This is a genomic window from Streptomyces sp. Edi2 (assembly GCF_040253635.1).
Classification (GTDB): Bacteria; Actinomycetota; Actinomycetes; order Streptomycetales; family Streptomycetaceae; genus Streptomyces.
On the sequence record NZ_JBEJGX010000001.1, the window covers coordinates 111,871 to 167,302 of the forward strand.

At 67.1% G+C, this 55,432-nt stretch carries 59 protein-coding genes and 1 tRNA gene (2 of these 60 running past the window's edge); 15 read left to right on the plus strand and 45 right to left on the minus strand.

Annotated features, from left to right (window positions below; translation table 11 throughout):
* Together ABR737_RS00630 and ABR737_RS00635 are read right to left on the minus strand one after the other, a co-directional pair.
* Window positions 1-151: the beginning of a hypothetical protein gene (locus ABR737_RS00630; RefSeq protein ID WP_350248163.1), read on the minus strand. It extends 386 nt beyond the left edge of the window; 151 of the gene's 537 nt are visible here — the first part of the coding sequence; the start codon lies at window positions 149-151; its stop codon lies off the left edge, out of view.
* Window positions 152-408: 257 nt separating this feature from the next.
* Window positions 409-792 carry a hypothetical protein gene (locus ABR737_RS00635; RefSeq protein WP_350248164.1) on the minus strand — a complete coding sequence of 128 codons (384 nt, stop codon included), beginning with the start codon at window positions 790-792 and terminating at the stop codon, window positions 409-411.
* Window positions 793-1,006: 214 nt separating this feature from the next.
* On the opposite strand from ABR737_RS00635, the gene ABR737_RS00640 reads away from it, so the two are divergent.
* Window positions 1,007-1,372, plus strand: coding sequence for a hypothetical protein (locus ABR737_RS00640; RefSeq protein WP_350248165.1), 366 nt, complete (start codon window positions 1,007-1,009; stop codon window positions 1,370-1,372).
* Window positions 1,373-1,540: 168 nt separating this feature from the next.
* Here the strand turns inward: ABR737_RS00640 and ABR737_RS00645 are convergent, their stop codons facing one another.
* Window positions 1,541-2,356 (minus strand): GP88 family protein, encoded by an 816-nt coding sequence (locus ABR737_RS00645; RefSeq protein WP_350248166.1) that lies wholly within the window; start codon window positions 2,354-2,356, stop codon window positions 1,541-1,543.
* Window positions 2,357-3,467: 1,111 nt separating this feature from the next.
* Window positions 3,468-4,382: a hypothetical protein gene (locus ABR737_RS00650; protein ID WP_350248167.1), complete on the minus strand. Its 915-nt coding sequence runs from the start codon at window positions 4,380-4,382 to the stop codon at window positions 3,468-3,470.
* A gap of 467 nt (window positions 4,383-4,849) precedes the next feature.
* Here ABR737_RS00650 and ABR737_RS00655 point away from each other — a divergent pair, with 467 nt between their 5' ends.
* On the plus strand, window positions 4,850-5,260 hold the full coding sequence (locus tag ABR737_RS00655; protein ID WP_350248168.1) for a hypothetical protein: 411 nt from the start codon (window positions 4,850-4,852) through the stop codon (window positions 5,258-5,260).
* A 41-nt stretch (window positions 5,261-5,301) separates the two neighbouring features.
* Here ABR737_RS00655 and ABR737_RS00660 read toward each other — a convergent pair.
* The 13 genes from ABR737_RS00660 to ABR737_RS00720 form a co-directional block, all read right to left on the minus strand.
* A tRNA-Met gene (locus ABR737_RS00660) sits at window positions 5,302-5,375 on the minus strand.
* Between the two features lie 71 nt (window positions 5,376-5,446).
* Window positions 5,447-5,908, minus strand: coding sequence for a DUF6233 domain-containing protein (locus ABR737_RS00665; RefSeq protein ID WP_350248169.1), 462 nt, complete (start codon window positions 5,906-5,908; stop codon window positions 5,447-5,449).
* Between the two features lie 73 nt (window positions 5,909-5,981).
* Entirely contained in the window at window positions 5,982-6,761 is a 780-nt protein-coding gene (ku, locus tag ABR737_RS00670) for a non-homologous end joining protein Ku (protein ID WP_350248170.1), read from the minus strand.
* Between the two features lie 420 nt (window positions 6,762-7,181).
* Window positions 7,182-7,844 carry a lysophospholipid acyltransferase family protein gene (locus ABR737_RS00675; RefSeq protein WP_350248171.1) on the minus strand — a complete coding sequence of 221 codons (663 nt, stop codon included), beginning with the start codon at window positions 7,842-7,844 and terminating at the stop codon, window positions 7,182-7,184.
* Between the two features lie 115 nt (window positions 7,845-7,959).
* A complete protein-coding gene (locus ABR737_RS00680; RefSeq protein ID WP_350248172.1) occupies window positions 7,960-8,331 on the minus strand; it encodes a fic family toxin-antitoxin system, toxin component in 372 nt (123 codons plus the stop codon).
* Window positions 8,332-8,348: 17 nt separating this feature from the next.
* Entirely contained in the window at window positions 8,349-8,573 is a 225-nt protein-coding gene (locus ABR737_RS00685) for a hypothetical protein (RefSeq protein ID WP_350248173.1), read from the minus strand.
* A gap of 161 nt (window positions 8,574-8,734) precedes the next feature.
* Window positions 8,735-9,013, minus strand: coding sequence for a hypothetical protein (locus ABR737_RS00690; protein WP_350248174.1), 279 nt, complete (start codon window positions 9,011-9,013; stop codon window positions 8,735-8,737).
* Window positions 8,964-9,347, minus strand: coding sequence for a hypothetical protein (locus tag ABR737_RS00695; RefSeq protein WP_350248175.1), 384 nt, complete (start codon window positions 9,345-9,347; stop codon window positions 8,964-8,966). Before ABR737_RS00695 ends, ABR737_RS00690 begins: the two co-directional genes overlap by 50 nt.
* A gap of 296 nt (window positions 9,348-9,643) precedes the next feature.
* Window positions 9,644-10,504 carry a DciA family protein gene (locus tag ABR737_RS00700; protein ID WP_350248176.1) on the minus strand — a complete coding sequence of 287 codons (861 nt, stop codon included), beginning with the start codon at window positions 10,502-10,504 and terminating at the stop codon, window positions 9,644-9,646.
* Complete coding sequence (locus ABR737_RS00705) at window positions 10,501-11,874, minus strand: transcriptional regulator (RefSeq protein WP_350248177.1); 1,374 nt, start codon at window positions 11,872-11,874, stop codon at window positions 10,501-10,503. Before ABR737_RS00705 ends, ABR737_RS00700 begins: the two co-directional genes overlap by 4 nt.
* Before the next feature lie 89 nt (window positions 11,875-11,963).
* Window positions 11,964-12,398, minus strand: coding sequence for a hypothetical protein (locus tag ABR737_RS00710; RefSeq protein WP_350248178.1), 435 nt, complete (start codon window positions 12,396-12,398; stop codon window positions 11,964-11,966).
* Window positions 12,398-13,219, minus strand: a complete 822-nt coding sequence (locus ABR737_RS00715) for a sortase (protein WP_350248179.1) — start codon at window positions 13,217-13,219, stop codon at window positions 12,398-12,400. Before ABR737_RS00715 ends, ABR737_RS00710 begins: the two co-directional genes overlap by 1 nt.
* Before the next feature lie 137 nt (window positions 13,220-13,356).
* Window positions 13,357-14,619: an MSCRAMM family protein gene (locus tag ABR737_RS00720; RefSeq protein WP_350248180.1), complete on the minus strand. Its 1,263-nt coding sequence runs from the start codon at window positions 14,617-14,619 to the stop codon at window positions 13,357-13,359.
* A 243-nt stretch (window positions 14,620-14,862) separates the two neighbouring features.
* Here ABR737_RS00720 and ABR737_RS00725 point away from each other — a divergent pair, with 243 nt between their 5' ends.
* Both ABR737_RS00725 and ABR737_RS00730 read left to right on the plus strand, forming a co-directional pair.
* Window positions 14,863-15,771, plus strand: coding sequence for a helix-turn-helix domain-containing protein (locus ABR737_RS00725; protein ID WP_350248181.1), 909 nt, complete (start codon window positions 14,863-14,865; stop codon window positions 15,769-15,771).
* 67 nt (window positions 15,772-15,838) lie between these two features.
* Window positions 15,839-16,087 (plus strand): cytochrome P450, encoded by a 249-nt coding sequence (locus tag ABR737_RS00730; RefSeq protein WP_350248382.1) that lies wholly within the window; start codon window positions 15,839-15,841, stop codon window positions 16,085-16,087.
* Window positions 16,088-16,367: 280 nt separating this feature from the next.
* Here the strand turns inward: ABR737_RS00730 and ABR737_RS00735 are convergent, their stop codons facing one another.
* Window positions 16,368-17,471, minus strand: a complete 1,104-nt coding sequence (locus ABR737_RS00735) for a beta-ketoacyl-[acyl-carrier-protein] synthase family protein (protein WP_350248182.1) — start codon at window positions 17,469-17,471, stop codon at window positions 16,368-16,370.
* Window positions 17,472-18,046: 575 nt separating this feature from the next.
* Entirely contained in the window at window positions 18,047-19,057 is a 1,011-nt protein-coding gene (locus ABR737_RS00740) for a hypothetical protein (protein WP_350248183.1), read from the minus strand.
* Between the two features lie 755 nt (window positions 19,058-19,812).
* Here ABR737_RS00740 and ABR737_RS00745 point away from each other — a divergent pair.
* The gene (locus ABR737_RS00745; RefSeq protein WP_350248184.1) at window positions 19,813-20,334 is read left to right on the plus strand and encodes a hypothetical protein; all 522 of its coding nucleotides are present in this window, start codon (window positions 19,813-19,815) and stop codon (window positions 20,332-20,334) included.
* Window position 20,335: 1 nt separating this feature from the next.
* A complete protein-coding gene (locus ABR737_RS00750; RefSeq protein WP_350248383.1) occupies window positions 20,336-21,592 on the plus strand; it encodes an MAB_1171c family putative transporter in 1,257 nt (418 codons plus the stop codon).
* A gap of 25 nt (window positions 21,593-21,617) precedes the next feature.
* Here ABR737_RS00750 and ABR737_RS00755 read toward each other — a convergent pair whose 3' ends face one another.
* Window positions 21,618-22,073, minus strand: coding sequence for a hypothetical protein (locus tag ABR737_RS00755; protein WP_350248185.1), 456 nt, complete (start codon window positions 22,071-22,073; stop codon window positions 21,618-21,620).
* Between the two features lie 441 nt (window positions 22,074-22,514).
* Between ABR737_RS00755 and ABR737_RS00760 the strand changes: the two genes are divergently transcribed.
* Both ABR737_RS00760 and ABR737_RS00765 read left to right on the plus strand, forming a co-directional pair.
* Window positions 22,515-23,195 carry a ScbR family autoregulator-binding transcription factor gene (locus ABR737_RS00760; RefSeq protein ID WP_350248186.1) on the plus strand — a complete coding sequence of 227 codons (681 nt, stop codon included), beginning with the start codon at window positions 22,515-22,517 and terminating at the stop codon, window positions 23,193-23,195.
* Window positions 23,196-23,481: 286 nt separating this feature from the next.
* Window positions 23,482-24,351 (plus strand): hypothetical protein, encoded by an 870-nt coding sequence (locus ABR737_RS00765; protein ID WP_350248187.1) that lies wholly within the window; start codon window positions 23,482-23,484, stop codon window positions 24,349-24,351.
* Window positions 24,352-24,515: 164 nt separating this feature from the next.
* Here the strand turns inward: ABR737_RS00765 and ABR737_RS00770 are convergent, their stop codons facing one another.
* The 7 genes from ABR737_RS00770 to ABR737_RS00800 all read right to left on the minus strand — a co-directional run bounded on the left by ABR737_RS00770 (window position 24,516) and on the right by ABR737_RS00800 (window position 31,578).
* Window positions 24,516-24,809 (minus strand): DUF397 domain-containing protein, encoded by a 294-nt coding sequence (locus tag ABR737_RS00770; RefSeq protein ID WP_350248188.1) that lies wholly within the window; start codon window positions 24,807-24,809, stop codon window positions 24,516-24,518.
* A gap of 6 nt (window positions 24,810-24,815) precedes the next feature.
* Complete coding sequence (locus ABR737_RS00775) at window positions 24,816-25,370, minus strand: hypothetical protein (protein WP_350248189.1); 555 nt, start codon at window positions 25,368-25,370, stop codon at window positions 24,816-24,818.
* A gap of 187 nt (window positions 25,371-25,557) precedes the next feature.
* The gene (locus tag ABR737_RS00780) at window positions 25,558-26,385 is read right to left on the minus strand and encodes an SDR family oxidoreductase (protein ID WP_350248190.1); all 828 of its coding nucleotides are present in this window, start codon (window positions 26,383-26,385) and stop codon (window positions 25,558-25,560) included.
* 93 nt (window positions 26,386-26,478) lie between these two features.
* Window positions 26,479-27,384, minus strand: a complete 906-nt coding sequence (locus tag ABR737_RS00785) for a GNAT family N-acetyltransferase (RefSeq protein WP_350248191.1) — start codon at window positions 27,382-27,384, stop codon at window positions 26,479-26,481.
* Between the two features lie 67 nt (window positions 27,385-27,451).
* Window positions 27,452-28,774 carry a UDP-glucose dehydrogenase family protein gene (locus tag ABR737_RS00790; protein ID WP_350248192.1) on the minus strand — a complete coding sequence of 441 codons (1,323 nt, stop codon included), beginning with the start codon at window positions 28,772-28,774 and terminating at the stop codon, window positions 27,452-27,454.
* 170 nt (window positions 28,775-28,944) lie between these two features.
* Entirely contained in the window at window positions 28,945-30,186 is a 1,242-nt protein-coding gene (locus ABR737_RS00795; protein WP_350248193.1) for a class-III pyridoxal-phosphate-dependent aminotransferase, read from the minus strand.
* A gap of 132 nt (window positions 30,187-30,318) precedes the next feature.
* Window positions 30,319-31,578: an SIR2 family protein gene (locus ABR737_RS00800; protein ID WP_350248194.1), complete on the minus strand. Its 1,260-nt coding sequence runs from the start codon at window positions 31,576-31,578 to the stop codon at window positions 30,319-30,321.
* Window positions 31,579-31,945: 367 nt separating this feature from the next.
* Between ABR737_RS00800 and ABR737_RS00805 the strand changes: the two genes are divergently transcribed.
* Complete coding sequence (locus tag ABR737_RS00805) at window positions 31,946-33,241, plus strand: helix-turn-helix domain-containing protein (RefSeq protein ID WP_350248195.1); 1,296 nt, start codon at window positions 31,946-31,948, stop codon at window positions 33,239-33,241.
* Between the two features lie 128 nt (window positions 33,242-33,369).
* On the opposite strand, the gene ABR737_RS00810 is transcribed toward ABR737_RS00805, so the two are convergent.
* The 17 genes from ABR737_RS00810 to ABR737_RS00890 all read right to left on the minus strand — a co-directional run bounded on the left by ABR737_RS00810 (window position 33,370) and on the right by ABR737_RS00890 (window position 48,153).
* On the minus strand, window positions 33,370-33,810 hold the full coding sequence (locus ABR737_RS00810) for a hypothetical protein (protein ID WP_350248196.1): 441 nt from the start codon (window positions 33,808-33,810) through the stop codon (window positions 33,370-33,372).
* A gap of 104 nt (window positions 33,811-33,914) precedes the next feature.
* Complete coding sequence (locus ABR737_RS00815) at window positions 33,915-34,691, minus strand: aldo/keto reductase (protein ID WP_350248197.1); 777 nt, start codon at window positions 34,689-34,691, stop codon at window positions 33,915-33,917.
* Window positions 34,688-35,287 (minus strand): AAA family ATPase, encoded by a 600-nt coding sequence (locus ABR737_RS00820; RefSeq protein WP_350248198.1) that lies wholly within the window; start codon window positions 35,285-35,287, stop codon window positions 34,688-34,690. The genes ABR737_RS00815 and ABR737_RS00820 overlap by 4 nt, the downstream gene beginning before the upstream one ends.
* On the minus strand, window positions 35,281-35,883 hold the full coding sequence (locus tag ABR737_RS00825) for a 3'-5' exonuclease (protein WP_350248199.1): 603 nt from the start codon (window positions 35,881-35,883) through the stop codon (window positions 35,281-35,283). The genes ABR737_RS00820 and ABR737_RS00825 overlap by 7 nt, the downstream gene beginning before the upstream one ends.
* Window positions 35,880-37,067 (minus strand): radical SAM protein, encoded by a 1,188-nt coding sequence (locus ABR737_RS00830; protein WP_350248200.1) that lies wholly within the window; start codon window positions 37,065-37,067, stop codon window positions 35,880-35,882. The genes ABR737_RS00825 and ABR737_RS00830 overlap by 4 nt, the downstream gene beginning before the upstream one ends.
* Window positions 37,068-37,095: 28 nt before the next feature.
* Complete coding sequence (locus ABR737_RS00835; protein ID WP_350248201.1) at window positions 37,096-38,136, minus strand: nucleoside-diphosphate kinase; 1,041 nt, start codon at window positions 38,134-38,136, stop codon at window positions 37,096-37,098.
* Complete coding sequence (locus tag ABR737_RS00840; RefSeq protein WP_350248202.1) at window positions 38,133-39,152, minus strand: thymidylate synthase; 1,020 nt, start codon at window positions 39,150-39,152, stop codon at window positions 38,133-38,135. Before ABR737_RS00840 ends, ABR737_RS00835 begins: the two co-directional genes overlap by 4 nt.
* Window positions 39,153-39,458: 306 nt before the next feature.
* Entirely contained in the window at window positions 39,459-40,361 is a 903-nt protein-coding gene (locus ABR737_RS00845) for a hypothetical protein (protein ID WP_350248203.1), read from the minus strand.
* 32 nt (window positions 40,362-40,393) lie between these two features.
* Window positions 40,394-40,891: an NUDIX domain-containing protein gene (locus tag ABR737_RS00850; protein WP_350248204.1), complete on the minus strand. Its 498-nt coding sequence runs from the start codon at window positions 40,889-40,891 to the stop codon at window positions 40,394-40,396.
* 137 nt (window positions 40,892-41,028) lie between these two features.
* Window positions 41,029-42,015: a hypothetical protein gene (locus ABR737_RS00855; protein WP_350248205.1), complete on the minus strand. Its 987-nt coding sequence runs from the start codon at window positions 42,013-42,015 to the stop codon at window positions 41,029-41,031.
* Between the two features lie 172 nt (window positions 42,016-42,187).
* Window positions 42,188-43,150: a helix-turn-helix domain-containing protein gene (locus ABR737_RS00860; protein WP_350248206.1), complete on the minus strand. Its 963-nt coding sequence runs from the start codon at window positions 43,148-43,150 to the stop codon at window positions 42,188-42,190.
* Window positions 43,151-43,841: 691 nt separating this feature from the next.
* Window positions 43,842-44,588 carry a hypothetical protein gene (locus ABR737_RS00865; protein ID WP_350248207.1) on the minus strand — a complete coding sequence of 249 codons (747 nt, stop codon included), beginning with the start codon at window positions 44,586-44,588 and terminating at the stop codon, window positions 43,842-43,844.
* A gap of 245 nt (window positions 44,589-44,833) precedes the next feature.
* On the minus strand, window positions 44,834-46,072 hold the full coding sequence (locus ABR737_RS00870; protein WP_350248208.1) for an acyl-CoA dehydrogenase family protein: 1,239 nt from the start codon (window positions 46,070-46,072) through the stop codon (window positions 44,834-44,836).
* Between the two features lie 420 nt (window positions 46,073-46,492).
* Entirely contained in the window at window positions 46,493-46,615 is a 123-nt protein-coding gene (locus ABR737_RS00875) for a hypothetical protein (protein ID WP_350248209.1), read from the minus strand.
* The gene (locus ABR737_RS00880) at window positions 46,612-46,902 is read right to left on the minus strand and encodes a hypothetical protein (protein WP_350248210.1); all 291 of its coding nucleotides are present in this window, start codon (window positions 46,900-46,902) and stop codon (window positions 46,612-46,614) included. Before ABR737_RS00880 ends, ABR737_RS00875 begins: the two co-directional genes overlap by 4 nt.
* A gap of 227 nt (window positions 46,903-47,129) precedes the next feature.
* Complete coding sequence (locus ABR737_RS00885) at window positions 47,130-47,609, minus strand: DUF6415 family natural product biosynthesis protein (RefSeq protein WP_350248211.1); 480 nt, start codon at window positions 47,607-47,609, stop codon at window positions 47,130-47,132.
* A 37-nt stretch (window positions 47,610-47,646) separates the two neighbouring features.
* Window positions 47,647-48,153, minus strand: coding sequence for a hypothetical protein (locus tag ABR737_RS00890; RefSeq protein ID WP_350248212.1), 507 nt, complete (start codon window positions 48,151-48,153; stop codon window positions 47,647-47,649).
* 141 nt (window positions 48,154-48,294) lie between these two features.
* Between ABR737_RS00890 and ABR737_RS00895 the strand changes: the two genes are divergently transcribed.
* Window positions 48,295-49,734, plus strand: a complete 1,440-nt coding sequence (locus tag ABR737_RS00895) for an NsdA family TPR-like regulatory protein (RefSeq protein ID WP_350248213.1) — start codon at window positions 48,295-48,297, stop codon at window positions 49,732-49,734.
* 72 nt (window positions 49,735-49,806) lie between these two features.
* On the plus strand, window positions 49,807-50,310 hold the full coding sequence (locus tag ABR737_RS00900; RefSeq protein ID WP_350248214.1) for an SAM-dependent methyltransferase: 504 nt from the start codon (window positions 49,807-49,809) through the stop codon (window positions 50,308-50,310).
* Window positions 50,311-50,509: 199 nt separating this feature from the next.
* Here the strand turns inward: ABR737_RS00900 and ABR737_RS00905 are convergent, their stop codons facing one another.
* Window positions 50,510-51,295 (minus strand): TauD/TfdA family dioxygenase, encoded by a 786-nt coding sequence (locus ABR737_RS00905; protein ID WP_350248215.1) that lies wholly within the window; start codon window positions 51,293-51,295, stop codon window positions 50,510-50,512.
* 171 nt (window positions 51,296-51,466) lie between these two features.
* Between ABR737_RS00905 and ABR737_RS00910 the strand changes: the two genes are divergently transcribed.
* The 4 genes from ABR737_RS00910 to ABR737_RS00925 form a co-directional block, all read left to right on the plus strand.
* On the plus strand, window positions 51,467-51,910 hold the full coding sequence (locus ABR737_RS00910; RefSeq protein WP_350248216.1) for an NUDIX hydrolase: 444 nt from the start codon (window positions 51,467-51,469) through the stop codon (window positions 51,908-51,910).
* A 6-nt stretch (window positions 51,911-51,916) separates the two neighbouring features.
* A complete protein-coding gene (locus ABR737_RS00915) occupies window positions 51,917-53,104 on the plus strand; it encodes a helix-turn-helix domain-containing protein (RefSeq protein ID WP_350248217.1) in 1,188 nt (395 codons plus the stop codon).
* Window positions 53,105-53,598: 494 nt separating this feature from the next.
* Complete coding sequence (locus ABR737_RS00920; RefSeq protein WP_502964269.1) at window positions 53,599-55,014, plus strand: helix-turn-helix domain-containing protein; 1,416 nt, start codon at window positions 53,599-53,601, stop codon at window positions 55,012-55,014.
* 32 nt (window positions 55,015-55,046) lie between these two features.
* On the plus strand, window positions 55,047-55,432 hold the start of the coding sequence (locus ABR737_RS00925; protein ID WP_350248219.1) for a phosphotransferase family protein. 520 nt of this gene lie beyond the right edge of the window; 386 of the gene's 906 nt are visible here — the first part of the coding sequence; it begins with the start codon at window positions 55,047-55,049; its stop codon lies off the right edge, out of view.

Genomic DNA, 55,432 nt, shown 5'->3' on the forward strand with positions numbered 1-55,432 from the left:
GGCCGCTGTTGCGCTGTCCGGTCTCGAGATGGGGCGCGGCGAGCAGGTAGCCGGCGCGCGGGGTGCCGACACCGCGGCTGTCCGCGCCGAGGGCGTGGACGTGGTCGCCGGCGTTCAGCGCGGCAACGGTGCTTTCCAGGTCGACATGCAAGGCGGAACTCCTTCGAGGAGAACGAACGATGTGATGGCGGTGGGGTACGCGGTAGCGGAGGCCGGGCGCGGGTGGGGCGCGCCGGGCGGCCGACGAGGTGCTCGGCGAAGCTGGGGTGAGTGCCGCGCGCCCGGCCCGGAGCGACTCTTGTCGCGGCGGGGGCGCCGGCCACGGCAGGGGGGACTGGCAGGCGACGGCCGCCAGATTGGGAAAGCGGCGCGGGGGCGCTGGTGAAGACCAGCGCCCCCGCGTCACCGCTATGCGACCTGGACCGGCACGAGGACGACCGGGGTCCCCAGGGAGAGGAGGGCCGTGAGCTGGTTGAGGTCGAGGGCACTCGGGAGGTGCGCGATGGTGGTGGGCTGGACGTCCTCAGGCTGCGGCGGCAATCCGCCGAGGATACGCAGTTCGGCACGGACCAGGCTCCGGGTCTCGGTCCCCCCGGGCTCGTTCACGCCGGCGCTCCTGGCCGTCTCGTCCATCCTCGCGTCGGTGATCTTCCGGACGTATGCCTCTGTGACCTGGCCTCTGCGCTGACGGAACAAGTCCATGGCGATGATGCGCGCCTTGCGGCGGCGGTTCCAGTCCTCGCAAACGCTTCCGGGGGTGCCCGGGGGGAAGACGTCGCGGGCGGTGGGCATCGTGTTCATTGAACTCCCGGCGAATTGGGACATTATGACGGTAAGGGATGTGGCGTCGGGTGTCGCTGCGGTCAGGTGGGCTTGGGGCGACCTGTGAGGCCCGAGCATCCCCTACTCCCCTAGTGTATGTTCTGGCAACATACACGTCAACAGTGGGAGGGCTTGGTCGCCGCGTGCGCAGAGCGCATATGTGACGTACACATACACTGACGGGATGGCCTTGTTCCGCACTTCGTACCGCATCGCTGCCGACGTTCTGCTTGACGCGCTCGCGGCCGCGGAAGCCGAAAGGTTGTCCCTCCCTAGCCTGGCGACGTTCCTGCTCCGGGGATTCGTCAACGGCACGATCACGGTGGAGCGGACGGACTACGAGGTTGGGGTGCCGCGTACAAACAAGGACCTCGCGCTCGACAGGGACTTGCTGCGGGAGGCCGATGAGAAGCGCTGCGCGGAAGAGGTGGCACAGAGCATGGCGCATCTGCTGGAGATCCTCTTCCGCGCATCCGTACGTCACGAGGTGACCCTTGAAGCGTCGGGACGGGCTGGAGGCAAGAGCGGGCACCTGAAGCCTCGATCGTGAAGGGATGTCCATAACGCCAGATCGGCGGGGCTGTATGCGCGATGAGCTCATACAGCCCCTCACTGCCGTGACGGTGCGGCCGCAGCAGACACCGAGGTTGCCCTGTCGCTCCGCTCCGGGAAGCAAATGCCACGACAGGTTGACTGACAGCGCTTCCGCGACGCGCGATCAGTCCGCACGCGGGCGGCGTGGGGTCGGGCCCCGCCTCTGGGCCTTTCGGGCGCTCCGCTGGGCGTTGGCCGCCCGCTGGAGCGCGCGGAAGGTCTGGCCGCCTTGGCGCCGCTTCTGCGCCGGCAGGTTGTTCGCCGGTATGCCCAGCGTCTCGGGCCCGTAGGCTCCGCGCAGGTCGGACGGCGCCTGAGAGGTATACCCAGCGTCAGCCAACGCCTCCTCGTCCGGGAACACATCGACATGGAGGTGCCCCGGGGCGATCAGCTCATCCTGCGTGCCGCCGTAGGAGTACCGGTAGTAGAAGTTAGCTGGCGAATCCGGTCGCACTCGCTCTTCGAAAAGCGCCACTTCCTTGGTGTATGAGTAGAAAACAACCTCCGGGGTACTGCGGATGATGCGCAGCCACGCCTCCAAGTACTCCGCCGAAAAATAATCACCACTATCATGGATTCGAACGTGAGTTCGAGAACCTTGAGGGTGGTACCGCCGGTGCTTGAGCTCGGCAGTCATCTGCTCTTCCCACTCCCGCGGGGCGTCGAGGACGTACTGCAGGTTGTTCTGGTGCGAACGAAGCACGTTGGAGAAGCGGTACGTTCCAGCTCGCGCATAACACAAATCTTGACAAATGCCTGCGGATGGGCAGGTATTGTAAGTGCGGCCGTCGGGCAGCCGACCTGCGAAGGCCGGCAGGGACCACTTCCATATGCGTTGTGTGGCGCAGCTTGACCGCATCTCGCGCAGAAGGAATCGAGGTCGAGTAGGTGCGGCGGCCTCGGGCTCGGTGCTCACCTCGGGTATCGACGTGTCGTTCATCGTTGTCCTCCCATCGTTGGCTGTTCAAGGTCCCTCGGGGCAGTAGCTCCAGTGGGTTGGATGGCGCAGGCGCGGCGCTACCGCGAGTCGGCACAAGCGGGCGGCGGACCAGGACACGGTGAGACTGCAGGTCTTACTCAGCCGACCAACAGGGGCGCAGGCAGGCAGGCCAGCGCGGCGCCCAGATGGCGACCGTGCTGCCAAGCGAACTCCCTCGCAGATTCCTCCAGTTCGTCGAATTTGCGGGAGGCAGTCATCTGGTGGGAGTGCTGGCGGTAGAGGTAGACGACGTGCGGCAGCAGCTCGCCCGGGGCCCCACGTCGGATTCGGGTCGATCACGACGATCGGGAAGATCGCCCCGAGGCCGTAGTAGGCAGCCTGCGGCGAGTTGGGAGTCGGGGTGCCTGCCGGGTGTCCGGTGGGCGCGATGGGCGTGGTCACAAGTCTCCAGAAGTCCAGACCCGTGGGGGCGCCGCCGGAAGGGGTGGCGGCGCCCCCGCAGTGCCGGCCGAATCGGTCACCGCCCGAGGGGGAGTGGGCGGAGTCGCGACTGCGGCCGCGGTCCGGCCGGAGGAAGGGGGTAGTTCCTCCGGCCGGTGGCTCAAGGAGTTGGCCGGACGGGATATGTTGCGGGGAGGACTCGCCGCAACGTCGGACGACTCACGGAGCTGCTGCTCGTCACGTCGGTCTCCCCGGGTGGTGGTCTGGTTGTGGCGTGTGCTTCTGCGGACAGAGACAGCGTCCTGCTCGGCGAAAGCACATGCCAGAAGACTATGAGCGCCGGCCTGTGGATAATTTCTGCTGCCGGGCGCTGGTGGGGACACCGGACCGGGGGGGGCGGCTGCTCGCGATACTTGGCGGGCGCACCGCAATGATCACGCGATATGCGATTTTCGCCTGACCAGGAGTCCGGTCCAGCCACGGATCCGCCAACTGCCGCGAGCAACACTCGCCAACTGCGGTGAGCGGAAACGCCGTGACCAGCCACGTTGCGCAGCTCCGCTCGCCGGCCAGCGTGAGGGGGCGCAGGAGGCCGGATCAGTGAGGCCCTCTTGGGTATTTCGGCACGCCGGTGGGCGGGCGCATTGTGCGCCCGCCCACCGGCGTGCTGTTAGCGGAGCCGGGTGTCGTCGTGGAGGGATACTCGGCCGAGTTCGATGGTTCCGTCCGTGAGCTTCCACCATGTCATCCGGGGTGCCGCCGGGCTGTTGTTCTTGATGTTGCACCTCCAGGCGGTGGCTCCGTCCCCTCGTACGAGCTGAGGGGCGCCTCGGGACGCACGGGTCTTGTGCGGGCGAACCTGGCGCCCGGCCAGTTCGGCTGCGCGACCTGTGAGTACATCGGTGACGATGTCGATGACGTCGCGGCGGTGTGCGGGAAGTTTGCCGTCGAAGGAGGCGAGCCAGTCGGGCCCAAACCGGTAAGGACGCAGCGGCCAGTCCTGGCGCTCGTTCTCGGTGTAGCGCCAGAGCCAGACCTGCTCGATCTCGTAGCGGAATTGCTTCTCCGAGTCGCCGTAGATCGTCGGCGGGAGGAGGAAGGACGGGTCGCCGTCGTGGGCGCCTTTGAGTTCGCGCTGGAGGCCGCGCTTGTCGCGGCGTGCGGCGGCAAGGTCCTTCGTGACGGCGTCGAGCCGGGCGAGGAGCTGGCGGTTCTCCTCGGCGAGTTGGGCAGTTCTGTGATCGGAGGTGCTGGGGCTTGGTTCGCTGGCGGTCTGGGGGGTCCAGACGGATGCGATGCTGTGGATGCGGGTCATGATGTGCCGTATCGCATCAGCAGCCCGGCGGGCGTTGACGTAGACCAGCGGATGACGCTCGGCTGGATCCTGCTCGCTGGCGTCTGCCAGGAAGATGCGGATGTACCCCCCGTATGTGTGCCATTTCTCCGGCAGCGCTGCATCCAGGGCCCAGGCCGCGTCCTGGTCGGCGAGGACCGAGACGTCCGCGCGTCCCCCGAGACGTTCGGCGAGTTCGGCCGCGTCGATCAGTGGTTTGTCGCCATTGCGGGGAGAAGTGGTGACGAGCACCAATGGGAGGATCCTGGAGGGGTCGAAGACTGTTGCCACAAGGTCCGGGACGCGGTCGGCAGCCACGTATTGCACTCCGACGTGAGGTGATGCCGCCAAAGGCGCCAGATCGCTTGAATTCGACGGGCGTGCGCGCTTTTGCGTGCGGGCGGCAGTTCGGGGCATGGGCTCTCCTTGCCTCTTCGCGGGGCTGACGCTTAAGATATTATCTTCAGGGTGGATCTTGGTCAACTTTGAAGGTCCACCCACGCCCCGAGGTAAGCTCCTCAACCCCCTTGCGCTGAAGCGAAGTTGGTAGCCGGAGTTGGAGGATGTGGGCGGCAACAGCAGCCGCGTCGCCCTTGACGGAGCACCTCGAACAGGGGCAGCGGCGCGGCCAAGCCCACAGGGCTCCGGGAGCATGCCGCCGCGGCCGCGCTTGCGCAACACACGGTTTGCCCAAGGAGAACAGATACGAAGGAGTACCGATGTCCGACAGCGTGAACGTGTACCTGGACCGTGAGGCCCTGGCTGAGACCGTGCTGCGGTTGATGATGCCGATCAGCCACGACGGCTCAAACGGCACGGTTTTCGCCACCGCGACCGAGCTCAACGGCGTTCCGACCAATCCTGCCAGCCTGATTCGGGTACACCGCTATGTGGAGGAGCAGATGGCCGACGTAGCTCGGTATGGCGAAGACGAGGAAGCGGAGATGGACCGCCTCAAGGAGCTCTTCGGCGATGACTGGGCCCCAGGCTCAGAAGGCGAGGGCACCCTGACGGCCGAAGAGGCCGACCCGGACGCCGACCAGGCGATTGCTCACCGCATCATCGTCGCACTGGCCACGGCATTCCCTCTGCCGGCAGAACAACGGGCGGCTCTTCCCGTCGCGGAGTAGCGGCACACCGACACTGGTGCCGGCACTGGTCCTGCCAGTCAGAACGGCGTCAGGATTTGAACCTACGACCGCTGGGTGATGAGCCCAGCGAGCTACCGAGCTGCTCCACCCCGCGTCGGTAGACAGAAGGGTGAGCCGACCAACACCGGTGATCACGAGGCGTCCGGCGTCAGCTGAGCTGATTTCTTACGCAAGCGGGGTCAGGGCGGCGGCCGCGTCACATCGCTGGCAGGCGGATGCTCCGGGGCGACGCAATGCTGTCAGCGCGCCGTCGAGGTCCAGTTCGGCGCCGGCCTGCGGGGCGTCCGGGCAGTCGTGGTCATGCACCACTGTGCCGCCGCCTGTACGGTGCGGGAGTCTCTGGACGCGCCATCCCCATCGCGCGGGCGGTGGGGCAGCCGCGGGTAGCGGAGTGGTGGGGACAGAGGAGTAGGAGACTCCGTCGACGGGTCGGACGTGTTCGGTCTCCAGCCACACCACATACTCGACCGCCTTTGCCCCTTCCTGCGTCGCTGACCACATCGGCAGCCCCACCTTGTGCATCCATGTCGATCGGGTCTGCTGCCGCTCGTGTAGGCGCCCGCGGACCTTCTGCTCCCCGTCAGGCAGCAGCACCCAGATCGGTGGCGGTGGTGCGTGTTGCGGCATGCCCCCACGGTAGACAATGCTTTCTCGCGTGGGCCCTGAGGGCTCCGCCCGCCCCGAGAGTGCGGAGTGCTGCTTACCGGGCGTCCCGCGCCGCCCGAACGGATCTTTCAAGAGCGGCGAGCAGGTCGCCGAGTGGCTGTGGCTGCGGCGGCGACTCGATCTGCCGGTCCGCGATCTTCGCATCCACCAGCGCCTCCAGTGCGTCTCGGGAGCGGTCGCGCAAGTCGTCCCCCTCCACACCGGTCAATTCATGCATCAGCAGTTCGGCCAGCGCCATCTCCCGGTCGGTGACGGGGGTTGAAGGGGCGAGATTGCCCGGGTCACGGACTTCATCGGGCCACAGCAGGGTCTGTAGCACCAGCACACCGTGGCGGGGTCGGAGTATGGCCAGGCGCTCGCGGGTGCGGATCACGACCCGGCAGACGGCCACGACCCCGGCGCGGGCCAGGGCAGCCACAAGAAGCGAGTAGGCACGCCCTGCGGCCTCGCCCGCAGGGCCGGCGTAGTAGGCCCTGCTGTAACTGATCGGGTCGACATCGTCGGCTGGCACGAATCCGTGCACCTGGACTTGGTGGCGCGTCGCCAGAGGAAGGCGGTCCAGGTCAGCATCCGTCAGTTGCACCATGCCTCCGTCGCCGGGCAGCTCGAATCCGCGGCCGACGTCCTCGTAAGGGATCTCTTCTCCGTCCAGCTCGCACACCCGCTTGTGCCGGATCCGCCCGCCGTCCGCCTTGTGGATCTCCCTCAGTCGCACGGCGTGCTCAGCGGTCGCGGAGTACAGGCGGATGGGCAAGTTCACCAGGGAGAACGAGATCACTCCGGTCCACACTGCCCTTGGCGGAGAGGCGTTCATACGTCCAGCGTCCGCCGTGTGTCACTTCACCGCACAGCGAACTTTCGGGGAGCGCCATCCGTACAGTTCCGTCACGCTCAGTGACTGTCCGTTGTTGGTGGGCGGGTGTCAGTCGCACGGCACAGACCGCGTAGCATTCTTGGCGTGTCCCTGCCCATACGGGGGGAGGGCAGGGACACGCCCATACGCTACCAATGATCTTGCTCTGCGCGGGGAAACTTCGCGCGAAGGTCGCTATGAGGACCGTACTACGCACCGTAATCGGCGTGAGCGACGGAGACTGGGCGGCGAGATGTGGTCCGCCCGATCGCGATGTATTCCTCGACGCCTCTGGCTTTCAGCAGCCTTGTTGGCTCTCTGCGACCGTCGCTGCCCACGCGCCGCCGTCAGGCTGGCCCGCCGATATTGACGGACCGCCGTTCATGCGGCGAACGCTGCGGGCTCATCCAGGTGCCGGGCCGCGGTGCGCCAGGCGGCGGCGACGGCCTGGTGGGCCGCCGTGGTCGCGGCCGCAACGTCGGCGGAGAGTTGCAGAGGGACGCCGAGGTGTACATGCATCCGCGGCCGTCGGGCCGGGGCGGTGAGGATGCCGGCGAGCTGCTTGGCCCGGCTCCCGGAGCTGATGCGGCGGGCACCGGCCTGGCCGAGGGGCACGATGGGCACGCTGGCGGAACAGGCGAGTCGTGCGAGGCCGGTGCGGAAGTCCTCCGGTGCGGCTTCGGCAGCGTCCTTGCGGTGGGGCAGCCGCCCTTCGCCATAGATGAGAACAGTGCGGCCGGCTCGGAGCGCGGCTGCGGCCACGTCCAGCGCGTTCGCCGCGTGGGTGGTGTTCCGGTGGACGGGAATGTGGCCGTCACGGTTGAGGAGACGGCCAAGGACGGGAATGCGCCACAGGCCGGCGGCGGCGAGGATGACGGGTTCGACGTTCCAGCGGCGCAGCGCGGCGAGGACGACGCCGGGGTCGACCAGGGAGGTGTGGTTGGCGGCAATGATGGTGCCGGGCTCCGGGGCGGCCGCTCCATCGGACGTGATCGTCAGGCGGCCGAGGGTGGGGACGACGGCGGAGGCGATGCGGCTGAGCACAAGACTCCTGCGGGTTCAGGCAACGGGATCTTCATCCTCGCTCCCGGAGGGGTCGCGTGCCTGAGTTCGCGTACTCATCTTTCCTGCTGCTCCGAGCAGGTGTGCGGCTGCGTGGTCAGCTTGTCCAGGCTTTGAACTGGGCTGCGATCTGACGGACGTCGACGGCGCCGGCCAGGGTCTGTTCGACAAGGTCGCCAGCGGCTTCGGTGGTGACCTTGGGGGTCAGCCCGCAGACGGTGAGGAAGCCGAACGCGACGCTCAGAGCGAAGATTTCGTTCGAGTGCGTGAGAGCGGGGATACGCAGGAGGCTTTGGAAGAGCGCGGCGGCTCGGTCGTGTGGCTCGGGGTAGATCGGCTGGTCCAGGATCTGGTCGCCATGGCGAGCTACGGCGGCGGCGGTTGCGCCCCAGTCTGCTAGGTCTGGCTTGTCGCGTAGGCGCTGCTCGATGATCTCGAGGAGCCAGGCACGATCGATCGTGAGTTGCACGGAAGGTGTGTCTCCGCTCAGGCAGCGTTATCGGCGGCTCGGGCCGGTCCGAAGCGGCGGGCGAATCCCCCGCCGTGCTCGTCGATGGCCGCCTGGGCGCCGTTGAGGAACAGCAGCCTGGGCACGCTGGCCTCGAGGAAGCTGCCGACGTACGCGATGGGGTCGACGTGCTCGGCCTCGGCAGCGCGCTTGAACGCGTCTGCCGTCTCGTCGCTCAGCTGGACGTGGAATTCCTTCGCCATGCCGCCACGGTAGCGGTTGGTGGCACGGCGCGCGAGGAAATGGGCGTCTTCCGGCCCCTCCCGCGCGAGGGCCCGCCCGAGGACCGGCGCACGCCAGAGTCTGGCCGAGCCATCACCGCGAAAGGCTGTTGGCTTCGCCGCCCATGCCGTCTTGCTAACCGCTACGCGATCGGCAACCGCGTGCACAGCGGCGGAATCACATCGGTCTCCAGGGCGGCAGTGACCAGGCGCACCATGCCCTCAGGTACGCCCGACCCGAACGGCACGCCTTTTCGACGCGTCATCAGGCACATGTTGAAGATGTCGATCTGGGTGCGGAGCAGGCCGGTTGGCACCGGGTGGCCCAGACGGCGCGTGACTCCGTCCTGAAGCTCGGTGATGTCCGCCGCTTCAGGCAAGGTGTCGGCGATCGCGCCCACGATCAGGTCGTACCTGGTCATGATCAGGTACGACCTTCCGGGGGTGGACCTCCAACGAGGTGCCGTACTCGTTGCGCCGCACCGTCACCGTGAACCCGTCCTTCTCCAGGGCCTCGCGCAGTCGGCTCCGCGGCTCCGGTTCGTCCATGGCGTACACCACGACCAGGCCGGACCAGTTCTCCGTCCGGAGGCAGAACTTGTCGAGGCGCAGCCGGTCTACGAGCTGGCTCACCCTCCCGCAGGTGTTATTGAGGTCTCCGATGTGCACCGGGTCGAGCGACATGTCCCCGCGGACGATGTGGTGGGGGTAGCGGGCGGGGGAGTTGAAGAAGTCGACGAGCCATTTCCCGTCCATACCTAACCTCCGGTGGTCTCGGGGCCGCCCTGCGTCGGTTGGAGTAAGCGAGTGGCCTGCGCCGTGGTTTCCCGTGGGGATCAAAGGTAGGTCCCATGGCCTGGGGTCATCCCTGGGGTTGGTTGGCGAACGGTCGAATCCGGTCGCTGCACCTCCTTGCTCACCGGCCTCGCCACTGAACTCGAACCCCATCGGGCCGCTCGCCAGATCGGCCCGGTCATCGAACGCCTTGCTGGTACTGCGAGTTGATCTTGCCTCTATTTCCATCGTGCCCGCACACAGCGGCAAGATGCGGCCTATGAGGCCGGTGTGCTGAGCACCTTGCTGTCGTGCAGTTGCTGAAGAATCTGCAGGTATTGCTTGTGTGGTGCGCGCCGGGCGGGGGCGGGGGCCGGCGAAGGGCGTGGGTCGGCGGGCCGGATGCTGTCCCGGGCGTTGCGGTATCCCGGGTGTCTGTCCTCGTCCGCGCGGACCAGCTCCGGTGTTTCCTGCGGTGCTTGGGACGAGTGCTGGCGGATGCCGGCGAGGGCCTCGTGGAAGCCGGCGCACGCATCTTCGCGTGTTCGGGCTGGTGCGGGTTCTTCCTCGCGTGCCGGCTGCTGACGCAGGGTGGCCCGGGCCTTGCGGTACTCGCCGGGGATGGGCTTGGCGGCGAGTGGCTCGTGAGGGGCTGCCGCCGGGGAGAGTGGTTCCGCTGGCGGCTCGGAGCGTCTGCGGGGGCGTTGGTCGGGTGAGAGGATGTGGATCTTCCGGACGGTGCCCTTCCCGAGTTCCTCGTTGACTTGGCGCAGCAGGTCCGCGGCGATCAGTTGGCCTTGGACGAGCCAGGCGCGGGATGCGGGCAGGAGGTCGAGCTGGCGGCTGTCGTCGTGGAACGCTTCCGCGCCCAGTCGTTTGGCGATGTTGGGGGTGACGATGGCGGACCACCGCTCGATGACCGTGCCACCGGCAACAGGCTCTTCCCAGCCCCGCTCGATGACCAGGTTTTCGACCGCGCCGCCCAGGCGCATGGGCTCACGCCCGTCACGTCGTGCGGACTGGCGTCGTGCGGGCTTCCGCTGTGCGCGGCCGCGCTCGCCGCGTTCGGCGGCGGCCTTCCTGGCCTCGATCAGGGCGTTGCGGGCGAGGTCGACGCCGCTTGGCTCGTCGGAGTTCATGCCAGCGCTCCGTGGGTGTGCAGGACCAGCCGTCCGGTGCCGGCCAGGCGCTTGATCTGGTCGACGAGCTGGTTGGTGAACAGTCGGCGTGCGTAGGTCTCGCCGCAGCGCGCGATGGTGGTGCGGACGAGGAGCGGGTCCTTCTGGGCGGCGGCGCGCAGGTCGATGATGTCGTCCCGGTTCAGCTGCTCCAAGGCGATGAGTCCGTTCTCGCCGGCTTCGTAGGTCGGTGCGTCGTTATCGGGATCGGTGCGCTGGCCGAGTTGGGTGAAGGCGGCGTTGACCTGCTGTGCCACGGCCCGGCTGGTGGGTGCCTGCCACTGGCCTTCCCATTCGGCGTGGCGGGCCTTTTCGGCCTGGCGGGAGTCCTGCCACCAGGCGACGATCGCGGCGCGGCGCTCGGGGGTGTTGTAGAACTCGGCGGCACCGCGCAGGCGGGCGGCGAGGAATCCTGAGGGGCGGTGGACGCGGTTGGCGGGGTTCTCCTGGCTGATCACGGCGATGACTTCGGTCGTGGTCCAGCCGGCGTCGGCCACGTGGCGCACGATCCAGGCGATGCGTGGGGTGCTGGCCCGGGCGAGCCACGGCACCTGGGTGATGAGCTCCTGGGCGAGCTGGTAGCGGCGGCCGATGCGGTTCAGTGAGCGGGTGTGGCGGGTCGGGGTCTTTGGGGTGGTGGAACGGGGCTTCCCGCTGGCGAGCTTGCTCTCAGAGGGAAGAGGAGTATCACCTGCAGTGGAAAGACCTGGGGTAGTAACCACCATTGGGGTGCAAGACGCGGTGGCTGAAGCAGGCACAGCGGCATTCCGGTTGGCGCGCTTTGTCCGCTTCCGCGGAAGGGGGCGCCGGGCCTTCCTGTGGAGCTGCTTCATGAGCGGGATCTGCTCCTGGGAGAAGCCGCGCACGGAGCGGATGTGGGTATCCGAGGGGCCGGTGCGCAGGCCGAGGGCCTCGTCGTATACCGGGGGGATGGTGCGGGCGTACTCGCTGGCGCGGCCGCCGACGCCGGCGATGCGCGTGCCCTTGGACTGGTAGGTGAGCAGGCCGGTCTCGCGAAGGATCTTCAGGTGGTAGCGCGCGGTGCGAAGGGTGATCTGCAGCCAGCTGGCGACGTTGGCCGCGCTGGGGCGGCACTCCTTGAGGTGAGCGAGCGCACGCGCAACGCGCAGCGTCGTGTGGCCGACCTTCTTGGGGCCGTGGGAGCGGTCGGCGGCGTACGGGCCGTGGTCGTAGAACCAGTGGACAGCTTCCAGCCAGACGTGGCCGTTCGGCGCGATGCGGCCTTTGGTCGCGTTGATCCACTGGTCGGCTTCGGGCACGGGCCCGGTGGTGTGCCGGTCCGGCCGGGTGCCGGGTGCGGTGGTGGGCACGGGGATTCCAGGTGTGGGGGTAGGCGAACGAGACCCGTGGGCGCGCGGAGGCGCAGGGTCTATGGCGGGGTTCGGCCAGCTCCGGTGGTTCAGGCGAGCGAGAACGCCATCTGCTCGGGCTCGGTCGGAGCCTGGGCAGGGGAGGTCTGGGTAGAGCGGTCCGCGGCGGAGCGTGTCGGCGGGTGGGTTGTGCGCTTGCGGGCCGGGGCGCGGTCGGCAACGCGCCCTGCGGGGCGGATTGATGCTCTGTGCGCGGGAGTTCGGCCGGCGATGCGCGGGAGCGGCGGGTTTTTGGCGTCCTCGGCGACGATGCCGGCCAAGCGCCGGATGTTCTTGGCACTCAGCTTGGTCATGATGCGCACCCGGTACTGCGACAGTCCCTGGGTCAGCAGCTCCATGGCGATGAGCTCGGCCTTTGCCCGGTCCACGTTGTAGACGGGCCAGGGCCGGGCTGGCTGAATGACGGCCTTCTTGCTGGCCGCGACCTCGTCGGTCTCGGCGGCCTCGTCGGCCTCGTCGGGCACTAGACACCCCCCTGGGACGAGCTGAACTGCGCCTCGACCACCACGCGCTTGGAGTGGCCGTTGGCCGGCCAGCACGTGATGAGGGTCAACAGCTTCTTCGTCGGACGGGCGTTGGGGTGGTCCGGTACCCGTGCGACGACGTTCACGTCGGTGGGGTCGACGACACGTACCCGGGTGACGGTGTAGGTGTAGGTCGTGCGATCGGCTGCGGTGACCTTGATGGCCGATCCGGCCTTGATGCGGTCGATGTCCCGGAAGGGAGGCGATGCGACTCCGCTGCGGTGACCGGCCAACGCGAAGTTGCCGAGCTGCCCGGGCTCCGCTGTGCCGTCGAAGTGACCTACGCCGGCCTGCAGTTGCTGGTTGCCGACTCCCTCATAGACCGGCTGGGACCAGGTTGCTCCGAGGGCCGGGATGCGCAGCACTTCGTGGATGCGGCCGCCGACTCCGGTGTCGGGGGTGCTGCTCACGGCGTGCTTGTTGTCGCTGGCGGCGGGGTTGCTCTCGCTCCAGTTGTGGAGGGTCTTGCGGGCTTGGTCTCTCGCCTTGCCGGTGTGGTCGGGGGCTTCCTTGGTGGCGGGGTGGGAGGTGGTGGTGAGCGGGTCTTGCTCCGGGGTGGTGCGTGAGGCGGCCTCGGTGGTCTTGGTGGCGGTGGTGACGGGCTCAGGCCCGTTGTTCAAGCGCACCGCGGTGAGGCCGATGGCGACTGCGGCCGCTACGGATGCGCCGATCAGGAGGTTCCGTCGTGTGCGGGAGGCGCGAGCGGCGTCGCTGGAGGAGGCGGGCTCGGCGGCGTCGGAGGCATGGGTGTTTTCGGGCATGGGGCATCCATCCAGCGCGTGAGATCGGCCGAGTGATCTCGGCTGTGGGGGACGGCCGCGGGGCGGGAGGTGCTGGGGGCACCGGTCTCCGCCCCGCGGCCGTTACTTTCGGCGGGACCTTGGCAGGTCAGGGTGTGTCAGGCGCCGGTCTTCGGCAGGACGTTGCCGGGGAGGTGAACCGGGCGGGGCCGGGGCGCCGGCTTCTGCGGGACCTTGGTGTCGGTGACCGAAACCTTCGCGGTGACGAGGTCACCAACGCTCACCCGCTGGTCGGGGGCGAGTCGGTATCCCTCCGCGGCGCGAACCTCGTGCACCGTGTAGGAGCCCGGTGCCAGGTCCTTGACCTGCCAGACGCCGTGAGCGTCCGTCTTGCCGCGGGCGACGGTCTTCCCGTGGCGGTCCTTGACCTCGAACTCCACACCGACCATGACCTTGTGGTTGTCGGCCGCGGTCTTGACCACCTTCAGTCCGCCGTGGGCCGTGGTGGCCTTGAGGTGCGCGGTGGCCGTGGCGGTGGAGTGGCCGCCGGCGACGACGACGCGCTGCGCCTTGCCGTTGCCGGGCGTTTGGGCGTGAAGGGTCGTGCTGGGCAGCCGGGCGGCGGTCGCCTGCAGGTTGATGGTGCCGGACTTCGACGCGGTGATCGTGGTGCGGGCGGTGCCTGCGATGTTGGTGGTGACCGAGCCGGTGCCGGAGGCCGCGCCGGAGACCTTCAGGTCCAGCTTGGTGTTGGGCAGCTTGTGCCCGGTCGCCGAGGTGATGTCCAGGGTGACGGGCACCTTCGCGCCCGGGGAGACCTTGGAGCCGGCGTGGATGTTGACCCGGTAGGGGCCGGCGAACCGCTCGGCCTCTTGCATGTACGTATTGGCCAGGGTCTTCACCGACGCCGGGACGTTCTTGTACGAGAGGCGCTCAAGGGCGCGCTTGCCATTCGGCAGGGCGTAGTCGCTGCCGCGGTTGAGATAGGTGTAGATGACCGCGTCGACCGCGGCCGCCTGGGCATCGGTGGGCTGGCGGGTGTCGGACAGGACGAAGGCGGCACGGTTGAAGTCGCTGCTCGAGACCTTCTTGCCGGTGGCCTTCGACGTCCAGGACTTGAACGGCGTGATCGGGCTGTACTTCCCGCCCGCCGCGGGGCCGGGGAGCGTGGGGTCGGCGCAGTAGGCGTGGGCTATCGCGTGCGGGAAGAGGCTTCCCGGCTTTCCGAACGCGCCGAGGTGGCTGGCGCCGGCGTGGCCGGCCGAGTCCGGGATCGAGTATCCCGGGCCGTACTTGTCATATGCGAACGCGTTGGGTGCCAGTAGAATGCCCGTGCCCAATGCCACCGTCGTGCCGAGCACGACCGCGAGCCGAGTTCGGCGGTGTGCCTGCGGGCGCGCTGTGGGTGATGCCACACTCATCCATGTCTCCCTACGGGGATGTCAGCCGGGCCCGGTCATTTCAGGTTCCGACGCCATTTCATGGCCGGGCCCGGCGGCCCGTCCCCTTGTCCGGGGCGGGCAGTTTGTGGTGAACGCAGTGGTATGCGTCCTGGATGATGATCTCCATCATCAGGTTACGGAAAGCAAGTTACAGCCTTCTCGTAACCTGATCAAGTGGCTAGAGTGACCTCGTCACCCCGCGCACCCCCCAGGAGCACTTCAATGCCCGCCCGCAAATTCGATCCCCGCAAGTTCCGTGCGGCCCGCCAGGAGGCGAACAAGACCCAGGCAGCGGTGGCCGCCGAGCTCGGCAACGTCAAGGAGACGGCGGTCGCCAAGTGGGAACGCGACGACACAAAGCCGCACCCGGAGATGTTGCCGCAGCTGGCGGAGATCGTTGGCCTTCCCCTGGACGCTCTCGCCCCTCGGGAGGGTCTGCGAAATCTGGCTGACCTCCGATGCGACGCCGGCCTCTACCTGAAGGACACCATCAAGGTCCTTCAGAAGGTGTCCCCGAAGACCCTGACCTCCAGCGCCGTTCACAAGGCCGAGAAGAAGTCGCGCAAACTGTCCGAAAAGTACGTGGAGCCGCTTGCCAAGGCGTACGGCGTGGATGTTGACGTACTGCTTGCGGCGCAGGAGCGGACGTGGGGCAACAACGTTCCCGATCCCGCGACGACTTCCACGGAGCGGCAGGACGTGCCGCGCACCCTGTCTGAGAAGATGCGGTATTTGGTGGATCACACTTACGGAGGTGGCAAGTTGCCGCCATCGGATGCTGAGATCGCCCGGACGATCAACGTGACGGCCGGCGCGGTTGTCATCTCGGAGACCGGCGTACAGGAGCTCAGGTCGGGGAGAGGCGACGATCGCCCTACCCCGCCGGAGATCCTGGACGGCTTGGAAGCGGCGTACAACGCGCCTGAGGGGTTCTTTCATCCTGACAGGGAGTCCGTGGTCCATGACTTGGCCGCGGCACTGGAGACAGCTGCAAAGTTGCGTGGCGTGAAGATCGCGGCCCGAGGGGGCGACGGAGCTTTGAGTGGCTCGTTCCTCAAAGTTGTCGAGGGACTCCTCGACCAAATCGAGGAAGGCAACCTCCCCGGCATCTCCTCCGACGAGCTTGACTAAGCACACCCCTCGTTCGCCGAAACCAAGCTTGGGCGTGCTGAACGGCACTGGCATGTCCTGAGGTTGAATTCCCCTACCAGGCCCCGAGCCGGACCGCTTCGACATCCACCGCAAGGACAAGGCTCACCTGACGCTCGGCTTCGGAGTCCACTACTGTCTTGGGGCGCCCCTCGCCCGGCTGGAGATCCAAACTGCGCTGGGCACTTTGCTGCAGCGCTTCCCGGGACTCGCGCTCGTCGGCCCGGCAGTCGAGCTGCGCTGGCGGCCTTCCTTCCGCAGCCACGCGCTCAAGTTCCTGCCAGTCGGGGTCGGATAGACGCGGAAGCTGTGTGGTTCTGCGGCCGTCCGTCCGGGGCCGCAGAACCACACAGCTGAGTGTTGCCTCGGGTAGAGGCGGCTTCTCACGTAGGGACTCGGCCTGCAAGGCCCTTCGTCACTGCACAACCGCTAGGCCCGGTTGTGCAGTCGGCGCTGTTGCGCAGCCGCTGTGAGCAAGACTTCCGTTCTACGTCGCGTTGCTTCCTCCGGTGCTGGCTTGAGATGCCATCCGGAGGACCCCACAGCGGAGCAACGACATTAAGCCGGAGAACCTGCAACTACGCAACAGCTGGAACGTCATTGGGGTCGAGCATTACACCCCGCCACGCTGCTGCTGTGATGCCGGGGCCGATGGCGACACCCAAGGTCGGGCTACCGGGCCGCGCCGGCTGCTGTGCCTTGAGGAGCAGGCCGTGCACGGCGCTGCCACCACCCAGGTTGGCGCATTCCTCCAAGCTCTTCCACGCCTCTTTGAGGAGATTGTCGGGGTGGTCCCGATCTTCCGGGAAACCAAGCATCTTCGCGAGATTCTTGAGGACCGCGGGGCCGCCAGCGTGCCCAATGACGGTCTCCGGCCGCCAGTCGGGGTCATCTGCGGTCATCCACTTCGTCAGTGGATCCTGTATTGCAAGAACCGCCTGATGTGCACCGCGCTCGGAGAGGAAATCCAGCTTGTCACCCTGGGGGTCGAGCTCGAACGTGCTCATCATGTCTTCGACGAGGTGGTACCAGCTGTCGGTCACCTCCATGCATGCTCCCCGTGTCCGTCGGGACGTGCGATCACGTGGGCTGGAGACCACGAATGCGGTCGCAGAATCCCCGAAAACCAGGGGCCACAACTGGGAACTTAGCTTGTCCTTGCGTGGATGGAAGATGGTATTCAGTGCTTCGGGGATGACCACGGCGATGTTCTTCCCCGGGTTGGCGTCCGCTATTTCGGCCGCCAGCGCGATCGTGTGCGCGCCACCCACACAGCCCAGCTGAGTGAAGGGCAGCCTGCGGATGTCCCGCCGCAGGCCCAGCTCCTCGTCGTTGTTGAGCCAGACATCAATTCCCGGCATGTGCGGGATGGTCGTATTGCTGACCAAGAGGTAGTCGATCTGACGGCCCAGGAGGCGAGCTTTCTCCAGGGCTCCGAGCAGCGCCTCTTTGGCGAGCGCGCGCGTACCTGGCAGCGCCCTCTTGTTGCGCGTCTGCATGGTGCCAGGTTCCAGTACATCCGGCAGGTCATTCACGAAGTAACGTGTTTCCACCCCAACTGGGAAATTCTTAACCCGCTCGAAGAGGGGGCCGTCAACCTTGGCCTGCAACGCGGTCAGCATCTCGCTGGTGTGTATGCGGTACTCAGGGAGGGCAAGGAATGGTTCGAACAGGAAGGCCACGGGGGCTCCGATCTGCACACTGCGAGGGAAATCCCGCGCGCCCCTGGCACGCAAGACGTTCTCGCTAGGTGGTCGCGCCGGTCATGTGGCCACTCGTGGGGGGGTGCGCCACAGTCGGGTGAGGGTGTCAGGGGCGCCCGGCGTGATCTCGATGAAAGGGTGTGGACTGGTGGTAACGAGCCCGGCGTGAAGCGCTCATCGCCTACGCCCAAGACTCCTGCTGGTGCTGAAGTGGTGCACTCAAAGGGAGGCGGGATGGCGAGTGATTGCCCGTCAGCTATCTGTCGTTGCGGCCAGCACGGCCGCAGTAGGGATCAGATACACGCCGGTCAGGCAAGGAAGGTCAAGGACCAGGCCGTTGGTTCAATTCAGCCCCCTGGAGGGGCTGCTGACGTCCAGCCGCCCTGGATGCTGCCGATCGTCGGGACCGGCCCGCCGGAACCTGCCTCAGACATACGAGTGGAGCGTTGACGCTGAAGCTCTGTGCCGGCAGTGGGGCAATGCAGGGCCGCGGGGTCGAGCTGGCCCTTGATGCAGCGGATTGCGCAATGATCATGCGCGCATTGTCTCGCTGTTCAGCGTTCATGGATGTGGTATATCGCACAATCGCAAGAACAAGAGCTGGTTGCCTGTTCAAGTGGAGTCGTATGCATCCAGACGACCCGCGCGCCGGGTGCACCCCCTGGTTCACTCACCGCGGCCTCCATGATGACGATTTCGTCCTTGATGGGGTGATACATCAGGCGTCGGGTCCCATCGGGGTGAACATCACGGTCTTCGGGCTCCGTGTTCCCGTCCACCGGCCCCTCGTACATCGCCAGTAGCTCGGCGTCGTGCCGTACTTCCGCCTCGATCTGACGGAGCGTTCTGTCCCGCGGATAGTCGGCCAAGGCGACGCGGAGGTTCGACGTCGCCGACAGGCACCAGACATGCCAGTCCGGCATGTGACAGCGGCTCGGAGGCTGCGCTGGCAGGCCAAGTACCTCCAGCTGCCACAGCGCCCTGTCCCCCCAGGGGCGCTTCTCGCAGGGCTGCGTCGACCTCTCGTGGCGCACGGGGGAAAGGTCCAGCATCTCGCGGAGGATGTTGGCCGGCATGCCGCCCCACAACTCGTCGGCTTCCTCGTTGAAATCGAGGACGTCCCAAGCCCTGTTGGAAATGTAGGCGGCGATGGTGCTGCTGTGGATGACGTGAGACCAGACCGACGCGACCTTGAGGCCGGCATCGGGGTTGTGGGTCTTCAGTGTCCTGTGGCCGAACAGGCCGATGTGCAGCTGTTCCCATTCCCGGGGTGTGAGCCTGAGCAGTTCGCTGACCATGCGCAGGTCCTCATCCGCCGGCTGGCTGATGAGGCCAAGTTCTAGGCGTTTGTACCAGTCTGCGCGTTCTTCGATGAATCCCATCAAGAGGCTCATCTCCTGTTGGGTGAGCCACTTCCCGCGTCCGCGTCCCTGTTTCCGCTTCTCGGGCAGACCGGCCAGCAAGCGCAGCTCGGCGAGCTGCGGGAAGTCATTTGCATCGGTGCGCTTGCGTGCGCGGCTCAGGATGCTGCCGACGCGGGCTTGGTCTACGGCGTGGTCCGGCACGTCGTACGTACTCCTCGCTAAAACAAACCGAGTCCACGGTTTGTTGGGTTTTCAATCAAGTGAGATCGAGTTCCCTATAAAACGAGGAGGGAGGCATATGACAATCGAGCTGCCGCGCTGCTGTGGGTCGTTGACGCCGCGGTGGAGTCAAACGGGGAACGGGGAACTACTGTGCGTGACTTGCTCGATACGCAAAATGCGGAGCAGAGCACCCTTGCATGCGGCAACGTAGCCGTCGCTTCAACCCACCAACCGCGGGGAGTTGGAGGGCGGAGCTCTATCGCCGACATGGACCTGACCTCGCATTTCTCGCGTGACGAGCAACTGTATCGTCACATCGCCATGACTCCGTCAAGCACCCTTGACCGCTCAGGCGAGGTTGCGAGCAAAGCTGACGGACAGCCGAAAGACAGCCCCCGCGTGACACACAGTAACATTTCTGACGCTCTTTTAATGTGGAACATGTCGCGTGGACAGTCGGCCCCTTCTCCGGCCGGCCAGGCCGGCTGGCGAGCGCGGGGAGCTGTGGCAGACAAGCGCACCGCCAAGTCGCTCGTGTCCTTCGTCACAGCAGTTGCGCCATCCATGGGCGGCAGCGCCGGACTGACACAGTGACGCATCCGCTACGAAAATCCTGCCGTTGTACGAACCGAGCCCCACACCTGGGGCTCCAAGCAATAGGAGTGCCGGTCATGTGGTGGCCTCGCCGCGACCCCCACTCGGCGCGCGCTCTGCGACGCGAGTGCCGTCACATCATGCGCAAGATGCCTCTTCCGGAGCCCTTCACGCTGCCCGGACTCATCAAGAACATCGAGAAGGCCCGCGAACGCGAGATCAGGTTGGTCCAGCTTGAGGATCACATTCCGGGCGACACAGGGCCCTGCGGCCTGTGGGTCCGGCACAGCACGCGTCCGGTCGATCTGGTCTTGTACGTCTCCGGGACATCGAAGTTCCACCGCAACAAGATCATTTTCCACGAGCTCAGCCACATCTGGCTCGAAGACAGCTCCGGCATGGAGCGCGACCGGTTTGAGGTTCTCTTCCCTGGGATGCCGCGGCAGATGCGAGAGCGGATCTTCTCCATGGGCACTGTCATGACCCGTAGCAGCTATGAGACATATGAGGAGATGCGAGCCGAAATGCTGGCCGACCACCTCCATATCGCCAGCCGACGGCAGGGCGCCATCCGCGACGACGCCACCCTGAACAGGCTGCAGGAAAGCCTTTCCGGGCCTCTCTACCGAGGCTCCCAGCGCAACCAAGACTGGTTTGTCTGAGGTGGCCGCCTACCTCATCCTCGGGCTCCTCGTCTTCCAGGCCGTACGCCGGATCCCCTCAGCCATCAAGGGAAGCGCCCCCGAGCGTCACCTCTCCGGGTTCTTCGCGACCATGGTCGGCGTCTGGATGCTGCGCATCCACCCTGAAGTGGCCCAGCTCGCCGGGATCAACGATCTGCCGACACTGATCCGCCACAGCCTGAGCGTGGTGGCGTTCTGCCTGCTCCTGCGCTACCAGGCCGCGGTGTACCTCCGTGCCGGAGACGACAGACAGGACTCACCGAGGGACCGCCACCTCATTGAGGAGGTCGACCGCCTGGCTACCAAGGGCGCAGCCGTCTCGATCGTCCTCATGGCCGTCATCTTCGCTTTCGGTCTGGACCACATCGAACGTGGCGGGAGCTTCTTGACCGACCATGCCGGCCAGCCGTGGCTGGCCGGCTACATGGGCATCTTCTACGCATACTTCGCCACGACCACCGCCATCTGCTCATACCTGTGGGCCAGCAGCGCCCGGCGGGCACCCCACTGGCCCCTTAGGTGGGGACTCCGTGTCATGTCGTTTGCGTTCCTCCTGGGCGTCGCGTACACCGTGGCCGGCATCGCCTACTTCCTGGCGATCTCGTTCCATCCTGTCTACGTACGCTGGGCTGAGATCCAGCAGCAGACGAGCGACGAACTGCTCTACTCCTTCTTCGGGCTCTTCCTCGTCGGCACCATGCTCCCGGTCGGTCAGGAATTCACCCACGGTTGGCGAGCCCACAAGACGCTCGCCACGCTCTACCCCCTCTGGCGCGAACTGGCCCTGGCCGCCCCCGGCCACACCATGCGGGAACCCAGCAACATGCTGGCTGGCCGCCGCGGCAGCCACTGGCTGAACTGGACCATGGACCACCTACGAATACAGCCCGTCGACCTGCGCCTGGAGCGCTACGTCACCGAGATCAGCGATGTCGTCCGTGTCCTGAGCTACTACGCACCAGACGGGCTCTACCCTCGGGCCACTGAGCTCGCCATGGAGCAGGGACACCAGGGCGACCAGGCCCGCGCCTTGGCCGGCGCCTACTGGATCCGTGCTGCCATAGTCGTAAAGGAGGATGGTCCGCGCCTCCGTCAAATTCCCCTGGAAACGCCGTCGAACATCGAGGATGACTACGACGAGTACGTCGGCAGGCTGCTGCAAGTATGCCGAGTCCTCAGCCACGCCACGCCGCCGACGATCAACACGTTGCTGCAGCCCAGCCTCGGCGGCGAGTGAGGCCCGCCCCATGGTCCTCAATGCCTCACACGGAAGTTGCGTTGCCCTCGGCAGGCGCAGGTGGCTGATGCCTGTTGGACAGGGACAACCACCGACCCGGTGCAGGGTCGGGGACGAGGTGCAGGGGTATGACCCTGGGGTCGGATACCGGAATTACCGGACCGTCAGACCAGCCTTGCAGGTCTCCGCCCGAGTACAGCCCATAGACGTAGCGGACGTTGGTTCCCCTGGTGCCAGCCGCTGCCAGCCTGCTGACCAGGCTGGTGATGAGGTCCCCGCCCCGTGCGGCCTGTTCCACCTGGGCGACCTCAGCCCAGTTATTCAGGTTCGCCCCTATGAGGGCAATGATTCGTGCCGGTTGGCCACCGGCAACTTCGCTCTTGCCGCCGCGCATTGGCGGGCCCCACAGGTCGAAACCGGTAATGAGGTCGGTTCGGAGCAGGCGGTCACCGGCCACCCGCAGCCAAGTCGTGCTGGACATCCAGGAGCTCCCCTCGCATCGGATGACCAACGTAGATATTCCTTCCTGTGGACAGAGAATTCGCGCCGCCTAGATACCCGACAACCCTGGAGCGAATCTGACACCCATGACGATCTGCAGCGATGCAAACACCGATTGAGACGAGATATCGCATATCCTGTGGATAAGACTTGAAGCCGCCCACCTCAACGCTGAGCCAATTACCCGAACGCTCGAAGACTGCCAGTGTTCTCAGCAGCCGTGGCGCCAGGTCCGGCAAATTCGACGCCTCGGGTCGAGCTGTAGTGAGGCGCGAGGCCACAGAGTTATTTGAATGCTAGAATGCTTAAGATTCAGTTTTTACTTCGGGCAAGAGAGCTGGGTTCGCAGCGACAGGGCGACTATCCGTGGCATTGCAACTGCACAACGTAAATTACTTGACGGACAGGAGAAAGCCCTGTGATGGACCAGGTGAAGAATGTTCCCCAGCAGGACCGGGCCATACGGACTCGGTTTCGGGTCCTGCAGGCAGCCGCCGCTGAGTTTGACGAGCACGGCTACGGCGAGACGACGATCAAGCAAATCGCGGAGAAAGCAGGGGTATCCCAAGGCGCCCTGTACTTCCACTTCGACAGCAAGGAAGAGCTCGCGCGGGCCGTATTGGACGCCCAGTTCGGCGAGGTCCAAGTCGCACCGCAGCCCGTAAAGCTGCAGGAGCTGGTGGATACAAGCTATGTCCTCGCCTACAAGTTGCGGGATGACCCCATTTTGCGTGGCGCATCCAGCCTCGCCATGGAACAGGGGAAAAAGTTCCTCGATCGCAGGCGTTCAATGGATGCTTGGAATGAATTCGCTGCGAACCTCCTGACTGAGGCCCGCGAGAGGGGCGAAATCCTCGAAACGGTCAACATCGAAAAGACCGCGTGGAACCTCGTGGCTTCGTTTGCCGGAATTCAGAACATGTCACAGGAATACACCAGGAGGCAGGATCTTACTGCCCGCCTAACCGATATGTGGGAGAAAGACATGCCAAATATCGCCCTGCCGGCCTTGCTGAGGAAGCTCCAGATCCATGAATCCCGAGGCGAGGAGCTAGTAATGCAGGCCGAACGCAGCGGGCCCTCCTTCTCCGCCGACGCATGAATTCGCACCGGGCCCGCAGCCGCCGGGATCTGCCCTGGTCTCGGGAGTCACCATTAGAGCTTCGTGAGCATCTCGGCCGGATCATGCGGGACCTGTTCACTGCCCCGTAACTCGCGCCACTCTCCGACGTCAGACGGAAAGCTGACGGCCCTCGGTCCCAGGACTCTACGACAAAATCACCCGGCGCATGTACGCGAGTTACTCGGCCGCTACGGCGTAATCCACGCTAATCGCCCCGACATTGTTGAATTTCACCGCGAAGAAGATGTGCGAAGGATAGCGAGTGATGTCTACCATAACCGGCATAGCGGAGATTGCTGAGCGTCTGTATCACGAGCCCGCCGCGAGCGACTTCAATCGTCCGCCCATCCCAATTCGCGCTGACATCACAAGGAAAGCAACTCCCGGACCGCGCACCCATGCCACTCGCGATGTGCTGTCCATCCTGGTGGACCACATCGGCCCGCCAACCCTGTACGGCGGGAGCGCCCACGGCCCGAATATCCGCTGGCGCACCGATACGCAGACCCTGTTGCTGGACCACGGAGTTGCCGGACTCCAACTGTCCGTTCACCGGACCTCAGACCTGGAGCGCCGCGAGGCCGCCGTCTTCCAACGCGGCGTGGGCGACGGACCCGGTCAGGAGCCCTCGTTCAGCAGCCTGCCGTACCTGTGGCAGCTCTACCGCGGCGGGCCTGATGCCGTCCCCACAAGCCTCCCTGCCGCGCCCCCGGCTCCAGACTGGCAACGGCTGGAAGAGGCACTGGCATCACTCATGCACGCGTGGTTGCAACAGCTGCCGACCCAAGTCGATGACGATGCTGCAGCATTCAACATCGTCAATCACGCCGATGGGGATCGCATCCTGTCGGTGATCTGCGGCGCGCGGGACGATGTGACGCTGCTTATCGACGACCAGGACGCACCACACGACCGTCACCACCAGACCATGATGATGCGCCGAGGGTGGGACGCCCCGGTCCTCGGCTGGTGGCAAGCTTTCTACGAGCCCACTTCTGCAGCATCTGCAGCGCGCCACGTGGTCACGGAACTTCGTCTTCGAGGCGCGCGTACCCCCCACGACCTGGGCGCCGACCAGATCAGCTGCGCCGATGAGGGCTTGCTCGTCCTGCCCGGCCTGGGCATTCGTCCCTGACCGAGGTCACGTAGAAGGCACCTTGGCCGGGCGCTCCCGCCAGTTCGCCCAAACAAAGATCTCCGAAAGGTCAGAGGCTGATCCCAGGTCCGGCTGTAGAGCACCAGCGGGCCGTTGCGCCGGCGTTCCCGCATCGTACGGCGGCGATTTCCTGAGCGATCCCGTCACTGGCCTGGGCTCAACACGGATTGCACCCGGTCCTGTTGCCAGCGACCGATACCGCTGCGGGGTACGTTGCTTTCACCCACGGATGCGGTCGGCTCTACGAGAAGGACGCCGCTCCCCCGGCCTCGCGGACGAGCGCCACTGGTTAAGGCCAGAGCGGGACCGCGAGAGTCCTTGCTGTCGCGCACCATCAATGTCCCGACTGTGGCTCGGGCGGCCGCTTCCACACAGGTGCCCTGGACGTCCTGGACATTGCTGTCGGCAGACTGCGAACAAATGCCTGCCCGGCACACTGTCTCTTAGACGGACGCAGTCTCGCCACGTGGTTCCGACCTCGGCCTCTGGCTGGCCTGAGCCGTGATCTCCTTCAGCAGCAGGGCTACTTTGTTCGTGTCCTCCAGGACCAGCACCTCCTCCGTCCAAAGGGGCGGAATGCTCTCGCCGGCGCGCTCAGCCACGAGGATTCGCTCGAGGACGTCACGATGGCCGTGGGACAGACCATGTGCGCCCTCGGCCGGGGCCTTGCGGCGGATGTTGACGGCGTTGCGCAGCAGCCAGGCGTTCATGGTCGACCAGGGGCGCTTTCCTTCGGCACCCGGTTCGGGGAGGGGGTCATTGCAGCGCAGGATCCACGACCGCACGGCTGCCCATTCCCTCCGGCCATCGCCGTCAGGGGCAGGAAAGGGGTCGAGCGTCTCCGGCCCGTAGCAAGCGGCGAAGTTGTCGACAGTCTCGGCAGAGATCCCCAGCAGTTCGCCCAAATCGAGTGCGCTCACCCGCCGATCGGTTGGCCGGGCGGCACGAGCCTGCTCGTCGAGATTGATCGTCGTCCTGCTTGCGCTTGCGTTACTCATGTTCGGGTGGCGCTCCGGGTCAAGTCGCGGTGGTGGGGGCTGCTTCGTGAGATGAAGCGTCGGAAGATGAAGATCAGCACCGGAATTTTCGCATATCAGGTAGCTCCGTCAATCAGACGCCCGAGAAGACGACGGTTTGCAAGCAGAGTTCCGGGTTCGAGCACTCAAGTGCCGACGAGCAAGGTGGTCACGCGGGTTCGGTGCAGAACTGCCGGGCACCGCGCAGTGTGGTCCGCAGGATCCGCTGGGTCGCCTGGCTGTCGAGGCGTACGTCGAGGGCTCCGGGAAGGGTGCTGTCGGCCCGCAGGCCCGTGGGCAGGCGGGAGGCGTCGAGACCGTCACGTCTGGCGATGAGGGTGCCGAGCTCGTGACGGCTCAGGGCGTCGGGCCCTGCGAGATGGTGGATGCCGGACGCATCGCTGGAGGCCAGTTCCAGGAGGGCGGCGGCCAGGTCAGCAACGTGCACTGGGCAGCGGATGTCGTCGGTGAACAAGGCGCCGTCAACGGTGCCGGAGGCGAGTTTGTGTACGAGCCGTTCGTGCACGGAACGTCCGTGGCCGATGATCAGCGACGGGCGGCCGACGACGGCCTTTGGATGCACAGCGAGGACCCCGGTCTCCGCGGCAGCCTTGGCAGCGCCGTACGGAGTGATGGGGTCCGGGAGGGCGGACTCGTCGTAGTGGACCCGGGCACCGGAGAACACGGCGTCGGTGGACACGTGGACCATGCGGGTTCCGCGCTTCGCCGCCACCATCGCGAGTTGGATGGGACCTACTGCCGTAATCGCCCAATCGGCCCCGCCGCTCGATGCGTTGATGATGATGTGCGGATCCACCTCGGCCATGACGGCGTCCAGGCGGCCCGCCTCACGTAGATCAAGGGGGTGCCACACGGCCTGGGAGGCGTCGCCGGGCTTGGTCGCGTACGTCGCGGCCGTAGGGTGCCCGGCCGCTCTCGCCTGCCGGATCAGTTCGGCCCCCAGGAAGCCGCTGCCGCCGATGATCAGAGCTGTCATGGGTGACACGGTAGACCGGACCCGGTGGGCGCTGGCTGAGGCCCGGCTCTACCCGTAGCCAGGAGGGCTCATCGAACAGCATTCGGGGCCGCCCTAGGCTGATCGTGAGGCACCCGTAGTGGCGGGTGAGAAGTCGTACAGGGCGAAGGTGGCGACGGGACGGTAGCCGAGCCGTTGGACGAGGGCATTGCTGGCGGGGTTGGCCAGGTTCGTGAAGAGCAGTACGTCCTGCGGTCCGTCTGCCAGGGCGACCCGTGTCACCTCGGTCAGTGCCGCGCCGGCGTATCCGCGGCCTCGGAGGTGTTTTGGGGTGTAGGCGATGGCCAAGCGGATCTGGCCTGCGACCATCGGGTTCACGCCGGCCATGGCGGCGGGGGTACCGTCCGGGGTTTCCCACAACGTGATGCCTCGCGAGGCGATGCGTGTGTCCGCCCACTGTTGGGGATCCCGGGAGGGGGGTTCTCCGTAGGACTCGGAGAAGTCGCGGTACAGGCGCGCGACTTCTTCGCGGTCTCGCTCGCTTGCGACGCGGGCACGGCCTTCCGGGAGCTGCTGTGGAGGGATGAGGGTATCCAGGCGATACAGGCACTGCCGCTCGTGGAGTGTCGGGAGGGCGCCTGTGCGGCGATGCCAGGCGTCCGAGAACGCCGTGGCGGTGTCGTGGTCTGCGTAGATGCCGGGAAGTTGGTGGTCGCGGTCAGCCAGATAGACGGCGAGGGTGTCGGCTTCTTCGGGGGTGAGGGGAGTGAGGTTCAGACGGTGCGGCGGGGCACGGAAGAGGGTGGCGCGGGCCTTGCCCGCTCGCTCCAGGAACCCTAGGACGGGAGCCTCGGGCCCGTATGCGTGCGGTCCGCAGATCCGCACGGTCTCTGTCAGCGTCAAGGGGAGGGTGTGCAGTACGGGCTGCGAGTGTAAGAAGGATCCGGCCCGGGTGAAGAAGTGGTCCAGGTCTTCGGTGAGGTTCCAACCAGCCAGGGCGCTGGGGTTATTGGTGGTCACGGTCGGCTCCGTTCGAGGTCGCGCGTGGGTGGGACGCCCGCAGGGGTGTCCCACCCACGGGTATCCGCTACTTTCCGGCGCGGCCGAGCTGGTGGATGGTCCAGCCCGCCGCGCGCCAGGGCTCGGGGTCGAGGGTGGTGCGGCAGTCGACGAGCAGGGGGTGGGCCGGGCGGCCTGCCAGGGCCTGGGGGTCGGCCTGCCGGTACTCGGGCCATTCGGTGGCCAGGACGACGAGTTCGGTGCCGTCGAGCGAGGCGGGCAGGTCGTCGGTGTAGTCGAACTCGGGGTTGCGGACCATCGCCGTGGCCACAGCCTGCGGGTCGTGGATGGTGACGGTCGCGCCGGCCTGCTGGAGGGCATGCGCGAGCGCGAGGGCCGGGGACTCGCGAACGTCGTTGGTGCCTGGTTTGAACGCGGCGCCCCACACGGTGACCCGGGTGCCCTTGACGGGGCGCTTGCCCAGGGCGCGGGTGATGAGGTCCAGCGCGACGTCGATGCGGCGTTCATTGATCACCTCGGCCGCGCGCAGGAGGGCAGCGGCCTGCTCGGCGCCGAGCTGCTGGGCGCTCGCGGTGAAGGCGCGGACGTCCTTGGGGAGGCAGCCACCGCCGTACCCGATGCCGGGCCGCATGCCGCCGCTGCCGATCCGGGGGTCGATGCCCAGGATGTCCACGATCTGGGAGACATCGCCGCCCGCGGCCTCGCACATGTCGGCGACGGCGTTGATGTAGCTGATCTTCAGGCCGAGGAAGGTGTTCGCGGCGCCCTTGGCCAGCTCGGCGGTCTGCGGGTCGGTGACGAAGAGCGGGACGCCGGCGTCCAGGATGGGCGCGTAGACCGCGCGGATCACCTTCTCGGCCTCGACGGTGGTGAGACCGACGATGAGCCGGTCCGGGCAGAGGGTGTCCTCGACGGCGTGCCCTTCGCGAAGGAACTCCGGGTTCCAGACAACGTCGACCTGGTCGCCCGCGGGGGCCAGGCGCTGGGCGAGGGCGGTGACCTGGCTGGTGGTGCCGACGGTGACCGTGCTTTTCCCGACGATCGTGCACGGCCGGTCGAGGTGCGGGGCGAGCTGACGGATCGCGCCATACACCTGTGCGGTGTCGTAGGAGCGACCATCGGCGTCGATGGGGGTGCCGACGCCGATGAAGTGCAGCTCGGCGAAGCTGGCCGCCTCGCGGATGTCGGTGGTGAACCGCAGTCGTCCACTCTGGGTGTGGCGGGCGAGCAGTTCCGGCAGGCCGATCTCGTAGATGGGGCATTGGCCTGCGTTGAGTCGGTCGGCCTTGGCCTGGTCGACGTCCACGCCGATGACCTCGTGGCCGAGTTCGGCCATCGCCGCCGCGTGCGGGATGCCGAGGTGACCGCAGCCGATCACGGAAACACGCATTGCAGGTCGTCCTTGTCTGGTCGGGGGGCACAGCGGACTCGGTGTGCCCCCCGACGCTATCGGTTGGCTCGTAGGCCCAAGTCGGTTGACACAGTGGTTCGTTGAGATGTTCGACTAGTTGGCACGGGGGTAATCGGGGCACCGGTGCCGACCGACGGATGGCCAACGGTTCAGCCCACGGCGGCCAGCGCGTCGGGCAGGGCCGTGATCAGGAACTCAATGTCGTCGTCCGTCGAGGTCAGCGGGGGCGCGACGACCAGCCCCTCGCTCTTGGGCTCTCCGGCTCCGGTGAACGGGTAGAAGAACACCCCTCGTTCCTCCGCCGCCTTCATCACAGGCCAGAGCTGCCCCGGGGTGAGCTCCACCCCGTACAGGAAGCCCAACCCGCGCACGTCTCGCACCGGCCCGACACCGTTCAGAGACTTCATGGCCTCCCCGAGACGTTCCCCGCGCGCTGTGAACGCGGCGAAGTCGATCGACTCCAGCTCGTCGAGGACGCCCAGGCACGCGGCCGCCATGAGCGGGTGGGTGGCCATGGTTCCCATCGCCGGCAGCGGGTCGGCGTCCTCGTGCCGGATCCACGGCGCGATCTCGGGCGACACCAGCACCGCGCCCACGCCCGTGTACCCGGCCCCCAGTCCTTTGGACAGGATCACGACGTCGGGCTCGCAGCCCTCCCAGTGGTGGCTGGCGAGCGGCGTCCCGGTGCGCCACAGCCCGGTCAGCACCTCGTCGTGCACGACGAGAACGTCCCGTTCCCGGCAGACCTCCGACACCCGCTGCAGGTAGCCGTCGGGCGGCACGAAGGCGCCGCCCGTGCTCCCGTTGACGGGCTCGATCAGCACTGCGGCGACGTTCTCAGCCCCGCGGCTGTCGATCTCCTTCGCGATCTCGCCGGCGCACGAGGCGTCGCAGCCGCGCCCCTCGTGGGCGTGCGTCGGCGGGTAGGGCGCCGGGAAGGCGGGGCCGAGGCCGAGCGCGTCCTCCGGGCGCGGCCGGCGGGCGTGGTTGCCGGCGAGCGCAAGGGTCAGCGCCGAGTTCCCGTGGTAGCTCAGGGTCGACGTCAGGATGTCCCCGCGCCGCTTCCCGTGGCGAACCCGGGTGATGTTCCGCGCCAGGCTCACGGCTACCTCGACGCCGAGCGTCCCGCATGTGGTCAGCGCGACGGAGTCGTCCGGGCGGCCCACGGCGCGGCACAGACGGTCCATCAGCTCCAGCTGAATGTGGGGCCGGACGACGGCGGCGCCACCGAACGAGTAACGGAAGAACTGCTCCTCGATCCTGTCGCGGACCTTGGGGCTGCTCTGCCCCACGTTGGCGCAGAGCAGCCCACTCGATCCGTCGAAAATCCGGGTGCCGCCAGCACAGTGAAGCCATGGCCCCTGCGACCCCACGACCTCGAAGTCCGGCATGGGCCTGGATGACGTCAGCAGCCGCTCACGGCTCTGCGAGTACCGATCCACTCTCGGGAGTCCCTTCTTGGGTGTGCTCACTGGACGGGGCCGCGCACGAGTGCCGTGCACGGCCCCGGGAAACCGTTCCGGTCAGGACTTGACGGCCACCGGCTGCCGGTCGTGCTCGCCGATCAGCTCCTTGAAGCGGGCCAGCGCCTCGATCGCCCCGGCGCGCACGACGACGTCGCCCTCCCGGGCGCCCTCGATCGGGTACTCCTTGAACTCGCCGTTCTCCATCAGCCCCTCCGGGTCGACGAAGAAGACCTTCATGCCGAGAGCGCGGGCTCGGGCCTGGACCGCGCGGCGGTCGGCGTGCAGGCCGACGACGAGGATCGCCTTCGCGCGCTTGTCGAACGGCACGGGCGGGACCTTCTGGTCGTAACGGCGCACGAAGCACTCCGGCAGGCCGGCGCGGGCCGCCAGCAGGTCGAAGTTGTGCTGGATGACGGGGCCGACGAGGTGCCCGGCGTCGTGCAGCTCCTTGAGGATGTGGTGCGCCTGCGTCGGCTGGGCCTCGAACGCCATCTTGAACATGGCGGTGAGCTGCTCGGCCTTCGCGGTCGGGTCGGTCAGCATCTCCTCGATGAGCGTGTCATCCTCCGGCCGCATCGTGAACCGGTGGGACTGGGTGAGGGCGTTGTCCTTCCGTTCCGTGACCCGGTACACCTCGTGGAGGAAATGAAGCGGCGGCACCCCCGCCTCGATGGACGATCCGCAGCCGATCTCGACCATGAACGGCATGTGCTCCAGCAGCTCGGACAGGTCCTCGGCGATCGTCGGCTCGCCGCGCTGCTCCTTGACGCGCATCCCGCCCGCGAGGACGTTCCAGGGGAGCTGTCGGATGGTGCGCGAGACCTCGAACTCGTCGCTGAGGATCACGACGTCGACCGAGCGGAACCCGGGCAGGGTGTCGCGGTCGGCGCGCTCGTCCTGCGGGTGCTCGTCGTACGTGGTGATGGTGACGCGCAGGTCGCCCTTCGACCAGGTGGTGTCGTCCTTCTGCCGCCAGCGGCCCTGTCCGAGCCACGCGGCGATCCGCTTCAGGTACGCCTCGATCTCGGCGGCCGGCGCGAGTACAGAGTGGTAGAGGTACAGGTCCGCGAGGACCAGGCGCGGTACCGGGAAGGTGTGGTCGAGGTCGTACCGGTAGCGGTAGTGCACGACGCGGCGGCGGCCGTGCTCGTCCTCGGCCCAGCCGGATTGCTCGGCGTTCGCCGGTTCCTGTGTCCTGCGCCAGATGCCCTCTTCGATCGCCCGGGGCCGTTCGTGTGCGGCGCCGGCGAAGTGCTTCTCCCAGGTTGCTACCTGGGCGTCGTCGAGCTGTTCGATCACGGGATGGGGAAAGAACATCTCGTCCTCCTACTGGGCGGTGGTGGAATTGCGCGTGGTTCCCTGCCCGGCGCGGCTGCCATTCCCCTTCAGCGCGAAGTGGCCGTCGAATGTGCGGTCGCGTGACCGCGACCGGCCGGGAAGTTGGAGCCCGCCCCTCGTCCTGCGCCACATGGCGGGCAGATGTTGCCCAGCAGCAGGCCGGGGCGGGGGTCTCAAGAGCACCTGCGACGGTGACGCTTTCGAGAACACCACCAGCACGACGGCTGTGGTGTTCGGCTAGCGGGACGTGCAAACGCCTTGCAGGATCTGCAAACGGTGTACACGCAGTGCTCCCGAGCCCCTACGTTGGGTGCACATAGTTGGGTCCTCGCGCGGGAGAAACCGGATGAACGCGGGTCGTCTCTGGATGTCGGAACAGGCCCGCTCCCTCATGGAGAAGCAGGATCCGGGCGGTCTGATCCGTCTCGGCCGTTCGGCACTCGGCTGGCGCCTGGAAGACCTCGGTGCCCGCATTGGCTGCTCGGCCGCGACGGTCTCCCGGCTGGAGCGGCGAGGCCGGAAGGCCGACTTCGATCTGGTGATGAGCGCCGCCAAGGCCGTGGAAATTCCGAAGCATGTCTTAGCTGCGTCTCTGGGTTTAACCAGCGGCCCACCGACTAGAGTTGTGCCAAGTGGGCCACGTTGTGCCGAGGAGGATGACCCGATGCGTCGCCGCATGCTACTCGCCGCCGCTGGCCTGGCAGCTCCAGCCTCCCTTTTGGTGGGCGTGAGCGACGCGCTCGCGAGTATTCCCGACCCGACCGGGTCACCGGTCCCCCTCGACTCGCGGCTCGCAGCGGCCCGCGGGCTCTTCGACGCCGGCCAGAACTCCAAGCTGCTGCGAGCCCTGCCCGGCCTCCTCGCCGACGCGAACCACGCCGCTTCGCGCGCGCACGAGGAGATCGCGCTCGCTCGCCTGTCGACCGCGTACAGCCTGGCCAGCAGGGTGTTGACGAAGGTCGGCCACTACGGCGACTCACGGCTCGCCGCGGACCGGGCGATGCTGTACGCGGAGTGGTCCGGCTCAGCGCTCGCCGCCGCGGCCGCGGCCCGGGAGCTGAGCATCGTGCTCCGCCACCAGGACCAGCCGACCGCCGCGGAGCGCCACATCCTCGACGCCGCGGTCAAGGTGGAGGAGACCGGACTGCGGACGGACGCGCAGTCCTCGGCGTACGCGCAGATGCTGTGCACGACGTCGTACACCGCGGCCCGTGCCGGGCACCGCGAACAGGCGCTCGCGATGATCCGGGAAGCCGCGCGGGCCGCCCGCGACCTGCCCGCGGTCGCCCCCGAGGGGCGCTTGCTCCCCATCACCCCGCCCGCCGTCGACCTGTACGCCGTCGGCGTCCACTGGGCCCTCGGGGACGCGGGCGCCGCGCTCGAAGCCGGCCGCAATCTGCGCGAGGGGCAGTTCGCGACCGCCGAGCGCAAGGGGCGGATGCACACCGACCTCGCGCGGGCGTGGTGGCAGTGGGGCAAGGCCGAACAGACGGCCGCCGAACTGCTGTCGGCGGCGCGCGTCTCGCCAGGCGAGGTCTGTGACCGGCCCGCCATCCGGCAGATCGTCGGCGACCTTCGGTCCCGTCACCCGCGGGTGACGGGCGTGCGCGAGCTGGTGGCAGCCGCGGGCATGGCGGTCTGATCCCCGAGCAAGAGCTGGGTTCCGCGGACATGGACGAGGCCCTCCCCCAATCGTTGGTGGAGGGCGTGTGACGCCCGGGTTGCCGGCGCTGGCCCGGTGCGCCGAGACGTGCCGGGCCAGCTCGGCGATCACTCTGGGATGAGGTCTGGTGGTGCGGAGGGCCGCACCACGTCCCCTTCGATGTAGGCCGTCTCGCCGGTGGCGAGGGCCTGGAGCCCGACCAGGAGCCGCAGCCGTCCCTTCGCCGGAAGTCCGTCGACGACGCGCAGGGTGGGCAGTACGCGTACATCTGCCCGCGGGTCGCGGTAGATGAGGTGCCCGGCATCCTCACGGGTCATCGAATCAGTCGTCGCCAGCACGTGCGTGATGACCTTCCTACGCCGCGTCTGCACCCAGGCCAGGGCGACGCGTCGTAGGAGAGGTAAGCCATCCGGAGCGCCACGAAGGACGTCCTGGGCGGCCTGCTGTGGGGTCTGCCCGCCTTGCAGGGTTCCGGTGGGCATCATGATGCTGCCGAGGAGGTCAGCGACGACCAGCGCGTCGGCCCCCACCGGGACGAGTAAGGACACCCCGATGATTGGCGGCCGCCAGTTTTCGTACGGGGCCGCCTTCCGCTCAGAAGCGGGATCGCTGCTGCGCACAGCGGGAATGACAGGTGCGGTGATTGTGGGCATCAGGCGGCGCCTGCCGCAGCGGTGACGATCTGTTCGAGGTGCTCCGGCCGGCTCGTGCTGGGGATCGGGGCGACGTCGCTGCCGAGGTTGAGGAGCCAGTGCAGGGGGGCAAGGACTCCGTGCGCACGGGCCAGGACGCCGGCGTCGAACGGCCGGTACGGCACATACGGGATGCCCAGGTCTCGGCAGAGTTCCAGGGCCGGGTCGAAATGGTCGCTCATGTTGAGGACGTTCTGCACGGCCGCGACGGTGACTTCCTTGCTCACCTGGCGAATGTCCTCGGGGGTGACCTTCGACAGGCCGATGTGCCCGATCTTGCCCTCGCCCTGTAGGGCTTGCAGGACGGCGATTTGGTCGTCGAGGGCGACTTCAGGGTCGATGCGATGGAGGTAGCACAGCTCCAGCCGCTCAACACCGAGACGCCGCAAGCTGCCTTCGACACAGGCCCGGAGGTACGCCGGGTGGCCGTGCGGTGCCCACACGTTGGGGGCGGGGCGGAGCATGCCGACCTTCGTGGCGATCAGGACGTTCTCCGGGTAGGGGAAGAGCGCGTCGCGGATCAGGTGCTCGACGGTGTGGGGGCCGTATGCGTCCGCGGTGTCAAAGTGCGTGATGCCGTAGGAGTGCACGGCCTGTCGGAGCACGCTGAGCGCGGCGGCCCGGTCGACGGGATCGCCCCAGATTCCAGGGCCGGTCAGGCGCATGGTGCCCAGCCCGAGCCTGGAGACAGTCCGGCCGGCGATCGTGATGGTGCTGGCGGGAGGTGCGACGGTCATACGGGGGCCTCCTGGAGGCAGATGCGGAGAGCCCGCTCGATGGCGTGGTTGTGGCTGGCGGGGTCGCTGGTGACGCGCTGGTGAGGGATCTGCTCCTCTTCGAGGAGGCCGTGTACGTGACGGTCGACCAGGAGGCGGTACCGGGCGTCGTAATCGTGGCCAGTGTCGACGGGCACTCTCGGGTCGAGGACGGAGGCCAGCAGCAGGTCGTACTGAGGGAGTTGCGTCGCTGCGAGGATGCGAAGGCGCTCGTTCTCCAGCCGGTCGAGGCGTTCGGACCGGTATTCGAGAGCCGCGTGGAGGTAGGCCAGGGCGTCGAGGGAGGCTCGGTCTACCAGAACGACGTCTGCGCCTTGTGCGGCGGCGGCGAGTTGGTCAGCAATGCCCTGTGTGATGATCCACTCTGTGGAAGCGGAGGTGTGGTGCTGCATCTTCGGCAGGCCGATGCTGGCTGCCCGCTTGGCGAGACGGCCGGTGCGGGCCACGGTCACCCCCTGAGCTCGCAGCTCCATTTCTATACGCTTGAGCAGCGTCGTCTTACCGGTTGAGTGGGTGCCGAGCACCCCGATACGGATGGGCCGGTTCCGGGTCACCACAGGGTTGGGTCCTCTACTGGTTTGGGGGCGCCAGGCAGGCCGGGCGGCACTGCCGCCGCGACGAGCTGGTCCCAGGTGTCGTAATGGCGTGCCATGGCGAGCAGGAGTTGCGCCGCGGCGAAGGCATCGAAGGTGGCGCGGTGCCGCTGAGCTGGCGCCTGGGTCAGGTCCGGCTGCACATGGGCGATCAGGTCGTCGAGGCTGTACTTCGACAGTTCGGGGTAGGTGGCCTTGGCCAGCCGGAGCGTGTCGATCACTCCGGCCGGCTGCCACTTCGGCAGGTGCGCGGACAGCACCCGGTAGTCCACATGAGCGTTGTGTGCGGCGATCCACGCGGTACCCAGCAGTGCGTGAACCGCGTCCGCGATCTCCTCCCAGCCCGGCTGCCCGTCGAGGACCTGGTTGGTCAGCCCGTGCACCCCGGCGGCGAACGGTGTGACGGGCCGACGCGGCTTGGTCAACCATGCGCCCGCGGTGCTTGTGTCCGGCCGGCCGTCACGCAGGGGCAGGGCGGCGACCTCCACCAGGTCGGGCGGGTTGGCGCCGTTGCCTTCGACGTCGACAACGAGGAGCGCGGGCCAGGAGGAGAAGTTCATGCCGTGGTTCCGTTCTCCGCCTTCCAGCCGATGGGGGCTCGGCCGTGCTGGCGGTGGTGGTGAGGCTTAGCGCGGTCGTGGCACTGGTAGCCGTAGCCGTGCTGGAGGTAGTAGCGCGGCGGTTCGTCCAGTCCCTCGACGATGATGGCGCGCTCGGTGACCTCCACCGTGCCCGTCGCGCCGAGTTCCCGCGCGCGCTCGGTGACCTCGGCCAGGTCGGGCTTGCGCCAGGCCGATCGGCAGAGGGCAAGCTGCTCTTGGGGGCAGATGGTGCACAGTTCCCTGATGCCGTAGTGGCCGTTGTAGTCGGCCTCGCCATGGGCGTAGGCCACGGCGCAGCTCGTCTTGCGGAACAGGGCTCCCCACGGGGCGGTGAGGTGCTCGGGCGTGTGGAAGTAGTCGAGGATTCGCTTCTCGGCCGCCTGGGGCATGATCTTGCGTCGGGCCGTGTCCTCGTACGGCAGTGGCAGGCCGTGCGCCTCGTAATAGGCGGCGATCTCCTTGCGGAAGAACAGGCCGGTGAACACGGTGGCGTGCGCGTGCGCGGACAGCTCGCGGGCCCGCTCCAGGTGCGCGTCGGTGTCGTTGAGGCCGGGGACGATCGGCCGCCAGTACAGCACGGTGCGGTACCGCTCCGCGTGGTCGAACAGGGTGCGCAGGCTGGTCGCGGCGATGTTGGAGTCGACCGGCTCGATCCTCTCGTTGTCGATAGCCGAGTGGGTGACCAGGACGGTCAACCGCAAGTTCTTGAAGGAGTTGAGGACGGCGCAGTCCTCGGGCTCGACGCGCCAGCGCGTGATGATCAGGACGTGGTTCGTCAGGCCCTGGTTGTCCAGGTGGCGGAGCACGTTGACCAGGTGGGGCTTCACGACGGGCAGCATCGGGTCGGTGGCGCGGTTCAGGAGCTGGATCGGGGTGCGGTGGGGCTCGAAGTACCGGTGGTGGACGAGGCTGGCGACGGCTTCCTCATCGCTCATGAGACGACGGGGCACCTTCATCTCGAAGTTGTCGAAGAGGTGCCGGACGCAGTACCCGCACTCCAGCGGGCACCCGACGATCCAGTTCAGGCTCAGGCCGGACTTGCGGTACTCGATCACGTCGGCGAGCGACGGCTTCAGGCCGCGGATCTTCTGCGGGGACAAGATCGGCAGAGCGCGACCGTGCGGGGCTACGGGGACGTTCACATGGTCCTCCAGAGCAGGGCGAAGGGAGTCACGCGTCGGTTGAGGTGGACTGGAGCGGGACAGGTGCGGCCAGGAGTTCTCGGCAGCCGGCCCCGAACCAGGTGCCGAAGTCTCTGCGGGCCGCATCCGGGTCGTCCGAGGTGTGCACCAGATTCCGCACGAGGCGCTTTTCGGCGAGGGCGCGTTCGAGGCTGTCGTGGCCGAGGTCGCCACGAATGGTGCCGGCGGCGGCCCGGGTCGGGTCGAAGTGCCCGATGAGGTGGCGCAGGCGAGTGTGGATGCCGGGCTCCCCGTAGGCGAGCGCGACCGTGACCGTCTTGCCGGCGTACGCGTCGTCCAGGCATGCAGGGATGTCCCGGTCAGGGAACCAGTCGGCGTCAACGAGGAGGTCCCAGTAGTGCACGTGGGCCTGCCAGGGCTGCACGGTGACGTCGAGGCGGTTGGCGACCGTGACGCCGGCCGCGGCGAACCGCTGGAGTACGGCGTCGACGAGGCCGCGCTGTGCCGCGTCCGGCTTGCACAGGATGACGGAGCACCGGTCGAAGTCGGCGACCTGTAGGCGGATGCCGGGCCCGTACCAGGTGGCGTACTCGCGGCGGGCGGCGGCCGGGTCGTCGGAGGTGTGGACGAGGTTGCGCACGAGTCGGTGTTCCGAGGCGGCGACGGCCAGGCTGTCCTCGCCGAGGTCGCCGCGGATCGTGCCGGCCACCGCGCGGCTCGGGTCGGTGTGGCCAATGAGTTGCCGTAGCCGGGCATGCACGCCGGGCTCGCCGTGCGCCAGGGCGACCGTGACCTTCTGACCCACGTAGGCGGCGTCGATGAAGGACGGCAGGTCGCGCAGGTCCCGGCGGCCGGTGTCGGCGAGCAGGTCCCGGTAGGCGACGTGGGCCTGCCATGCCTGCGCGGTGAGTTCGCGGCGGCTGGTGATGGTGACGCCAGCAGCAGCGATCTGTTCCAGTACGGCGTCCACTAGTCCCCGCTCGGCCGCGTCCGGTTTGCACAGGACGACCGCCCAGCGGTCGAAGTCGATGCCCTCCACGACGGCGCCGCTCGGCGGCTTCCGGCTCACTGATCGCCCCCGGCGGTTGCGCAGGCCGGCCATCGGTTTCCGAGAAGCCACCGCAGACCCGGGTGCAGCGCGGCCAGCACATCGCGGCTCACGGCGTCGGCCTGGTCGTGCTCGATCTGCCGATACGTCTCGAACAACAGTATGGTCTGCTGCCAGTACGCATCGACGTCGAGACCCGCGACATCCTCCGCGCTGTACTGGACCTTGTTTGTGCGCAGCAGCTCCTCGTGTTCGAGGACCCGCTCGATGGTGGAGGGGGTGGTCTCCTGAGACATCGCGGGGAACGGGAAGTGCTGTGGGTGGCGTCGCATGTCCGCCTCGTCCAGCACCCGCTTGACGCGCTCGGCGTCCCGGTCGTTCACGTGCGCCGAGCCGATGAAGTGGGTGTACGTCCCCAGCTCCAGGCCGAGTTGGACGGCGGCGTACTCCTGGATCATGGTGAAGGAGAAGACGTCGGACAACAATCCGCAATCCAAGTCGTTCGCGCGCATGTTGCACACCATGTGCAGACGTCCGCCGCGCGCGAGCAGGTGCAGGCCGGCCAGGCACGCCATATCGGGGTTGTCGCTGACGGCCAGCTCGGCGGCGGAGAAGACCGGGAGGTACCCGCGTTTGCTGTCGGGCTCCGTGCGCAACAGTTCCAGGACCCGGTCGAACGGCGAGATCGTGTCGCCTTCGGCCGCGTTGAAGAGGGTGTAGCCGTAGGCGGAACCACCGAGGTTGACGCCGTCGCGAGAGCTGGAGCGCATGGACGGCGCGTAGTAGCCGATCATCTCCAGGTCGCGGCGGCCGGCCAAGTACCAGAGCGCTTCGGCGAACTGGAAGATCGGGTTGGCCTTGCGCGTCGCCAGGTAGGGCAGTCGTTGACGGGGGTCGGGCAACCGGAAACCCACCCCGATCACCTCGCGCGCTTGGTTGCCGCGCGCATCGATCTGGTGCTCGTGCTCGTTGGTCGCCAGCTTGAGCAGGGCCAGGTAGGCGCCTTCGATGCTGCGGAAGGTAGTCGTTGTGAGCATGCACTCTCCAGGAGACGGTGGAGCTTGCTGATGGGGACAGCGCGTGGGGAGACGACCGTGGGATGGTCCTCTCCCCACGCGGTTCGTCCGGCCCCGAGCCGTTCATGGTCCAGTTGCCGGGTGGTGCACCCGCACGCCTTCGGCGACCTCATGGCCGATGACGGGCGGGCAGCTTGGGGCCGACAGTTCCTCCCTGGTGGAAGGACACCACCGGATGACGCCGACTGTGGTCAACTCGCAGTTCGTGCACGTGGTTTGCAAGAGCTGCAAAGGCCCTTGCGGAGGGTCTCGTTCTGGCGTGCGAGACTACGCGGCGGTGATTCGCAGGTCCCTGAGCTTTTCGGCCAGCCGGGACCGGTGGATTCGGGCGTAGATCATGTCGTGGTCCGAGTCGTCGTCCGTGGCGATGACCTCGACCGACTCCCACAGGTCGTCAGTTGCGATGTGCCTGCTGGCGACGATCACGTCCACGCGGGCGTCCGGCCCGTGCGTCGGGCTGGCCGCCACGCTTGGGGCGTCGGCTGAAGTTTGTCCGGATGCGGCTTTCATAGCCGCCACGTCGACCAGGCCGGCGGTGGCGAAGACATCGTGGGGGTACTGGTCCATGGCCCGAGTACCGTCGGGGAGCTGGTGGCTGCGGTGTGCACGGTGCGGGCGGTCCTCGATGTCGTGCAGCAGCGGCAGCTTGGGGCCGTTCGCGTAGGCATTCGTATCGAGCCCCCCGATCATCACCGCGTGCCGGCTTTCGCCGCTCTCCAGGGTGATCCATTTGTCGTTGAAGACGGTGGTGATCTCGGACTCGATCTTCCGGAGTGTGGGGGAGCAATATGTGAGGTGTCCCGCCATGGCAATGATCGGCGTCGACTCGGGGCCGGCGTCGCGCATCTGCAGGGTGACTGCGCATGGCGGTCCCGTCATGATGGGGTGCGGATTGGGCCATTGCCCTAGCCACCGGAACATGCTCGGGTCGGCGTAGACCGCGTTCCATGCCTTCTCGCCCACCCAGCCCCGCATGCCGGGCAGGTGTTCCTCGGACTCGGCGCGGATCGTCTGGTTGTTGTTCAGGATGTCCCAGTTTTCCTGCCTGAAGAGCAGGTGGATCCCGTATTCTTCCCGGATCTTTTTGTGCCACTTTTTGCGTTTCGCAGCGTCACCTCCGAAATTCCTCTCCGCATTGAGGCACCCGATGTTGACGTGGTCGCGGTCCATGGAATCCCTTCTCACAGGTCCAGATGGGGTGGTCAGGCGGTCTGGCCCTCGACGCGGTAGCCGCGCCGACTGGGGTCGGCGAGGGCGGCCAGGGCCTCAGTGATCCGCCGGTGCTGGTAGGGCTTGCAGTAGCGGCCGAGTTGGCCCGGCGGCACGAAAGCCCAGTCGGTCAGCTCGGGTTCTTCGCCGGGTTTCGCAGCCGGGAGCGTGATGGTGGTGTCGTCCGGGACGGTGCCGCCGTCGAAGACGAGGTTGATGCCCTCCACCGCACCGGTGTCTGGGTTGGCCGGTACGTAATCCGTGATGAGCAGGTCGCCTGGGACCAAATTGGCCATCCCCGTCTCTTCGGTGCCCTCGCGTCCGGCGGCCAAGTGCGGCATCTCGTCCGGCAGGGCGCCGCCGCCGACCAGGTGCCAGCCCACCTTGTAGCTCGGCTTTACCAGCAGCACGTGACCGGCGGGGTTGCGGATTAACAGGAGTGCGCCGACGCGGCGTTGTCCGGGCTGGGCGTAGTCGGTGTCAGCGTGCATGTGGATCCTCCAGTTGGTACGGGTTGTTGACCACGGGGTGAAGCGGCGGCCACCCGGTGACGTGTGAGTACATGCCCGGCACAGAACACTGCCGGTGGGTGGACATCGGGAAAGCCGTCTTTCCAGAGGCGGCGTGCCTACGACGGAGCACACGAGGTCAGATACACCCCGTACGTACGGACGATGTTGATGGCCAGCCCCGCTTCGGAAACGGCAGAGAGAGCCTCCACGCCGCGAGCGATGCGACGCACGGCGTCTACTTGCCAGCCGTGCGGCAACGTCGTTAGTCGTCGGTGCGCGACAGCTCCGCGCTCGCGATCCTCCGACAGGTCCCAGTCGGCGCCCCAGCCCACCGCGCTCGGCGGCTTCTCGCCCCTTGCGGCGCGCTCGGCGGCATCGACGATCGCTACATCGAGCGGGGTGCGAGGAGAGGACTGGCGGGGGGCGGGATCGTAAAACGCAGCTCTACGGCTGAGCGGTGGCCTCTGGTTCCCCAGGATCGCTGCCTGCCAGGGCCCAGGAAGCCGACGAAGACTGGTGCAGAGGGCGTCGGCGTCGGCACCGCCAGGAACCCCACCCGGAGAAACCATGTCGCACATTTGGGCGAATTTGGCGAGCTCGCCTAATAGATCTGCGATCTCATCATGGGACATCGCCTGAACCGAATCCGTCCGGCTCAGCAGCCGGTACATCGCCGCGTGGTCCCAATCCGGCAGGGAGCCCCAGATGCCGCAGGCCCTTAGCTCATCCCAGATGAGCAGTGCGGCCTCCTCGGTGGAGGCCGGCGGAGCCTCGCCCTGGTGCGGGTGCCACTTCTGAAGTCCTTCCAGCGCGTTGAGGATCTGGGGGAAACGCTTGGGATTCTCGGCATAGGCAGGAGAGATCTCGAACGAGCACTGACCGAGATGCTGCTCGAAAAGAGCGCACGGCGTAAGCGACCTATCGCCCGTGCCTCCGGTCCGGGGGCAGGGAGTACGGGCGATGAAGTGGGGCTCGAGGAAGTCTCCCTGCCACGTCGCCCACACGGCGCCGCCCCGCGGCCCTGGGAGGAGGCGCGCAATGCCGAAGTGATCGGCCGTTCCGTCGTGTTCGGCTAGCTCGCACACGACGGAGTTACGAAGCATTCCGGGTGTACCACGTGCTGCGTCGTGGGCTGGTTCCCACATATTCCTGGTGACAAGAATGCGCGCGCCACAGGTACGCGGTCGCGTTGACGACACGGATAGATCCTTCCTCTCCCTATTGGGCGTAGATCAGATGGCCTGGATGCACGAAGGTCGAGTTCGGTGGTCGTCCTCAAGTACCCCTCGTGCTGGATGGACCGGTCGAGCCACCGGCCGGCGGATGCGGTGTCGTGAGCGTGGGCCCTTGCGTGGTGGTGCGACGAGTGAGCAGGGGCGGTCCGGAAGTGGAACCGGCGAGAACGGCGTAGTGGACGGCCTCCCACAGTGGGCGGATGTGGTGGGGCTCGCCGCGCAGTGCCACGGTGAGGGCGCCGGTGGCAGCCCAGTCCGGAACAGCCTCGCCATCGAGAACAGCCTGTACCGCACCAGGTGACAGTTGTCGGTGTGTCATCTCGCTGATCGCTTCGGCGGCGGGTTGGCCGAGGGCCAGGTGCAGGCCGCGGAAGGCGCTGTGCAGTTCCTTGGCAGCCACGTGGAGAGGCTGCCGTGACGGCCTTTGCACACCATGGGCGCGCTCCCACAGTGCACGCACGTCGTCGGGGCGGCCAGCGAGCGAGATTGTGAGGGCCTCCGTGACGGGCCACGGCGGGGTGCGTTCACCGGTGAGCATGCGGTGGACGTAGGAGGGATCTACGCCGAGCATCGAGGCGGCTGCCGCCACGGTGGACCCACTGGTCTTGTGCAGTTGTGAGAGCGCCGCGGCCAAGGGCTCCCACGCGCGAGCGGGCCTCTCCAGGGGTGTCTTCCGGTAGCGTTCCCCGCCGGCGCGCTCTGGACTGGTTGGCTGACGGGCGCGGTCGCGGCGGGCCAACAGGCGGTGAACTGCGGTACGGGACCAGCGGGCACGCACGGTCGAGACGGCGGCGCCAGCGGCCTCGGCCACTTCCTCCCAGCCGCCGTTCCCCTTACGTACTGCGGCATGTACAGCGGCGGCACGGTAGCAATCCAATTCGGAGCCAATTTGACCGGCTAGGCGCAACAGTTCCCGCAGGTCTGCGTCGGTGTGTTCGGCGCGCACAAGGCTGCTGGCCAGCGCCTGCAGTGACTCGGCGACTGTTCGTCCGCTGACCAGCACAGGCACTGCTGCCGCTCGGGGTTTCCTGGCGTCGCGTTGTTGTTGTGCGGAGCGGCGGCAGGCGTCGTTGCAGTAGGACCGGGGCCGGCCGATCCTCGCAGGCTGACGGATGGGTGAATGGCAGTGACCGCAGTGCGAGTGCAGGGCCCTGTTCGTGGGCTTGATTGGCTCTGGTGCGGCGCACCAGACTTCGGGGCCGCCAGCTCCCGGTGGGCCCGGTGGTGCCGGATGTCCGCATGGCTCACGGACAAAGTCCGCCGGTTCGTCTTCGTCGTTCTTGGGCTGATGTCCAGTGGCCCGCAGTGAGGAGGAAGGGGTTCCGCAGAAGCATTCCGGGAACGCGTCGGTCGAAGGGGCTGGCTGGACTGCTTGCGGTTGGAGAATGGCGGGTTGGCCTGTGTCCTGCTCGGGGGCACGGACGGTTTCGAGGCCGGTCCGCGCGGCCGGCTCACAGTCTTCGGGGCTGGTTACAGCCGTATCGTGAGTTCCGGCCAGGGGCGGAACACTGTCCGTGGGGTCGGCCATGGTCGTTCCTCAATGCTGCTGGGCTGAAGGGGCGTTGGTTGGACGCGGACGCGGCGTAGCGAGGGGGTTAGGCAGTACTCCGAGGTTCGGGCGGGCTCCGTCATATGCGGCACGTACGGACAGTGGTGTCGTGTTCCGGTAGCCGCTGCAGGGGAGCGGTCGGCTGTCAGCAGCGGGGCGCGGTGTCACAGGCGGGGGTGGCCGTTCGGCCGAGTGACGAGTCCGGCTCTGCTTGGTACAGCTTTCTGACGAGCTGACGGGCGACCACACGGTGGATTGCGGGTTCCGTGAATCGCACGATCCGCTGTCCCTGCGGCCGCGGCGGATTAGTGGGCGTGTAGACGGTGCCGATGTAGCCGATTCGCTCGCTCTCTCGGACACGCAGCGCCACGTACCCCTCACGCAGCTCTGGGCAGTCCCGGATTGCCCTGTGTGCATGCATCCGGCACATCGGAGGCACCGTCGTCTCCAGATCCCGCGGCCACATGTCGTCCTCGCCGCGCCCCAAGGAGGGCAGGATCCACAGCATGCCGTGCACCTCCCGGACGTCAGGGTCCCTCGCGTGTCCGGGCCGCTGAACGTCGGGATCCTGTACGCATGCCGCGCATTTCAGGTGGTCCACGGCGTACGTCTGGCGGTGGGTCTGATGCGCGCCCCAGTTGATCCCGCCGGTAGCCGTGCCTCCCCAGCGCTGCAGTAGAACGCCGTCGTCGTCGCGATCCTCAGGCCGCTCAGCTTCGCCGTAGGTCAGGGCGAGGTCTTGGTTGAGATAGACGGGGACGTCGACGGGGTGCTCGTCGGTCCACGGAGCGATGTGGAGGGCCGCCGGCGCGGGTGGGCCCTGGTAGGGGCACAGGGAGTACGTGGGGGCCGGCGGCGGGTTTGTGGGGCTGGTGGTGGTTCGGGCGGGCATGGAATTCTCTCGGTACGGGCCAGTGCTGGCTGGTGGAGGCGGATGAGTTGTCGTGCGGGGTCAGTGCTGGGGATGGCCGGCCACGAGGAGCACCACGACGAACACTGCGAAAACGGCGACCGCAGCCCCGGTGGAGCTCGTTGCGACTCGCATGAGCCGTAGCCTCAGACGGGCGCGACGGCTTTTCTCTGCAATCCCCCGTTTTCCGGTGTGCGGAGGGCGCGACTGGTGGGTGGAATCGCCCTTCACTGCGCTCCAGGAAGGGCGATGAGTGGGGCTGGGTGCGTCGGCGTCGGCCCGGAGATTGGGGGGCCGGTTGCGAATCGTCGGGACCACTCGTCCTTCGCCTGGCCCAGGGCGACCTCGCCCAGGCGTAGCAGCTGGATGTCTGAGGTGCCGGCTGGCGCGAAGATGTGGTGGGCGTCGCGCAGGAAGCGCTCGATCGGCCGGTCGGTGAACAGGCCGCACGCGGCGTGGATATCCATCGCATCGCGCGCGGACTCCAGCGCCGACTCCACGTTGACCAGCTTGGCGTTCATCAGCTCGGCATCGCACTGCAGGCCCTGGTCCAGCAGGTGCACCGCGTGGTACGCGGACAGCCGGGCCAGCAGCAGCCGCGACTGGATACGGCCGAGCTTGAGTTTGATGGTGCTGAGGTCGGCCAGGGGCTTGTCGTAGCGCTGGCGCTCCGCGCAGAACGCCGTGGTTTCGTCCAGCACCGCCTGATGGATGCCCAGCGATACGGCGGTCAGGTTCGGCCTTCCGTACAGCATGCTGGAGGAGTACGCGACGGATAGCCCGTCGCCCTCCTGGCCCAGCAGATTTGTCGCCGGGACGCGGCAGTTGTCGAGGAACAGTTCGCCGAAGCTGAAGCCGTGCAGGCCCATCGCCGGCTGCTGCGGCCCGACCCGGAGACCGAGGGTGTCGGACTCGACGAGGAACGCCGACAGGCCCTTGGAGCCCTCGCCGGTGCGGACGACGACACCGTGCAGATCGCCGACATGGCTGTTGCCGACGTAGATCTTGCGGCCGTTGAGGACGTAGTCGTCGCCGTCGCGGACCGCGGTGCTCTCCATGCCCAGAACATGGCTGCCGGACAGCGGTTCGGTGACAGCGATGGTGGGCAGGCAGTCGCCTGAGGCGATAGCCGGCAGCCAGGATTTCTTCTGCTCCTCGCTGCCGAAGTGGACGATCTTCGCCACGCCGAGCTGCGATGCCTGCACCATCGCGCCCATGGCGGCGCTGACCCGGGAGAGCTCCTCGATGATGATCGTCTTTGCGACATGTCCCGCGTCCAACCCGCCGTACGCACGGTCGACCGTCACACCTATCCACCCTTGTCGGGCGATCAGACGGGATAGGTGGTGTTCTGTGGCTCGATGCCGCTCCATACGCATGATGCGGGGGGCGACTTCGGCTTGCGCAAACGCCCGGACCGTTTCGCGCAGGCGGTCATGCGCATCAGTCAGGAACCACTCGGGCATCGGATCCCCTCGTCGGGCTGGGCTGCGCGTCGGCAGCGGTGGCGAAACGCTTGGGAACTACGTCGCGGGCAGCGTGATGCTTCCCAGGCTCGGTCCTGCAGCAGCTCTCCGCCTCTTCGGCCCTGCTCGCACCGCCTCCATGCCCCGTCGGCGGGCGGGATCATGTTGGTGGGCTTCGGCATGGGACTCCTCGGGGCGAGACGGGCGCCGGTCGGCGGCGGTTTTCGCGATGTGGAGCGCTGACGTTGTGCTGTCCTCCCCGGCCTGCCGGTGCGGGCTACTGCGGTAGCCGGCGGCCGGGGAGGACAACCGGTCCTGTCCCGTTCGGGGTATCGGGACAGGACCTGCGCCGCCCGCCCGGGCGGGCGGCGCAGGGAAGCCGCGCGAAGCGGCTGGCTTGGGTGGCAGACCTAGACCTACCTACGGGTCAGGGGGCTTCAGTTCTCGTCCGTGGATCCCGTTGCAGGGGTTGCCGCGAGGGGCGACGAGCACCCGGACGGTGAAGGCCCCGATCAGCAGGGGGGTGGTGACGGCTCTGGTCATGTGGTCAGTGCCTCCCCGAAATCGACGTTGAGAGGGTCGTCGGCCTGGAGGGCTCTGGTGACGTGGCCGCGCAACACTGCGTGCGGCCCAGAGGTGGCCTTCAGCAAGGTGCGGAGCAGAAGGTCGAGTTCACGCACTTCTTCGACGTTCAGAAGTGCGAGGGCGGCGTAGGTCTCCAGTGACATGCCTGCGGCGTAGGCGCGTAGCAGGTCCAACGGCCAGTACGGCAGGTCAACTTTGTCCTCGAGGGCCACGGAGACCAGCTCGTTGGTGATCGCCAAGTGCACCGTCTGCGTCCACCGGGTTCCTCTCCCCCCGTTGAGGTGCCTTCCCACGGCTGCAAGGCCCTGCCGGGCTTCCAGAGGTGTGGCGTAGAGGCCGCAGGCGGTCAGGGATCGGTGGTCTGCTCCGTGAGCCAGCTTGCGCACTGCCTCAAGGTCACGTGCGCTGAACAGGGCGGTGAACTCACGCTCTGGGGCATCGACCCGCAGGCTAGGGAGTCTCAATGCGTCGTTCACAGCTTGGCTCCCACCAGGTCGAGCAGGTGGGATGCAGCTAGTGCGAGTCGACGTAAGCGGACGACCGCCGGGATCGGAGCATGCGAGGTTGCTTCGGTCAGGGCATTTTGGGCGTTGCGGATCGCCTGGTCCATATCGTCGCCGGGGAAGTCGGCCCTCAGACGGGCGGGGATGCCGGTCAGCTTTTCCAGGAGGTTGGTGCATCGCAGTGTGAGGCGACGGACCTCATCAGGGTCGAGCGTGACCTGCGCGGCGTGCAGGCCCAGAACGTCCTCAAGGAGGTCATAGGTCTCCTCCGCCCTTGCGGTGTCCTCGCAGACCTTCCACAGCACCAGGCATTCCAGAATCTGCTGGGCCATGTCGCAGTCCACGTCTGCCGCTCGGCTCGACACCGGCTTGGCAGAAGCAGTCCTGCGAGGCAGCGTGCCGGGATCGGCGAGTCTCATGGGCGTGTCGAGTGCTGCCGTAGCGGTCATGGAATCTCCAGAAGGCGAGAGAAGTTGGCGCCGGTTGCTATGAGCGGCCGTGCAGATGGAGAGCGCGCTCCAAACCGGGCCGCAGGCCCTGGGCATCGGCCAGCTCGATGCGGGCGGGTGTCCTGGCATGCCAGGGGGGCGTGTCCCAGCGCACTCCAGGTGTGGGCGGCAGAGCGACGCGACCGTCCGGACCGGAGACGACGGTTACGGCGTCGAGTCCCTGCAGGTGGCGCGCAGTCCCGGGCTGGACGAGGAAGGTCACGCTGCTGCCGTCCTGGAAACTGGGGATCAGGGGGACGTTGGCACCCTCGCGATCCAGCCACATCAGCGCATCGCGTCCCACGGCGCCCGAGACGGTCACCGCGTCGAACTTCTCGCACAGAGTCTCGACTACAGCATGCGAATCCGTGCTTAGGAGGTACGCGGCCTCATCGGCGCTGAGGGAATGGCTCCCAGCCACGAGACGCCAGTCGAGCAGATCCGTGTAGGCGTGGACCAGACGCGAGCCGTCCCGCGTTCGTGGCGGCCATAGGGAAGTCTTCATCGCGTTCTCCCAGAGCTGTGCAGCACCTCGTCGGCGGCGCGCGGGAATAGGGCCGATTTGCCTCTCTGCGGCGGTGGTTGGGGAATACCGTTCACATTGAGCGAACCGCTTCGGAGTGCTCTTGGGTATCCCTGTGAGTGCGTGGATGCGGATAACGCTGATAAAGATCGTTTCCGGGACGGGGGCGCAACCGTGGCACGTGAACGCAACCTCCAGCTGGAGGCCGTCATCCGCGAGCTTGGCTGGTCGCAGGACCAAGCCGCCGCTCACTACCGGCGCACGGCCGCAGAGAATCCGACCAACCCGCCGAGCACTGTTACGCGGGTACACATCAACTCGTGGGTCCGCGGTAGCCGTCCGGAGGGCGCTGTGCCCTCTATCTTGTGCGAGACGTTTACGCGTGCTCTGGGACGCGTCATCACGCCGGCCGACATCGGCTTGGCTGCTAATGGCGATGACGTGACGGAGCCGCCAGGATGGGACGTCGACACGGTGACCGCGCTGGTTGACCTGGGGGGCAGGGACATGGACATGGGCCGACGGCAGGCGCTGGTAAGCGCGGCCTACTCCGCAGCTGGACTTGCTCTGCCTGGAGATCCGTGGTGGAACCAGCGCCTGGAGGTCGCGCAGACCCGCCAGCCACGGTTGGAGCGCACCGTCACGTCCCGCGACGTCGAGGGCATCCGAGAGATGACCGCCTTCTTCAGTCAGCGCGATCAGCGCCGCGGCGGCCGTGCCGGCCGTACCGCCCTCGTCGGTTACCTGCGCACCGAGGTGGCCGAGTACCTGCGCAGTCGGGCAGTCTCCGAACAGGTCCGCAGGGAACTGTTCTCCGCCGCCGGCGAGCTCGTTTACCTCGCTGGCTGGACTGGCTTCGACGCGAATGAACACCCGCTCGCCCAGCACTACTTCCAGCTCGCGACTCAGCTGGCCGCCGATGCCGGAGACGGACCGCTCGCCGGCCACATCCTGCGTGCCATGGCCCACCAGGCGGTCGACCTTCACCAGCCGGGCCGAGCGCTCCAATTCGCGGATGCTTCCATGGAGAGCCGTCGATACAGCGAGGCCACTTCGCGGGAGAAGGCACTGCTGGGCGTCGTGCACGCGCGCAGCCTTGCGGCGGCCGGCCGAAAGAGGGACGCGGGGATTGCGCTGAATCGAGCCGAGGACGACCTGAACAACGCCAGGGACGGGGTGGAGGAGCCGAGCCGGGTCTTCTTTTTCGGAGAAGCCAGCCTCGCTCACGAAACCGCCTGCACTCTGCGGGATATGGGTTACCTCGAGCGGGCCGAGGAGCAGTTCCACCGCAGCGTCCGCACACGGCTCGCCCAGCCCTTCGCCAGGACGCACGTAGTCACTCTGGGCTACCTCGGCAGCGTCCAGGCTCGCCGCGGGCACCTCGATGAAGCGATCGCGACGTGGACCAAGGCGCTGGATGCGATGGACGGGGTTCAGTCCGGGCGGGCGCGTGAGGCCGTGGTGCAGATGCGCAGGTCGCTCTCCCCCGTCCGCGGGCGCGGTGGTAGCGCCGCAGCGGAGCTGGACGACCGGGCCCGTGGTGTTCTGCGCCGCGTAGGCTGACGGCGCCATGCCACAGAGAACCCACGTGACCCGCCGGCCGGGCTCGCGAGCTGGGTGAGATTGGGGACGCCAATGACGAAGCAGGCCGAGCCGCAGCGTTTCGAGGTTGAGTCGATCGCCACGGTGGTTGGGGGCCACAGCGCGCCGGGAGATGACTACCAGGGGGCAGTCGAGTCGATCATCCGCCTTCACCAGAAGTACTCGCAGGAGACCTTGGCCGGGCTGCAGAGCTTCTCCCACCTCGTCGTCACATGGCGCTTCCATCGCGCTTCGCCGGACGATGTCGCGCTGCACCTGCGCAGCCCCCGAGGCAACCCGGCGTGGCCAGCCACCGGCACATTCGCCCACCGCAACCACCGTCGGCCGAACCAACTGGGAACCTCGTACCCCAGGCTGTTGAAGGTTGAGGGCCGCGACCTGCATGTCACCGACTTTGATGCTGTCGACGGGACGCCCGTGATTGACCTCGCCCCGTGGTACCCGATCATGGGCCCCCGCGGCGGAGTGTTCACACCGGACTACGTCGAGGAGATGCTGTCCCGGTACTGGGCGCCTGCGGCAGAGCGAGAACACTGACGTCATGGCCGTTGTCCCGCCACCGGCTCCAGATCGGCGCATGCCGCGAGCCAGCCCGGCCCGCCCTCGGCCGGCTGCACCCAGATGTGTCCCTTCCTGTACGTATTGGGAGGACCCTTCAGGACGACGGTGCGGCCTGTCTTAGTGTCGAATCGGGAGTCCGGCCCTCTGACGTCCACCTTCTTCATCCGCGTCTCACTCATCCGACAGTCCCCTCTGACGCAGTCCAGCCGGCCACCGCACCGGCGGCAAAGCCGACCTGGAGCGGGCTCGTGGGGGCTCCGAGGGCGCGCAGGCACCGGCGATGACCGCTGAAGGCTTTGCGTGCGTGGAGCCAGCGCTCGTTGTCGACGAGGTACCCCTGGCCAGGGCTCAGCGCGACCGGGTGTTGATGGGCGTCAATGACTTTGTAGAGGCGTGGGAGGTGGCGCGTGACCAGCGGGCTGAACCGTGCTAACCGGTCCTGTCGCAGGCGCAGTGCGATCCTTCCATCGGGGTATGGGGTGAAGACCCGCGCGGGATGTCCGCCTCCGTCGCCGTAGAAGGCCGTGCCTGGCTGGGACAGTGCATCTGCCGCCTCAGGCCACCGCTCGGCCAGTTCGGCGTATATCGCCTGGCCGTCGGCCAGAAGGATCTCTCCACCGCTGCCTGCCGCACGCTGACAGGCCAACAGCATCAACTTCGGTGGATGCGGGACGCTGGAACTTTCGGTGTGAGCCAGCAGTGCGCCGTTGCCGAATCCAGCGAATCCCGCTTGCTGGGCATGCCGTCGCGTGTCGTGGATGGTCGTCAGCCCGTCCGGATCGCTGTCGCGGTGAGCAGCGATCTCCATGACGCGTCGGGCGAAGTCGAGAACAGCCTGGCGAGAGGTGAGGAAGTCGATCAACACCAGGCCGTTTGCGTGCAACCGTTCGAAGATCAAGTTGTCCGCACAGGAGTTCCGGTGGTCAACGTAGTGATCAGCAAAGATCTTGTTGGTCAGCACCACATGCTCCTCCGCACGTCCGCGTCGTTTGCGACCAGAGTCAGCACTGTCCAACTGCCTGGTAAAGCGACGGATTGTCGACTTGGACAATTCGGCCATGCGGCCCGGCTGTTGAGACTCAGGTGCTACGTTCCGAGTGCCCGGTCCGCCGATGACCTTCTGAGGTGTTCCATGCCGTACGTGCCGCCGCTGTGGCCGGTCTCCGTGAAGGGCGTCGCCTTCGATCAGGCAGAGCGCGTCCTGCTCCTGCGCAATGAGCGGGAGGAATGGGAACTGCCCGGCGGGCGACTGGAGATCGGGCAACCGGACGAGCCGACACAAGTTGATGTCAGCCCAGAGGAAGCCTTGGAGCGAGAGGTATCGGAGGAGACCGGCTGGCAGGTCACGGCGGGGCCCCTTCTTGAAGGCGGCACCTGGATCTACGAGCCCTTGCCTGGGCGCCGCGTCCTGATCGTCACGTACGGCTGCATTGTGCTCAGTCCCGGCCTCAAGCCCGTGGTCAGCCACGAGCACAAAGAGATCGGTCTCTTCTCCGCTGACGAGGTAGCACACCTGACCATGCCGGAGCGCTACAAGACGTCCATCGCCACCTGGCAAGCCCACACCTGCAGGTGAAAGCACGTGTCCGAACTCCCCTACCGAAACGGCTCTGACCCCTCTGCACGCCCTTTGGCTCGTCACGTCACCTGGCACTGGGCGACCCCACAGGCCCAAGCGGTACTCGCCACACGCGACCTGGCCGCCATTCTGCGCTTCCACCGCCGCGTCCACGGCCAGAGCCAGGCCGAGGCCGCCGCCATACTGGGCTACGACAAGACCTACATCTCCGCCCTGGAACTCCAGAAGCGCACGATCACCGACGTTGGCTCGCTCCGAAACGTCGCAGACCGGCTCGCCCTTCCCCCGCACGTCCTGGGCGTCACTGACCCGGCCGACACTGACCACCGCGCCATGCTTCAGTTCGGCCAGTCCACAGTGCGCCTCGCCGAGATAGCCCGCCAGTCCGGCCACGCCTCCGAAGCTGTCACCGAGCTGTGGCCACTCGTCGCCCGTCTGGAAGCCCGCGCTGCTGACGGGCACACCGAACGCGATGTACTGCGTCTGCTCGCTCACGCCCGGCTGAGCCTGGGCACCGCCCTGGGCAACGTCTTGCCCGAAGAGCACCTGAGCACAGCAGCGCGTTGGACCGCCAAGAGTCTGGACCTCGTGTCCCACCTCGCCGAGGCAGCCCTCACATCCACGGCACTGCGCATGCACGGCAACGAGCTGCGGAAGGCCGGCCTCCACGGCGCCGCCGTCGACCGCCTGCTTCGGGCCTCCACACTCACGCCGAACCAGGCTGGCCGCGCAGCCGTCCTGCCACTGCTCGCACGAGCCGCCGGAGCCCTCGGCAACGCCGAGTTGTTCGACCGCACGCTGCGAGAAGCACAGCACCTGCTCCAAGACGCTGAACACACAAGCCTTTTCAACCCCGTGGCACTGTACGAAATCCGGATGCGTGGCCTCGTCGCCACAGGCCGTCCTCGTACAGCCATACGAGAGGTCGAATGTGGTGCGCCCACCGCGACTACGACGGTCGCACCACAATGGCGCGTCATCGAGCTCATCACAGTGGGACGCGTCCGGATGCTCGCCGGCGATGCCAGGGCCGCTGCAGATCTGTTCGACGCCGCAACCCGAGAGGCCACCGTCCAGCGCCTGCCGCACCAATTGCAACGCATCATCAGGGCGAGCAAAGACACCTTGCCGGAGACCTCGGACGCGGCTCTGCTCGCCTTGGGACAGATCCGCACCGAGATGGCAGCCTGACGACGGTGGCTCTGGAGTGCTGGCATCCTCCACCCGGACCACAGCTCCGGTCACTGCCTGGAAGCGAGCACCGGAAGGGGCAGACGCCGCAGGGGCGCGTAGGCCATCTCCGCAGCGCCGACTCGGCAGTTCGGCGGCCGGCAGGTGCATGCCGATGTGGTCTGCGCCCCTATCGTGCCAGCGCCGCAACCACAGCTCCGTCGTACGACGAGTGGTCTCTGTCTCGGTGGCCGTAGCCGGCATGGTGCCCCCTGTCGTCATCGCGTCCAATGGAGCTGGTGCAGGATCCCGACTTGGCACGTCGGAACCTCGAAGAGGTGAAGCAGTACCGTCCTCACCGAGAGCAGAATGCGCAACCGTGGCATTGCACCGGTGATGACCAAAGCGGTGACTACGTGCGGGTGCGACGGAAGAAGCCGTGAGATGTCACCGGTTCTTCTCGCATCGGCGTCAGAGGATTACTACGCTCGCAATAGCGTCATGAGGAGGTGGGCATGGCTGGACGGCACTCTGTCTCTTGCGCCCGGCAGATCCGTGAACGAGCTACGGCGCAGGGCCTGGCCGTGGACGCAACCGTGGTGGCTATCGTCCGATGCTGCGGCGTAAGTAGGCTACGTGCGCATCGCTTGGCCAGGGGATGGACACTGCGTGTTGCTGTCACGGAGTACCGCCGGCTAGCCCAAGGGGTTGCCGGAGCCGCGCGGCTCGATGAAGACCAACTGCGAGGGTGGGAGACGAAGCCCGACCGGCGCCCGCGCATCCAGACAGCGGATCTGTTGTGTCGGGTGTATGGCACCACACTCCAAGGCTTGGGCCTGGGCTTGGCCACTTCGGAGTCTGATGCCGCGTCCACGGACGTGGGGCGACGCACTGACTTCCAGGAAACTGTACGCGGCGGTCTGACCGCTGCCGTATTGCTACCGCACACTTACCCCGAGCCAACGAATTCTCTGGGCCAATTGCTAGAGGACACACGGCGTAACGTCGACCGGGCCCTCGCTCAGGCCACGGTCACCCCCTCTCAGCTTGACCTTCTGGAGGAACGGTTGTTATGGCTGCGGCAGCAGTACATCTTCACCGCACCCGTGCCCATGCTGAGCCTCCTTCTCACCGAGATGGCCGAGGTCACAACGCTAGCCACGCAGCGCCAGCCTGCGGTTTTGCAGATCAGGTTGTCCGAGATGACGGCGCTGCTGTCCACGCTGGTAGCCGACGCGTTGATGAAGCTCGGCGAGCTGCAGCAATCTCATGCCTGGTACGCCACCGCGCGGACCGCAGCCGACGATAGCGGGAACCTCGAACTGCGAGCCCGGGTGCGCGCTCAGGCCGCGATGCTCCCCTACTACTACGGCCCTTTGGGATCGGCAGTCGAACTGGCCCGCGATGCCCGTCTGCTCTCCCGGCACCGGCCAACACCCACCAGTGCGTTCGCGGCAGCCGCCGAGGCTCGTGCCTTGGCCCGACAAGGGGATGAGGCCGGTGCCGTGGCGGCTATGCAGTTCGCTCGACGGGACTTTGACCGCTCCGAGCCCAGTTCAAGCGATGACGCCTTTGCCTTCCCGGAACGGCGTCTGCTGCTATACCTGAGCGGCGCACTTACCTTCCTGGGGCGCAACCGGGATGCCCGGGCGGTGCAACAGCAGGCACTCTCCCTCTACCCCGACGACAGTGGCATCGACCCGGCCCTGCTCCGTCTGGAAGAGGCGATCTGCCTCGCTCAGGACCACAGCCCGACCGAGGCATGCCAACTCGCCGCCGCTACCTACCTCAACCTGCCCGAGGAACACCGCACCCCGATTCTCGGCGCACGAGCACGCAACGTCATCGATGTCCTTCCCCCTGCCATAAGGGCCGCCCGGGCGGCTCGGGAACTCGGGGAGATCCTTCAGCTGCCATCAGCACCGAGGTGACAGCCGCGCCACCCGTCAGTAAGCCTAGGTCCATGACGGAACCGACACCGCTGCACGGCGGCTTTTCACCGAGCGAGCTCAGCAGCCTTCTGGACCGCGCCTGCGCAGTCGCTAACCTCAACAGCCGTGGAGCCCGACTCCTGCGCGGACACACCAACGCCGTCCTACTCCTCGACGACGCACCTGTCGTCGTCAAAGTCGCCCGGCGCGGGTCGTGCCTGCAGTCCGCCCAACGGACTGTTGCCTTCGTCCAGTGGCTCGAGGACCAAGGCTTCCCCACCGCGCCCCTCCACCCCGTACCTAGACAGCCCATAGAAATCGAAGGCCACGCCGTCACCTTCTGGACTTACCTCCCGCAGGCGGGGCCAGAGATCACCGCGGCTGACCTAGCATCCCCCCTGTCTCAACTCCATCAGCT

Excerpts from the sequence above, each read along its gene's own strand:
- ABR737_RS00635 (WP_350248164.1), bottom strand. The coding sequence starts at position 792 with ATGCCCACCGCCCGCGACGTCTTCCCCCCGGGCACCCCCGGAAGCGTT.
- ABR737_RS00640 (WP_350248165.1), top strand. The coding sequence starts at position 1,007 with ATGGCCTTGTTCCGCACTTCGTACCGCATCGCTGCCGACGTTCTGCTT.
- ABR737_RS00645 (WP_350248166.1), bottom strand. The coding sequence starts at position 2,356 with ATGAACGACACGTCGATACCCGAGGTGAGCACCGAGCCCGAGGCCGCC.
- ABR737_RS00655 (WP_350248168.1), top strand. The coding sequence starts at position 4,850 with ATGTCCGACAGCGTGAACGTGTACCTGGACCGTGAGGCCCTGGCTGAG.
- ABR737_RS00665 (WP_350248169.1), bottom strand. The coding sequence starts at position 5,908 with ATGCCGCAACACGCACCACCGCCACCGATCTGGGTGCTGCTGCCTGAC.
- ku (WP_350248170.1), bottom strand. The coding sequence starts at position 6,761 with ATGAACGCCTCTCCGCCAAGGGCAGTGTGGACCGGAGTGATCTCGTTC.
- ABR737_RS00685 (WP_350248173.1), bottom strand. The coding sequence starts at position 8,573 with ATGGCGAAGGAATTCCACGTCCAGCTGAGCGACGAGACGGCAGACGCG.
- ABR737_RS00690 (WP_350248174.1), bottom strand. The coding sequence starts at position 9,013 with ATGACCAGGTACGACCTGATCGTGGGCGCGATCGCCGACACCTTGCCT.
- ABR737_RS00695 (WP_350248175.1), bottom strand. The coding sequence starts at position 9,347 with ATGGACGGGAAATGGCTCGTCGACTTCTTCAACTCCCCCGCCCGCTAC.
- ABR737_RS00700 (WP_350248176.1), bottom strand. The coding sequence starts at position 10,504 with ATGAACTCCGACGAGCCAAGCGGCGTCGACCTCGCCCGCAACGCCCTG.
- ABR737_RS00715 (WP_350248179.1), bottom strand. The coding sequence starts at position 13,219 with ATGCCCGAAAACACCCATGCCTCCGACGCCGCCGAGCCCGCCTCCTCC.
- ABR737_RS00720 (WP_350248180.1), bottom strand. The coding sequence starts at position 14,619 with ATGAGTGTGGCATCACCCACAGCGCGCCCGCAGGCACACCGCCGAACT.
- ABR737_RS00725 (WP_350248181.1), top strand. The coding sequence starts at position 14,863 with ATGCCCGCCCGCAAATTCGATCCCCGCAAGTTCCGTGCGGCCCGCCAG.
- ABR737_RS00745 (WP_350248184.1), top strand. The coding sequence starts at position 19,813 with ATGCGCAAGATGCCTCTTCCGGAGCCCTTCACGCTGCCCGGACTCATC.
- ABR737_RS00755 (WP_350248185.1), bottom strand. The coding sequence starts at position 22,073 with ATGTCCAGCACGACTTGGCTGCGGGTGGCCGGTGACCGCCTGCTCCGA.
- ABR737_RS00760 (WP_350248186.1), top strand. The coding sequence starts at position 22,515 with ATGGACCAGGTGAAGAATGTTCCCCAGCAGGACCGGGCCATACGGACT.
- ABR737_RS00765 (WP_350248187.1), top strand. The coding sequence starts at position 23,482 with ATGTCTACCATAACCGGCATAGCGGAGATTGCTGAGCGTCTGTATCAC.
- ABR737_RS00775 (WP_350248189.1), bottom strand. The coding sequence starts at position 25,370 with ATGAGTAACGCAAGCGCAAGCAGGACGACGATCAATCTCGACGAGCAG.
- ABR737_RS00780 (WP_350248190.1), bottom strand. The coding sequence starts at position 26,385 with ATGACAGCTCTGATCATCGGCGGCAGCGGCTTCCTGGGGGCCGAACTG.
- ABR737_RS00790 (WP_350248192.1), bottom strand. The coding sequence starts at position 28,774 with ATGCGTGTTTCCGTGATCGGCTGCGGTCACCTCGGCATCCCGCACGCG.
- ABR737_RS00795 (WP_350248193.1), bottom strand. The coding sequence starts at position 30,186 with ATGCCGGACTTCGAGGTCGTGGGGTCGCAGGGGCCATGGCTTCACTGT.
- ABR737_RS00800 (WP_350248194.1), bottom strand. The coding sequence starts at position 31,578 with ATGTTCTTTCCCCATCCCGTGATCGAACAGCTCGACGACGCCCAGGTA.
- ABR737_RS00805 (WP_350248195.1), top strand. The coding sequence starts at position 31,946 with ATGAACGCGGGTCGTCTCTGGATGTCGGAACAGGCCCGCTCCCTCATG.
- ABR737_RS00815 (WP_350248197.1), bottom strand. The coding sequence starts at position 34,691 with ATGACCGTCGCACCTCCCGCCAGCACCATCACGATCGCCGGCCGGACT.
- ABR737_RS00825 (WP_350248199.1), bottom strand. The coding sequence starts at position 35,883 with ATGAACTTCTCCTCCTGGCCCGCGCTCCTCGTTGTCGACGTCGAAGGC.
- ABR737_RS00840 (WP_350248202.1), bottom strand. The coding sequence starts at position 39,152 with ATGCTCACAACGACTACCTTCCGCAGCATCGAAGGCGCCTACCTGGCC.
- ABR737_RS00845 (WP_350248203.1), bottom strand. The coding sequence starts at position 40,361 with ATGGACCGCGACCACGTCAACATCGGGTGCCTCAATGCGGAGAGGAAT.
- ABR737_RS00850 (WP_350248204.1), bottom strand. The coding sequence starts at position 40,891 with ATGCACGCTGACACCGACTACGCCCAGCCCGGACAACGCCGCGTCGGC.
- ABR737_RS00855 (WP_350248205.1), bottom strand. The coding sequence starts at position 42,015 with ATGCTTCGTAACTCCGTCGTGTGCGAGCTAGCCGAACACGACGGAACG.
- ABR737_RS00865 (WP_350248207.1), bottom strand. The coding sequence starts at position 44,588 with ATGCCCGCCCGAACCACCACCAGCCCCACAAACCCGCCGCCGGCCCCC.
- ABR737_RS00870 (WP_350248208.1), bottom strand. The coding sequence starts at position 46,072 with ATGCCCGAGTGGTTCCTGACTGATGCGCATGACCGCCTGCGCGAAACG.
- ABR737_RS00875 (WP_350248209.1), bottom strand. The coding sequence starts at position 46,615 with ATGACCAGAGCCGTCACCACCCCCCTGCTGATCGGGGCCTTCACCGTC.
- ABR737_RS00885 (WP_350248211.1), bottom strand. The coding sequence starts at position 47,609 with ATGACCGCTACGGCAGCACTCGACACGCCCATGAGACTCGCCGATCCC.
- ABR737_RS00890 (WP_350248212.1), bottom strand. The coding sequence starts at position 48,153 with ATGAAGACTTCCCTATGGCCGCCACGAACGCGGGACGGCTCGCGTCTG.
- ABR737_RS00900 (WP_350248214.1), top strand. The coding sequence starts at position 49,807 with ATGACGAAGCAGGCCGAGCCGCAGCGTTTCGAGGTTGAGTCGATCGCC.
- ABR737_RS00910 (WP_350248216.1), top strand. The coding sequence starts at position 51,467 with ATGCCGTACGTGCCGCCGCTGTGGCCGGTCTCCGTGAAGGGCGTCGCC.
- ABR737_RS00920 (WP_502964269.1), top strand. The coding sequence starts at position 53,599 with ATGGCTGGACGGCACTCTGTCTCTTGCGCCCGGCAGATCCGTGAACGA.